Origin of the sequence: Roseburia sp. AF42-8, from assembly GCF_003435965.1 — a bacterium.
Classification (GTDB): domain Bacteria; phylum Bacillota; class Clostridia; order Lachnospirales; family Lachnospiraceae; genus Roseburia_C; species Roseburia_C amylophila.
This window is the reverse complement of sequence record NZ_QTVB01000001.1, coordinates 115344-171575: the sequence shown is the minus strand read 5'-3', so window position 1 is coordinate 171575 and position 56232 is coordinate 115344. Positions and strand designations below refer to the sequence as shown.

Sequence of the window (56232 nt, the reverse complement as noted above, 5' to 3'; positions counted from 1 at the left end):
GAAGGAAAAACCGAACAGCAGGCTTATCTGGAATATTTTGAATCTATCCTGGAAAATCTTGCGGTATTTGATAATTTTGATGTATATGGACATATCGATTATGTGGTACGCTACGGTCCAAACCGGAACCTTAAATATTCTTATCAGAAATATGCCGATGTCATTGATGCGATTTTAGAAAAGCTCATTGATATGGGAAAAGGAATTGAAATCAATACCGGTGGTTTCAAATATGGTCTGGGACATCCGAATCCAACAGAAGATATTATAAAACGTTATCACGAACTAGGCGGTGAAATCATTACCATCGGTGCCGATGCCCACAAACCGGAGCATGTTGCATTTGATTTTGCAAAAGTACCGGATATTTTAAAGGCCGCAGGCTTTCAGTATTTTACTGTATTCGAAAAGAGAAAACCGGCTTTTCTTCCGTTGTAAACTATGGGAATCACGCTTTACGAATTTCTCTTCTTATTGCGGTGTTCACCAAATCTGTATGCAGGCACGCGATTTTTCCTGTGTATGCAAAAGTAACGGCGCGGTTCGTCAACTGCGGAAACAACATAAATACAGTAAAGGGCACTTATCATGTCTCCTAAGTTGACGAACCACGCCGCCTTTTCTATCATAAGAAAATTGTTTTTACTTCAAATCCTACCCCAGCAGATGCAGCCGTTCGAATGCATGATACAGTCCGTCTTCATCAATCTTATCTGTAACCATATCCGCATACTGTTTTACTACCGGAATCGCATTTCCCATTGCCACTCCTGTTCCTGCAAATTGCAGCATTTCCACATCATTTGGTCCATCACCAAAAGCAATGGTATCTTCCCTGCCTATCTTTAACTCATCCATAAGCCGCTGCATTCCGGTTGCCTTGTTGACTCCCATCTTCGTCATTTCACCGGACATCTGACGATCCTTGCCAAAGCTTGCTCCGGTTATCTTGATATAATTTCCGACTTCCTTCTGCATCACATCCACCGGAATATCGGCATCAAAATACATTCCACTTTCAAGAGCCGGCATCTGTTCCGGATGTTCAACAAGCGTCAATCCGTTTAGAGCACCGTCAATATCAAGTCCAAGCCGCATACAGCGTTCTCTCATTTTCTTTGCATTCTCTTCATCCACATAACGTCCGTTGATTCCCTGCAGCATAAAGCATGCACCGTGCTCCTTCAGCACCTCTACCATATCCTGCACCTTATCATTTGCCAGAACGCTATGGTAAATCACCTTATCATTTGCAGACACATAAGCACCTGCCGAAGCCACAATGGCATCAAATCCAAACTCTAAAAGCCATGGATACACATTCGTTACAGTTCTTCCGGTACATAACGAAATCAGATGTCCCCGCTTTCTGGCCATGCTTAATGCTTCCCTGGCAGATTCCGGCATGTGCATGGTGAAATCCACCAGGGTTCCGTCTACATCCAAAAAAATCAGTTTACGGCTCATTATTCTGCGTCCCGAATCGCTTTTCGAACCGGAAGAACACAGCCAGGAGAAACAGATAATTCATCTACCCCCATCTCTAAGAAACGCTGGGTCAGAGTTGTATCTGCCCCAAGTTCTCCACATATTCCTGCCCAGATGCCTGCCTTGTGTGCATTTTCCACGGTCATCTGAATCAGCCGGAGCACTGCTTCATGATGCGGATTATAGAAGCTGTCAAGCTTTGCATTCTGACGGTCAATTGCCAGTGTATACTGGGTCAGGTCGTTGGTTCCGATACTGAAGAAATCAACCTCTTTTGCCAGTTCATCACTCATTACTGCTGCTGCAGGAGTTTCAATCATGATACCCTGCTCCACATTTCCAAAAGGAATCCCTTCCTTTGTAAGTTCTTCTTTCACTTCTTCTGAAATTGCTTTAATCTTACGCACTTCATCTACCGAAATAATCATCGGATACATAATTGCAATATTTCCGTAATTGCTTGCGCGGAATAAAGCACGGAGCTGGGTCTTAAAAATTTCCGGCCGGGTCAGGCAGATCCGGATGGCACGATATCCCATTGCCGGATTGTCTTCTTTGTCGAGGTTAAAGTAGTCCACCTGCTTATCGGCTCCGATATCCAGGGTACGGATAATAACCTTCTTTCCTGCCATGGTCTCTGCGACCTGCTTATAAGCTGCAAACTGTTCTTCTTCTGTTGGAAAGGTATCTTTTTCAAGATAAAGAAATTCACTACGGAAAAGTCCGATTCCACCGGCATCATTTTTAAGTACTGCCGCTAAGTCAGAGACATTTCCGATGTTGGCATACAGATTGATTTTCTGACCACTCTTTGTCACATTTTCTTTTCCCTTTAAAGTCAGCAGTAATTCCTTCTGTTTTGCATCCTCTTCTGCTTTTTTCTTATATTCTGCCAAAGTTGCTTCATCCGGTTCAATGATAAGAGTTCCGGTATAGCCATCCACAATTGCCTGTTTTCCGTTCCACTCTTCCTTGATTTCCACACCAATCAGTGCCGGGATGCCCATAGTTCTTGCTAAAATTGCAGTATGGGAATTCGTAGAGCCAAGCTGTGTTACAAATGCCAGCAGCTTACTTTTATCCATCTGTACGGTTTCACTCGGAGCTAAATCCTTTGCTACGATAATAACCGGCTCATCCCCAAGGTCGCTTCCCATATCATTTCCACATAATACATTGATGACACGCTCAGAAATATCCTTCATATCAATGGAACGGGCTTTGAAATACTCGTCATCCATATTTGCAAATACTTCTGCAAAGTTATCTCCGGTAACACCTACCGCATACTCTGCATTTACGCTCTGACTCTCAATAAGATTGTGAACGGAATCATTATAATCTCCATCCTCTAACATCATGGCATGCACATCAAAAATCTGTGCATTTACTTCACCCACTTCTTTTAATGCTTTCTTGTAAAGCTTGTGGAGCTGTTCAATTGCAGTCTGCTTTGCTGCTTCATAGCGGGCAATCTCTGCTGCCGGGTCTTCTATTCTCTTTCTTACCACCTGATTTTCAGCTTTTAAAAGGAGTTTTACCTTTCCGATTGCAATACCGCTGAATACCTTTTTTCCATTAAACTTTTCCATAGTCCATACCTTCTTTCTTTTATAAGTTTTCTCCATTTGAAGCAATTACTTCTTTATACCAGTCGAAGGATTTTTTCTTTCTTCTTGCAAGAGTTCCGGTTCCATCATCATATTTTTCTACATAGATGAAGCCATATCTCTTTGCCATTTCTCCGGTGGATGCACTTACTAAATCAATGCATCCCCATGGTGTATATCCCATCAGGTCAACGCCATCTTTTACCGCTTCTTTCATCTCTTTGATATGATCCCGCAGATAGTCGATACGGTAATCATCCTGAATGCTTCCATCTTCTTCTAATTTGTCATAAGCGCCAAGGCCATTTTCTACTACCATAACCGGAATCTGATAACGGTCATAAATTTCATTTAAGGAATAATGTAAGCCCTGTGGGTCAATCTGCCAGCCCCAGTCACTTGCCTTAAGATATGGATTCTTAAGACCGGCAATCAGGTTTCCATCCGTCTGCTCGCCATTTGGATCTTTTGATACACAACTGCTCATATAATAGCTGAGGGTATAGAAATCCACACAGCCTTCCCGCAGAATTTCTTCATCGCCCGGTTCCATTTTAACATGAATATTATTTTCTTCAAAATACCGCTCCATATACGCCGGATATTCTCCTCTTACCTGCACATCGGAACAGAACCAGTTCATAATCCGCATTTCCTTCTGTGTTGCTAACACATCCTCCGGATTGCAGGTAAATGGATACTTGGTCATAAAGACATTCATATCACCGATAAGATATTCCGGATATTTTTCATGTGCTAATTTTACTGCTTTTGCGCTGGCAACAAACTGATGATGTAATGCCTGGAAACGAACCTTCGGGTCATCCGGAATCTCAGTAATTTTTCCCTCATAGCCTTTTACGGTTCCAAGGGAAAGCAGGTTGCCAAGCGGTGTGGTTCCACCATTGATTTCATTGAAGGTCAGCCAGTATTTTACTTTGCCCTGATATCTTTCGAAAATTGCCTTGCAGTAATTCAAAAAATAATCAATACATTCTCTGGCTTCCCAGCCATTGTATTTTTCAATCAGTGCATATGGCATTTCATAATGGGAAATGGTTACCAGCGGCTCAATGCCATATTTTAAACACTCATCAAATACTTTATCGTAGAATGCCAGTCCTGCTTCGTTTGGTTCATTCTCCATTCCGGTCGGGAAAATTCTTGTCCATGCAATGGATAAACGGAATACTTTAAATCCCATTTCTGCAAATAATGCAATATCCTCTTTGTAATGATGATAGAAATCAATTGCTTCGTGGCTCGGATAGAGATATTCCGGATGAATGGTTCTTGTTACCTTTTTCGGCTCGGTATGGGAACCATTCGTACACATATCAGAAACAGATGCTCCTTTTCCATCTACATCCCATGCTCCCTCAAACTGATTGGCTGCGGTTGCACCGCCCCAGAGAAAATCTTTACGAAATGTCTTCATTGCTTTTTCCTCCTGCTTCTTTTTATTTTTATTTGTGAAAATTTATAATTTCTGTTTTTATATTTTTCTTTTCTCATTCTGCCCTGCAATAAGGCTTCTGATTTTGTTGGATAGAGCACGAGCCCTTTATCAGAGCCCGCACCCTTAGGTATAAAAAACTATGGAAAACTAATTTATAAAACGGTAATCAATGCGTCCAACGCTGCAACTTTCTTTGCATCTGTCGGAACTACATCTGCGTAATCTGCTGTGTTGCTGATGATAACCGGAGTCAGAACGGAATATCCTGCTCCTGTAATCTTTGCAATATCAAATTCCAATAAAAGGTCACCTTTCTTTACTTTGGCTCCCTGTGCTACCTTCGGTGTAAATCCTTCTCCATCTAATTTCACGGTATCCATGCCCACATGAATCAGGATTTCTGCTCCGCCATCGGATACTATTCCAATGGCATGACCGGTTGGGAAGAAGGTTACTACTTCGCCATCACATGGTGCATATAATTTGCCTTCGGACGGGAGAATAGCAACACCCTGACCTAATGCTCCGCTTGAAAATGCTTCATCTTCTACTTCTTCCAAGGCTTTTACTTCTCCGGTAAGAGGAGATGCAATTACCTGGTTTGCTGCGGTTTTTGTGCCTTTCTTTTCTATTTTTGCTTCATCATTCTGTGGAGCATCATCATGATAGGTAATGTAAGTTGCTACGAATGCAACTACCATAGCTACTGCCATACCGATTAATACCCAGATCAAACTGTAAACGCTCTTTGACTCACCATCGATGAATGCCGGAAGTCCGAAGAATCCAAGACCCCCCATCATATAAGTTTTAACTCCGGCAAATCCTATGATTCCACCACCAATAGCGGATGCAATACAGGAAATTACGAATGGTTTTTTCTTTGGAAGTGTAATACCATAAATACATGGCTCTGTTACACCAAAGAGTCCTGAGATAAACGCCGGTAATGCAATATTTCTAAGTTTCTTATCTTTTGTCTTTAATACAATTGCCAGTACAACCATGGACTGCGCAAAAGATGCTGCGAAATATGGAGAAAGGATGAAGTCATATCCTAAAGTTCCATAATTAATCATTGCCAGTGGAACAAGTCCCCAATGTAATCCGAAGATTACCAGTACCTGCCAGAATGCTCCGACTAAGATACCTGCTACAAGACCTCCTACAACCGGAAGGTTATAGATTGCTCCGAAAATAATACCGATAATGTTGCAAAGGAAAGTAGATACCGGTCCGATTACCAGATAGGTAAGTGGAACCATTACTGCCAAAGTTACAACCGGAACGATAAATGTTTTAATAACGTCCGGAATTACTTTCTTTAATCTCTTTTCCAGCCAGGCAGCACAAGCCACTGCAATAACAATTGGTACTACTGAAGAAGTATAACCACTGGATGGCATAATAACAGGAATTCCAAAAAAGGTTGTATAATAATTCATTTCAAAGGAAGTTCCTGCAAACAGGGAACCTATCAGTTCTCCTGAAGTCAGATTAACCAGTGCCGGATAGGTAAGTGATATACCAAGTGCCATTCCGATAAATTCATTCATCTTAAATTTCTTTGCTGCAGTATATCCTAAGATAATCGGCAGGAAATAGAAGAATCCGTCTCCAATGGAATACCAGAGCTGATATGCTCCGCTTGTGGTAACATCAATTCCTGACTGACTTGCGATAAAAGACCACAGCGCCAAAAGACCTTTGATAATACCTGCTGCACAAAGCACACCAAGGAATGGCTGGAATACACCGGAAATCAAATCAATGAGTCTTGCGCCAAGCCCCATCTTCTCTCTGCCGTCTTCTGCATCCTCGGAAACAGCTCCATTTCCGGCCAGATGTGCATGTTCACAAACCACATCATAGACATCCGGTACATGATTTCCGATTACTATCTGATACTGTCCGCCGGATTTCATTACTGTCACAATTCCTTCCGTTGCTTTTAATACTTCGGTGTTAGCCTTGGACTCGTCTTTTAATTTAAAACGAAGTCTGGTAACACAGTGCGCAAGGCTTATGATATTCTCCCTGCCGCCTACGTTCTGGATAATAATTCTTGCCAGTCCATCATACTTACTTGCCATAACAATCCCTCCATTTTTATTTTTTATAGCATGTTCATTTTTATCTAAAACACTCTTGTGTTTTATTCATTTTGTTAAAAACAACGAATGTGCCTTGGCACATTCTCGCGCCTGCGGCGGTCGCTTGCGACATCTACCTTATACGCCGCAGTGTGCATCCTCGCGGAGCGTTTTTTAATTTACAGGAAAGCAATTTCCTGTAAATTAAAAAAGCCCAAACAAATAAAACTCTTCCTATGAGTCTTATTCGTCTGGGTTTTGCCGTCTTAACGTAACAATCCCTTGCCGAAAGGGTATTTACTTATTCATACTGTGAATCACACGATGAATGTGTACTGCCAGATAGGAAATCTCTACATCCGAGACTTCATAATCAAGCTTCTTCTTCATGTAACTCTTTATCTTCTGTGCACATTCGTAGGAACGCGGGAAACGATCCGCAATCAACTGGTCAAATTCTTCATCATTACGTTCACTGTCTTCCCGACTGATTACCCGCTGTACAAAGAATCTTAAATGCGTTACAAAACGCTCATAGGACAGGCTCTTTTCATCCAATTCCACCTGAAAGGTATATCTGACTATATTGAGTATATCCTTTATCATTGCCGGCATGTTCCTGGACTGATTCATCTGACCGCCCATCTGTGCATTTACCAGATGCATCGCAATAAATCCAGCTTCATCCTCCGGCAGCTCCACGTCTAGTTCCTGTTTTACAATATCTAAGGCTTTCAATCCCACCTGAAATTCTGCATTGTAGAATTTCTTCATCTCCCAGGAAAGCTCATTCGCAACAACGATGCCCTGCTGCTTTCTCTCTATGGCGTATCCCAAGTGGTCTGTTAATGTCACATAAATATTTTTACTTAAATGATAACCTAATGTTTCTCTGGCATATGCGATAACCAGCTCGGCTGTCCGGATATATTCATACGGCATGTCCTTTACCACCTGCATGAACTGGCTGGTACTTTCGTCCGGAAGGGAGAATACTTTTTCTATCTTTGTCTCATCTATTTCTTCTCCGGCTTTCTTTCCGAAGCCTATGCCCTTTCCCATAACGATGATTTCTTTACCTTTATCGTCCTCGGAACTGATCACATTATTGTTAATTACTTTGATAATCTGCATTACGTTTCACCTGTTTATGATATAAAAAAAGCTGCATTACACTCTAAATAATCCGACCTAACAATTATCTTAAAGTGCAATCCAGTCTTGCCTATCTCTAGTAACAATCCGGTTTGCGTCCCTGCTTATTACATTACAAATGTACTATATTTTATCAGAAACGTCAAGTCCGGAATGTAAACTTCGTATATAATATATAATTTTATCATTTCATTTTTGTGCACAATTCACTATTTTCCTATAATGATTCCACCGCCTGCGACAAATTCCCCATCATAAAATACCACCGCCTGACCCGGTGTCACAGCACGGACCGGTTCTTCAAAATGACAGCGGATCCTGCCCTCTCCGATATTTTCCACGGTACACATGGCTCCTGCATGTCCATAACGGATTTTACCTAAGAGACGTCTGCCATCAAAATCGGTAAGTCCCATATAATTGACATGGTCTGCAACCAGCGTATCCGTAAATACATCCTCTGGCGAACCTACCACTACTTCATTGGTTTCCGGTCTTATTTCTGTTACAAAAATCCGTTTGCCATATGGTATATTCAAGCCACGGCGCTGTCCTACGGTATAGTGGGTAATTCCTTTGTGCCGTCCGATAATTTCACCGTCTTTTGTCACAAAGTTTCCCTCTCCCGGAACTGCATCTCCAACCTCACGGTCAATAAAACCTGCATAGTCATTATCCGGGATAAAGCAGATTTCCTGACTGTCTCTCTTATGAGCCACCGGAAGTCCCACCTCTTCTGCGATTTTGCGGATTTCATCTTTATGATAAGCACCTACCGGCATCAATGTATGGGATAACTGCTCCTGTGTCAGGTTATATAATGCATAGGTCTGATCCTTGGCTGCTGTTACAGATTTTGCCACTGCGAAACGTCCGTTGTCACATTTTGCAATTCTTGCATAATGTCCGGTTGCAATATAATCTGCTCCGATGCTTAAGCTTCTGGCAAGAAGTGACTCCCATTTCACATAACGGTTACAGGCAATGCATGGATTCGGCGTTCTTCCTGCCAAATATTCTGCCACAAAATAATCCATTACATACTGTTTAAATTCCTGTTTAAAGTTCATCACATAATATGGTATTTCCAACCGGTCAGCCACTCTTCTGGCATCATCCACGGCACTTAGGCCACAGCAGCCACCATTTTCCTGCTGCTGTGTCTCTTCCTCATCCTGCCAGATCTGCATGGTTACACCAATCACATCATAGCCCTGTTCCTTTAAAAGATATGCCGCAACGGAAGAATCCACTCCGCCGGACATTCCAACTACTACTTTTTCCTTCATATATTTAATCCTATCCTACAGGCAAATTTTTAGCTGCACTCACAGTTTACCCACACTGTCAGCATCCGTCAAGTGAATTTTACGGTTTCCTTCTGTCCCCTTAGGATTGTGACATTCTTTTTGATGCAGGCAGTCACATAATCAATCTGCTCTGCCGTAATTTTTTCATTTAAAGTAAGCCGCAATGCTCCCCTTGCAATTTCCGGCGGTACACCGATGGCTGTTAACACATGGGATGGCTCATGTTCTCCGGAAGAACACGCTGAACCTGCCGATGCACAGATTCCATCCATATCCAGCATAACCAAAAGATTCCCACCTTCTAACTCATCAAAACAAAAGTCCACATTATTCGGAAGGCGGTTGTTCCATTCCCCATTCAGCCTTACCTTCGGCACCTGCTTTAATACTGAATAAATCAAGTAATCCCGCATCCTTGTCTCGATTTCCATCCGCTCTTTTAAGCTTTCCATTGCCATGGCTGCCGCTTTTCCCATGCCTACAATTCCCGGCACATTCTCAGTTCCCGCCCGGACACCGCTTTCCTGGCCTCCTCCATGGATAAAAGGAGGTATCCTCTTTTTCTTTCGCACATATAAAAATCCGGTTCCCTTAGGTCCGTTGAATTTATGTGCGCTGGCACTCATCATATCAATATTCATTCTGTTGACATCAATGGGAATATGTCCATATGCCTGTACGGCATCCGTATGAAAACAGATTCCATATCTCCTGGCAAGCATACCGATTCCTGCTATAGGTTCTATGGTACCAATCTCATTATTTGCCATCATAACAGAAATCAATATGGTATCCGGCCGGATTGCCCGCCGTACCTGCTCCAAGGAAACCGTTCCCTTGTCATCTACCGGAAGATAAGTAATCTCATAACCATTCTGTTCCAGATATTCGCAGGTTCTTAATATTGCATGATGCTCTATTTTCGTGGTAATGATATGCCGACCACGCATAACCATACTTTCTGCGGTACATTTCAATGCCCAGTTATCAGATTCACTTCCTCCGGCTGTGAAATATATTTCCTCCGGCTGCGCCCCGATGCTCTGCGCAATGATCTGCCGGCTTTCTTCTATGGCATCATGACTTTTTTGCCCCAGATCATACAGGGCAGATGGGTTTCCATAACGACGCTCATAAAAGGGCAGCATTGCTTCGATTACTTCCGGTGCTGTCGGTGTTGTTGCTGCATTATCAAGATAAATCATTTTCTTCATGCTTCTTTCCCTCTGAGAATAGTTCTTTCTGCCTCTGATTTATCATATACTTTTGACAAATCTGGTTTTTCATGGAGGCTCCAATTGAAACCGTTGAAATCCATTTCAAATCCACTGATTACCGGTACTCTCCTGCTTACTGTGACCGGACTTTCCAGCAGAGTAATCGGTTTCTTCTATAGAATATTCCTCTCCCGCATAATTGGTGCAGAAGGTCTTGGAATTTATCAGCTTATTTTTCCGGTTTTTGCCCTCTGTATTGCCTTCAGTTCCTCAGGCATCCAGACCGCTGTCTCCCGCTTTGTTGCTGCAGCCGACCATAAAAATACCGGCATGAGTTACCTCTATGCCGGTCTGATTCTTTCTGTGGGAATTGCACTCTCACTTACTGTTATTCTGATTTCTTATTCTGATTTTATTGCCATTCATATTTTAGATGAAGTCCGTTGTGCTCCACTCCTTGTTATTCTTTCCTACTGCCTGATTCCTGCCAGTGTCCATGCCTGTATCAATGGTTATTATTATGGGAAGAAGAAAACTCTGGTGCCATCCGTAAGCCAGCTTATGGAGCAGGTTGTCCGGGTCTTAAGTGTCTATACACTTTATCTTATCTGCCTGGAAAAAAGTTATCCCATCACACCATCCATTGCTGTCTGGGGTGTTGTCTGCGGTGAACTGGCTTCTTCACTCTTTTCCGTAAGCTGCCTTCATTTCAAAAAGTGCAGCAGGCATATAAAAAGAATTTTTAAGGAACTTTCCCTCTTTGCGCTTCCCCTTACCACCAATCATGTAGCATATCACTTATTTTCCAGTATTGAAGCCATTCTGATTCCCATCTGCTTAAAAAAATATGGCTACAGCAATCAGGATGCCTTGAGCGTCTTCGGCATTTTTACCGGAATGGCAATGCCAATGATTCTTTTTCCCAATGTCCTTGTAAATTCTGTCTCGGTGCTGCTGATGCCTGCTATTTCAGAAGCCTATGCAAGAAGGATTTTCACTTAATCCGCCGTACTATAAAAAAAACAGTGTTTTATTGTCTGTTTCTTGGCTTTTCCTGTACCTTCGGTTTTCTTCTTACTGGAAAATGGATTGGACAATTCATTTTCCAGAACACATTAGCTGGCAGTTTCATACTCATATTAAGCTGGATCTGCCCTTTCCTCTATCTGTCCACCACCCTTACTTCCGTTCTTCACGGTCTAGGGAAACCGGGGCGTGCGTTCTACATTAATATGAGCGGCTGCACTTTACGCATTTTCTTTATCTATGCACTGATTCCAACATATGGCATCCGCTGCTACCTCTATGGCATGCTTGCAGGCGAACTGCTGACTACTTTTTTATCCTTTCTTGCACTCCTTCGGTTTGCCAGAAAAAAATTGCAAAAAAACAGTCTGCTTTAGTCTATTGATTTTAAGGATTCTGCCATGTTGATACGTTCTAATTTGCCTGTCATCATACAGTTTACAATCCATGCAAAGCCCATCGTCAGCAAAACACTAAAGAGATAACTTACTGCATTAATCTGTACATTAAAGGATACCATATCAATCTGTATCTCACCCATTACAAAACGATGGAACCATTTTCCTAAAATCAGTCCCAGTCCGCAGCCGATAGCAGTTAAGACCATATTCTCCCGAAACACATAAGATGCCGTTTCCTTTGGATAGAAGCCTAATACTTTAATGGTAGCTATCTCCCTCACCCGTTCCGTAATATTGATATTATTAAGATTATATAATACGATAAATGCCAGTGCTCCGGCACAGATAATAATGATAATGACAATATAATTCATACAGGACATCATCTGTGAAATCCGGCTTAACATATCGGAATTAACGGTTACTGCCGTCACACCATCTGCTTTCATCAGTGCCGCACTCACTTCATGAATATCTGACGCATCCGGCAGTCTCACATACACATTTTTAAATACCACATCCCCAATCTGTTTTTCATAGGATTCCGGTGCAATGTATACATAATTATAAATATGATTCTCACAGATTCCGGTGACTTTTAAGTGCATCTCATTGTTGTCACTGTCACGCAGCAGAATCGTATCGCCTTTTTTGACTGCATAGGTTTCTGCCACTTTCTTCGAAAGTACTGCTTCTCCTTCTTTTGGATAAGCAATCGGCTCCTGTTTCTTTGTATGAAGCGAAATAAAGTCTCCTACTTCATCCGGATTTTCCACTGCCACCATATGAATCGACTTAGTTCCTTTATCTGTCACCAGGTCAATGGTCTTTTCCATGGCATACATGCCTGCTGCATTTTCCTTTTCCAATACAGAATCTAAAGATTTAAGGTCAGCCTCTCCCGGCATCTTTCCATCTTTTAATGTAACTCCAATGTCGTAAAGCTGGATTTCTTCATACTGCTGGTCTGCCACTGCCACTACAGAATCTCTTACACCAAAGCCCATCACCAGCAATGCCGTACAGCCGCTGATTCCGATTACCATCATAAAGAAACGCTTCTTATAGCGAACAATATTTCTTACGGATACCTTCTGTAAGAATTTAAGTCTCTTCCAGATAAATGGTACATGCTCTAAGAATACACGTTTTCCGGCTTTTGGTGCTTTCGGCCGCATCAAATCTGCCGCCACTTCTTTTAACTCTTTATGGCAGGACAGCCAGGTCGTCCCAACGGAGCAAAGTACTGCAACGGTAAGTGAAACCAGTGCCAGTGGCAGGTCAGACACATAATAAATCCCACCCATTTTATAGACAATTCCATAGGCGGTTATGATGACTAACGGGAAGAAATGGATTCCCAGCACATAGCCGATTAACGTTCCGCTGATGGCTGCAGAGCCGGAATAGAAAAGATATTTTCCCATTATCTTTCCTTCACTAAAACCCAGTGCCTTTAATACTCCAATCTGTGTCCGCTGTTCTTCTACCATACGATTCATGGTCGTCATGCAGATTAACGCTGCCACCAGAAAGAAGAATACCGGAAATACATTGGCAATTCCTTTTACTACACCGGAATCATTTTTCAGGCACACATAACCCACATTGGTATTCCGGTCCAGTACATAAGTCTCCGGTTTCTCGATTTCATCTATCTTACTCTGTGCATCTGCTATCTGGTCATCCGCATCCTGCATCTGCTCATCAAATTCACTCTGCTTCTCCTGATACTGCAGTAAGCCGTCTGCCAGCTCTGTTTCTGCAGCCTCAAGCTGATCTTCTTTTTCTTCTATCTGTTCTTTTGCTGCCGCAAGCTGGTTCTCCCCATCCGTAAGCTCTGCCTTTGCAGCTGCCAGTGCATTTTTTCCATCTTCTATCTGCTGCTTTGCGGCTGCCAGATGGCTTTCCGCAGAAGAAAGCTGACCTGCGGCTGCTTCTAATTCCGCATTCTTTGCATTTAATTCTGCTTCTGCACCGGCAACCTCCGTTAAACCGGCTTCAATCTGTGCCAGCATCTCTTCATAGCCCGGAGTATTTTCCGTCAACTGTGCTTTTGCAGCCTCAAGGCTGTTTCTCTGATCTGTCACCTGCTGCTTTGCTGCCAAATAAACATTCAATCCCTGCTCATACTCTGCCTTTTTTGCTGCCAGTGCACTTTCCTGCCCGGAAATCTGCTGCGATGCGCTCTCTAATTCTGCCGCCTTAGAAGACAATGCATCCTTCCCGGACTGCAACTCCGATGCTTTAGCAGAAAGCTCGGTCTTTGCAGAAGCAATCTGATTTTTTCCATCGGAGATCTCTGTTTCTCCATCCGTAAGCTGCTGCTTTGCCGATTCTAATTCCGCTTCCGCTTCTGCCCGCTTTTCCTCTAACTCTTCCTTCTTCTCATCCAGTTCGTCCTGTGCGTCTTTTACAATCTCCTCATAGCGGATATCCGCCTGTTCCTTTGTATAGGTCTCCCAGTCCGCTTCCTTTGCTTCCATATAGGAATCATACTCATCGGAATAGATGTCATAATCTTCATCAAATTTAATATAGATTTCTGTGTCATAATCTACTGCAAATCCATCTTTTAATATATAGGCAAATCCGCTGATTCTGCCATTTCCAATGGATGTATTGCCACGTTCAAACTGGATATAGCACGGTGACTGTACCAGCCCGGTAATCGTATATTCTTTGTATGCAAATTTATCTAAATCATCTGTCGTATTATTTTCCGAAAGAACCAGCTTGCTTCCAATGGCATCTTCTGAAAAAAGTGCGGAATCTACCACACATTCATCAGCGGACTGCGGCATTTCTCCGGCAACCAGCTTCAGTTTATTGACCTTCTCTGTGATGGAATGCATCTTGATAACGCGCTCATTTTCTCCGGCATCCTTATAAAGAACCTCTGCCGATATGGCACCCTCCGCCGCCCGGACATCTTCTTTTTCTGCCAGTGCTTCTACATTTTCTTCTGTAAAGCCAAGTGTGGATACCAGACGATAATCATAGAATTGCAAATCCTTTAAATAGACATCCGCAGAATGCACCATGACCGACTGGGTAATCTTAAGGCCGGAAAAAAATGCAACACCCAGCGCAATAATGGCAAGGATAGCAAAATATCTTCCAAAGCTTTTCTTTATCTCACGAAATGTATTTCTCTTCATCATGGATTTCATATTTCAAACCCTTTCTTTTCCACATGGACTACCATTCAATCTCATCGACATCCACGATATGTTCATTTTTCTCTATCTTTTGAATGGTTCCGCTCTTTACGGTAATGACACGGTCTGCCATCGCAGTCAGTGCCTGATTATGTGTAATTACAATGACTGTTTTGCCCTGTTTTCTGCAGGTGTTCTGCAACAGTTTTAAAACGGCTTTTCCGGTATTGTAATCCAGTGCGCCTGTCGGTTCATCACAAAGCAGCATCTTCGGATTCTTCGCCAGTGCTCTTGCAATTGCCACTCTCTGCTGTTCTCCACCGGATAGCTGTGCCGGGAAATTGGCTTTCCGTTCACTTAAGCCCACCTCATCTAAAACTGTTGCTGCATCTAACGGTTCCTTGCAAATCTGTGCTGCAAGTTCAACATTTTCCAATGCTGTAAGATTCTGCACCAGATTATAAAACTGGAATACAAATCCCACATCATATCTCCGGTAACTGGTAAGCTGTCGCTTATTATATGCAGAGACTTCTTCTCCATCCAGATATACTTTTCCGGTGGTCAGGTAATCCATTCCTCCCAATATATTTAATATTGTTGTCTTTCCCGCTCCGGACGCTCCTACGATAACGCAGAATTCTCCCTTTTCTATTTCAAAATTCACATCATGTAATGCTTCTATCGTAACTTCTCCGGTTTTATATACTTTACTTACATTCTGAAAGGATACAAATGCCATTTGATAGCTTCCTCCTTTTATTCTGGTTATTCAGGTGATTGTGCAAACGGGATAGCGAACTTTGTTCCAATTATATTACGCTGATGCGCAGGGGATTATCTTCCGCTATGAAATGCCATGGTTCTAAAATACGTGTTTTCCTTGTTGTTATAAAAACCGTCTTTCCAATGTTTGTCAGAAGAGCTACACGGTTCGTCGAAATACAGATGCCTGATAAGGGCTGTTTAGGGACACTTGGAATTTCGTCTGGCAACAGGCAACGCTGGTGCACGGATGCACCAGCGAGGCACTACTGAACAAGGATGTGAATTTGTGCCGGTTGCCAGATGCGATTACATATAATATCGAAATTCCCAGTGTCCCTTGCAGGCATTATGTGGCATCTGCCTTCGACGGACAGTGCAGCTATTCCGCCAAAGCAACCGGAAAGACAGTTTACAAACAAGAAAAACACGCATTCTAAGAACGATCGGCATTTCATATCGAATAAAGATAATCCCTCTGTGCATCCCGTAATATTTTCAGGACAAAATCTATCCCCTTCACAATCACCTGTTACCTGCTTATTGTAATGGTAGCACAATCTTTTCACTTTTTGAAATTAAATTTTTCTAAAGTCAGGAAGTACGCTTTCCAAATTACACCTACAAAACCTGCCACCAGCATTTTCTTATGAATGCCTGACAACGAAAAAATCCACTTTCTTAGAATCACAGTCAGAATCTGCTATTCTAAAAAAGTGGATTATACATTCAAATATCCGAAAAATTTTTTCTTATAACAACGGAGCTATCACTGCATCAAACATACAATTTAAACTTTCTTCATATATCTCCTGATACGTGCGGTGAAAAGTCTCAGTAATTGCCATTGCCTGCTTTGGTACTTCTTCGTAAAGTCCAAATGCCGCCTCATATACTTCCGGATTCTTATCGTAAAATGCTTCTGTCATGGCATTTTCAAATTCAAATCGTGCGCCCTTGGAAAGATGCTCTTTAAAATCCTCTTTCCGTACATTTTTCACATAATCATCCTGAAATATATTTAATCCTTCTGCCTTGACTAATTCCTCTAAGCCTTCTTTTACATCTTCGTAAGTCATGGTCTTGAAATTCTCTACAAAGAATTTGTCAAAGGTCTCCTTATCCGGAAACTGCTTTGTTAAGCTCTCCATCTCTTTTTCCTCCTGTCTTATACCGCATGCAAAATCATGCGTTCCCGATATACCACTTCCATATGGTCTAATACTCTTCTCGCCCGCTGATACTGGTTATAATGTGTGCTGATAACGCAGACTTCCTTCGCCCCATTATAAGCAACTCTCTTATAAAATGGAACTCTCACCCAGTTCTGTGTAAATGGGATCTCATGGCTTACCAGTGTCCGCATCATCTGACTGCTGACTCTGGCATTGGTAGTTCTGCATAATTCCACATCCCGGTCAATATTTTTCCCCATGGTCTTCGGTTTGTTCTTCTTCATAATAATACCCTGTCTCCTTCTATTTGTCCATAATCTGAATCTCTACGGTCTTCCCCAGACAGCCTGCTACCTTCACTAGAAAATCCAGACTTGGATTATATCTTCCGCTCTCCAATCTGGAAATATTGGATTTCTTCGTGCCTGCCCGCTCTGCAAGCACTTCCTGGGTAATATGCTGTTCCTTGCGCACCGCCTTCAACTGACGCACCACATCCGAACGCGTCGACTGCTCCCTGCTCTTATTCTTCTCCATTTCTCACCTCAACAACTGTCTCTATGTTATCATATATGATAACTTATTGTCAACGAAAAAGAGCCTCAAAAAGGCTCTTTTTGAACTATTCTTCTATCTGACGCAGCACCTTGCGGAACTGGAAATAGAACAGTACAGACGTAAAGCTTACCGCCAGCACATCCGCTACCGGCTCTGCCATATAAACTGCCATTGCCTGATTGCCGGTAAAAATGTGCGGCATAATATAAATAAGCGGCAGTAATAATACGAATTTACGCATGACCGCTACAATAATGGAAGATACTGCTTTTCCCAGTGATGTAAATGCCATCTGACACGCCATCTGGATTCCGAATATCATAATTGCCATAAGATAAATCCGGAGTGCATTTCCCGTATATGCAATCAGTGCCTCATCCGAGGTAAACATGGCTGCAAATGCTCTTGGAAATGCCATCACCAATGCCCACAAAACAAAGGAAAATCCAACATCAATTTTCAATAATAAAAAATAGGCTTCTTTTACCCTGTCTGCTCTTTTGGCTCCATAATTATAGCTGATAATCGGCTGCGCTCCCTGACCCAATCCCTGTAACGGAAGTAGTGCAAACTGCATGACACTGGTTAATATGGTCATGGCTCCTACTGCCATATCTCCGCCATATCGTAATAACGAAGAATTAAAGCAGACTGAAATCACGCTCTCGCTTGCCTGCATAATAAACATTGCTGTTCCAAGTGCAATACTCGGCCAAATAATATTTGCCTGCAAAACCATATTTTTTCCTTTCAGGCGAAGATGCGTTTTCTTTCCGCATAAGAAAGCCAGCACCCAGATACAGGAACATGCCTGGGAAAGAACCGTTGCCAGCGCTGCTCCTTTTACACCCATTCCAAATCCAAAGATAAATACCGGATCCAGCACAATGTTAATCACTGCACCAATCAGTACCGACAGCATACTGGTTCTGGCAAATCCCTGCGCCGTAATAAATGCATTCATCCCCAGGGTCAACTGCACAAAAATCGTTCCTATAGCATAAATATTCATATAATCAGCAGCAAAAGAAATTGTATTTTCGCTGGCTCCAAATGCCAGAAGAAAGCCTCTGTTTCCAGCCAGCAGAAATGCAGTCAGTATCAGCGATACAATAATCTGGGTGCAAAAACAGTTCCCCAGCGTTTTTTCCGCCTTGTCCTTCTCTCCTTTTCCCATAAATATGGTTGCCCGTGGAGCACCACCATTGCTAATCAGTGCTGCAAACGCAGATACTACCATAATAAGCGGCATGCATACACCAACTCCGGTTAGTGCCATTGCACCATCCCCCGGAATATGGCCGATGTACATACGATCTACTATGTTATACATCATATTAATCAACTGGGCTGCAACGGTAGGCAATGCCAGTTTTAATAACAGCTTTCCTACCGGTTCTGTTTCTAAAAATGTTCTGTCATTGGTCTGTTCCATGTAATTCTCCTTACCTTCTACTCGCGTAACTACGGGAAACACGCTTAGCGAGTTTCTCGAGTTATCGCGGTGCTCGCCAAATCTGAACAGAAAAGAAGTTCGCCAAAGCGAGCTTGGCTCCTTCTTTTCTCCCAGATTTTTCTCGCTACTCGCGTAAAAAAAGAACCGACCAGTAGTCGATTCTTTTCCAAAATTTTAATGCGCTTGACGGCGCAAAAGCTGAACCTTTGCAACCGTCACCACTGACAGCGCCTTCCACCAGTTTGAGATCAACCTTGCAATTCTCTCCTGAGTAATTCATCACTAAAACCAGATGATCGTCGTCGTACAAATAGACGGAATTTAGGAACGTATCGACCAACATAATGCGATACGCCTCGTCGTTTATATCTCCAGAGCGGAACCTCTCTAAAAAATAGATAATTTGATCTCGCTCAAACTCTGGCTCTGCTAAGAGCTCGTGAGCTATTCCTTTTTCAATGTCCGCACGATCAGCCTCCAGCTCCATGAGCCGGGTTTTTGTACTCGGGGTAATTATGCCGGCTTCAATGGCTGCCAGCATGTTGCTGATTGCTTTCTCATTTTCTTTTTGCCGGATCTCCAGCGCGTGAAGGCCGGACTGATCCTTTTCTCTTTTCTGGTACTCCATGACACGATCGGCAATCTGCTCGATCAGCTCGTCGTTGTGTACGATTTTGACAAGCTCTCCGACAACAAGGTCCTCGATCCAGTCTTTAGGCACCGACTCCTTCTTACAGCTCCGGCCGCGCTTGCGCTTCGTGCATGAGTAATAGGCGTAGGCTTTCCCGGTGTGGCTGGTGCCGCCGTCGCCTATCATCGGAGAACCACAAAGCCCGCAAAACAATTTTGTTGTAAGCAGGAAATTTTGCGCCTTGCCTCTGGCTGGTGCGTCGTGGTTTATTTTTAGCATTTTCTGAACCCTCTCAAATAGATCCCGATCGGTAATTATGGCCGGGATCCCATTCTCGACATAAATGTCCTCATACTCATAGACACCAATATATTTTTTATTCGATAGAATACGCCGGAGGTGTTTTTATTGAATTTACCGCCCCGGCTCGTCCGGTAGCCCTCCGAGTTTAGTCTCTCGTATATGTCCTTCGCACGCTCACCCTCGGCATATTCCTCGAAGATCCTGCGAACGATAGTGGCCTCGGCCTGATCTATCATATAGCGACCGTCCGGGCCGGTTTTCAACCCGAGACAGGTCTTTCCTAGTGTTTTGAGCTCCAGCGCGCTGTCGTAGTTGCCGCGCTTCACGTTCTGGGCGAGGTTTTCGCTGTAATACTCAGCGTAGCCCTCCATTACTGACTCTAATATAATACCCTCCGGGCCGTCCGGTATGGTCTCTTTTGCGTAGAAAATACGGATCCCGTTCTTTTTGAGCTTATATTTATACATGGCTGAGTCGTACCGGTTCCGGGCAAAACGGTCCATTTTCCAGAGCAGCACGCAGTTAAAGCGGCCCTTCTCGCTGTCCTTCATCATTCTTTGAAAGTCTGGCCGCCGGTCCACTCGTCCAGTCATTGCCTTGTCGATGTATTCGCCTATGACAATAATGCCGTGCTTTTTGGCGAACTCGTAGCAGTCGCGGAGCTGTCCCTCGATCGACTCCTCACGCTGGCCGCTGCTGGAATATCTTGCGTATATGACCGCCCGTAATGGCTCTACGCCGCAGGAATTATCCGAGCCACCTCCTGCGGCATATTTTCGAGCCGTGTTTTTACTTGTCGGCATTATCCTGAGTGCCTGACTCTATTACGGTATAGCCGTAAGCTCTGGCAGTCTCGGCCGCTGCCTCCCGCTGCTCCTCCAGAGAAGCCTCTGCAAGATCAGGATCCGGCTGTCTGGTATACTCAGCAACCTTCAGGCCAACCACCGCGCCGGTGCTGTCGGTGAATTTGTTGCAACAGATCATAACCATGTCAATGATCCAGCCGAAGCCCAGACCGCCGACAGTGAAAATATAAAGGACTCCGGTGCCGACCTTGCCAACATAGAAGCGGTGAGCCCCAAAGAAGCCGAGGAACACACAGAGGGCAAGAGTTACCCACTTGTTTTTATTGGAAACCACCACGGGGGCAGCAGGCGCCTCCTGAGAGGTGGAACCGGCAGCAGTCTGGCCCGTTTTCTTACTTGTGGAGTAGGAAAGACCGGTACCCGGGATCCCCACCGTTGTTGTCACTCTGCCGCTGGTGCTGAATGTTTTCTTGAACCCCTTCGGGCCGATCGATATGCTTGCGCTCTTTGCACTCAGGTTCAGGCGAACACCCGGCGCGATCTTTTTGCTCTTTCTAAATCTCATTCCCATATATAAGGACCTCCTTCGCTTTTATTGTAACCGATCATCGGCCGGAGTTCTGGGCCGGCCGCGTCGGTTATGTAAAATCAAGTTTTATAACATTTCCCTCTCGGGAAGTTCGGGGGCGTTTCTTGTGGTAATTTATGCCATTTTTTCGTTGTCCCCTTTTTCGTCCATACCTAAAGCCCTTAATACGATTTGCTTGTCGATTGTGTCGCTTTTTCTATATCTCAGTATGATCTCGCGCTCCTGATCGGTCAAATGCATGTCGGTCTTTTTTGGTGTGGGCGTTTCGTCGCCAAATACTCCGAGAATATTATCAACGCCGTACAGCTTGCACAATTTCAAAAATGTAAAAGCGTCCGGCTCTGACTTTCCTATCTCCCAAGAACCTAAAGTACTTTTATTCTTTAGGCCCAGCTCGTCGGCGACTTGTTGCTGGGTAAAACCCTTGCTGTCTCGTAATTCTCTCAATTTACCCCCGAGCTCTTTGCTCGCCATGTCCTGTTCACCTCCTTCCTTCCTATACCAATATAACATGGAAATAGTCGCCGGTCAATTATAAAGTTGAATATTTCAATCAAAAAGTGTTGACAATCGAATAATTCAACCGTATAATAAGCTCAAGGTTGAAATATTCAACCAAGGAGGTGAGAACATGAACGAATACATTGCCAAGTATCTGAAAAACAAAATCAACGAAACGGGTATCACTTACAGAAACGTATCAAAAAAGACCGGTATCGAGTACCAACGCTTAATGAGAATATTTAACCAGAACGCAGTTATTTCAGCGTCCGAGCTTATTGCTCTTTGCAATGTCCTCGGAATTGAACCGACAGTTTTCTACTCAGCAATGAGTCAGCAGGCTGCGGTATAGGAGGCCAACACATGAAAAGAAAAGACTACTACCCTTCTTATATACCGCGCAAGTGGATCCACTTCGCTGAGCATGGCAGAAAATACCGGATCCGAAAGAAATACCGCAACCGGATCCTGCGAACCGTAAGCAGCCACCACTCAGACTTTGAGACGGTCCTCTTTAATGTAATGCAGCACACAAGCCACAGCGGAATAACTACCGCGGAATTTTGCCGAGGCCTCACCGCCCCGCCGCTGCCCGATTATTTTAGAGACTGCTCCCCAGACGACGGCATACAGATCCCGGACGATATTCGACAGCTCAGTGAGAAGCTCGAGGAGCTCAAAGAAATCATAGAGCGCACGCTCTCCCCGGTGCTCGACTGGATCAAAGAGCTGGCCGGTAAAATTGTGAAGGTTGTACGCGACGCGGTGGACCGTATCTGGTGCAATGACCGCCACTGGTGTACATGGCAGAACACCACAAAAAGCGCCGGATCCGTAAGAAGTACAGAACCAAGATCAAGCGCATGGCAAGAGACAGAGCCCACAAGCTGCTCCACTCTCTCGGGTGTGATACCACAGAGGAGCAGGACGACACCGAGGCCAGCGACGACGAGGAGGTCCCCTAATGGCAAGAAAGAACTCGCAGACGAGACAAGCAGCCTGCCGAATATGCGGTAAGGACTGGCAACTCAGCGCTCTGGCCGTTATCCCTCCGAGCGGTTACGTCTGCCCGGTGTGTGAAACCAAGCAGAGGAAGGAGCGACTTTATGGCAATGAAAACACTCAAAAGCGTGGGATCCAGAACCCCGCAAAATATCAACATCGAACTCGATACACTCCCGGAAAATGAGAGCGACGCGCTCTGCAGGACCATAATCAGCGGAATGTCGAGAGCGTTCGAGGATCCTGCCGTTATGGCAGATTATCAAAACTGGAAGAAACAGAGACAACAAAGAAAGGAGGCAGCAGCCCTATGAAATACATGGGAAGCAAGGCGAAAGTCGCCCGCTACATCGTGCCGATCATTCAGAAACAGATCGAGCGCTCCGGCTATGAGACCTATCTCGAGCCATTCTGCGGCGGCTGCAATGTGATCGACAAGATCGAAGCCCCGCAGCGGATCGCCAGCGATTGCAACAAGTACCTGATCGCCCTCATGCAGCACATTCAGGCAGGCGGCGAGCTCCCGGGCTACATTGAGCGCGAGGAATACGCCAAAGTCAGAGCCAACCGCGACGACTACCCGGAATGGTACGCAGGCTATGTCGGTTTTGTAGCTTCGTATAACGGCAGATTTTTCGACGGCGGCTACTCTGGCAAGACTCAGACAACCGGAGGGCTCCGGGACTATCAGGACGAGGGCCGGCGCAACATCGAGGCGCAGCGGGACAAGCTGAAGGACGTCATTTTCTTACATAAGGACTACCGGGCATGGAACCCGACCGGGTGCGTCATTTACATGGATCCACCCTACGAGAACACAAAGCAGTATAAATCGGTTGAAATTTTCGACCACGCGGACTTCTGGAGAGTCGCACGGCTCTGGAGTCGCGACAACATTGTACTAATCAGCGAGCAGGAAGCTCCTGACGACTTCGTGCCGGTGTGGATCCACAGCGTAACCCGCACCATGAGCGATCGACGACGTTCTGGCGCTCTACGAGGTGACTAAGGCCATGAGCAAAGAACGGGACGACCTGACGGACTACATAGACCTTCTGGGCTACAACCCGAAGTACGGCATAACCGGCCGGAAATTGAGGCAGATCACATACATGCCACAGTCTTACAAGCTCGGGTGTAGACTGCCGGATCTTATGAATGGAGGTGGATCTTGTGAGTAACGGCGTACTTATTACCCTGATTATTTGCGTAACGCTGGTAATTATCAGCTACAACAACAAAGGTGGAAAAGACAACGACAAAAAGTAAAGGAGGCGTGCAACACATGGCCGAAGAATACAGCCGCAAGGCGGTTTTTGAGATACTGGGCCAAGAGGTCCCAGACAAGGAAATGAAGCGGGCCGAGTCTTATGCAGACAGAAAGCTCGAGCGGGCCACAGAAATGCAGCCAGAGGACGCGGCGACGTACCGCTCCGGCTGGTATCGCGTTTTGCTGGTGGCCGATCTGGTGAAGCAGCTCGCCTTCCAAGACTTCACGCTCGCCCTCTGCGAGCTGAGAAACTACGAACCAAAAGGAGGCATACAGACCAATGCAAACACATGAGGACATAAAAAGGGCCAGACGCCCAGAACGTCCAGCCCAAGTGACCGCGAAGAAGGAGACGGTGCTCTCGCCTGAGCCCGTCCATAATTTCAAAGATCACAGAGAAATTATAGCACGAAAACGCAGAAAAGCCAATAGGCGCCGCGAGGTTTTCCTTGCCAGACTGGCAGCAGGCGCCGCTCTGGTGTTTGTTGTGACCGTTACCGTGAGTCTGGTATCTTGCAGCAAGAAAAAAGAACCAGTAAACGCTCCGGCAACAGAAACAACAGAGACACCGCAGGAGACTACTCTCATAATTCAAGACGAAACACAGCCAGACGGCTACTACTTCGCATATCTGACAGAGGACGGAGAACCTCACGCCGTAGACATGGAGGAGCTCGCGAGGTCGTGGGCCTCTGAGGCAGGTTTTGAAATCAGGTACGAGCTGACAGACGCCGAACGCTACGAGCTGGCTCAGATTGTTACAGCAGAGGCCGAGGGCGAACCTCTGGCCGGTAAAATTGCAATTTGCCAGTGTATCCTGCAGGCGTGTGAGGACGACGGGATCCGGCCGGCAGAGGCAGCAGACCGCTACTCCTATTCCAAGAAAAGACCGGAGCCGTCAGTGGAGGCAATGCAGGCCGTTCGGTATGTGTTTGACTTTGGAATGACAGCAAGCACCGAGCCGATCAAATACTTTTACAATCCCGATCTTGTGGCGAGTAAGTTCCACGAGTCGCAGCGCTACATAATGACAATTAACAACCACCGCTTCTATGCGGAGAAAAAATAAGGAGGATCTTATCATGGCGGTATTAACACAGACAGTAACCACAGAGACAGCAATCAACTGGGAGGAGCTGGCTCAGAAAATCAAGGACAACACCAGCGGCCTGAAGGTGGGCGACATTATTACAGAGAAAACCCTCGACGGCGAGGAAATGGATCTCGTAGTCGTTGATATGGGCCCGGGCTGGGCTCGCTTCGAGAGTAAGGACTGCCTGCCGGTAGAGGTTGCCTACAACCAGAACAACAGAAACGCCGGAGGCTTCGCAGACTCAGACGTCAAGCATTACTTAAACGAGGAAGTTTCAACAGTCTGCCGGAGGAGCTTCGCAATGTGATTGCCGAGGTTGAGCGTAAGCAGGAAAACGGCGAGAGCTCACTCTGTCGCCTCTTTTTACCTACCGAGTCGGAGCTGTTCGGGGACTGCTGCTATTCAGAGGACGGCACATACAACCAGATCGAATACTACAAGGACCGCCGCAACCGTATCAAGTGCAACAGAAAAGGAGGCTCACCTGATTGGTACTGGACCGCTTCTGTCTGGGGTGGCAACTCTACTTATTGCGTGGGCGTCGGCGACAACGGGAACTCCAACGGCTGGGGCGCCAGCACCGAGCTTTACGTCCCGGTCTGCTTCGTAATTCAGTAAATCATAAATCCCGCCGCCTTTGTGCGGCGGCATAAGGAGGAGAAACCACATGCAAGAAGAACAGAAAGAAACCGCAGCGGGCTCCCCGGTTGCCTCATTCCAGACGCGGCGGGACAAACCGATCGAGGTAATGAGCCTGCAGGAGAAATTCATCGAACTGCGGCGCCAGATCCCGAGAATTGAAAAGGGCCAGCATAGCGAGGAGGTTCCCTATAAGTTTGCAAAGATTGACGACGTCTGGAGGGCTATCACTCCCACGATGAATGAGCTCGGCGTCAACTTCGACATTATTCAGGAGGAAAACGCCCAGATTAAAACCATGAACACGCAGCACGGCGGCCTCATGTTCCTTTATGAGTCCGATCTGACAATGCGCTGGACCAACGCTGACAACGAGGACGACACCGACGAGGCCCAGACTCATGCGATCGCATGGAATGACGATCCGGCCAAAGCCAAAGGCAGCGCGTGGACCTATGCTATAAAATATTATCTTTTTGAAAAATTCAGCATTGACATGGGCGAGACTGATCCAGACATGAAGGGCAAGCCAAGCGCTCAAACGGCCTCACAGCCGGTCAGAAATGCCGCAGGCAACCAACAGAGCCAACAAGGCAATAAAACCGCTCAGAGCGGCCAGAATGGAGCCGAGAAAAAGCTCACAGCGGCCCAGCTCGACAGAATGTACCGGAAAGCTCAGGACGCCGGGCTCTCCAAAGAGCAGACAGACGGCAGGATCAATTATTTATACAACAAGAAACCAGCCGACATGACTCGGGCAGAGTATGACGACATTTGCAAGCGCATGGACGACACAGCCAGAGAGCTGAGGAATGGAGGAAATAGACAGTGAACAAAGTCATTTTAATGGGGAGGCTCACCAGAGATCCCGAAGTACGATACACGCAAGGCAATGAGCCTATGGCGATAGCCCGCTACACTCTCGCCGTGGACCGCAGAGGCAGAAAAGACGGAGGCGAAGCAACTGCCGACTTTATCCAGTGCGTTGCCTTTAGAAATAACGCCGAATTTGCTGAGAAATACCTGAGACAAGGCACAAAGATCGCAATAACCGGCAGGATCCAGACGGGAAGCTACACCGACCGTGAGGGCCGCAAGGTATACACTACCGAAGTTGTTGTTGAGGAGGCCGAGTTTGCAGAAAGTAAGAACAAAAACAGCAACCAGCAGGAGCCTCCAACCGGTCCTGCAAGCGGCGACGGTTTTATGAATATACCGGAGGACGCAGACGATCAGCTCCCTTTTAATTGATTTTTGTCCTACCGGTCAACCGGTGGACGACCACCGGACGACCGACAAACGACCAAAACAGAAAGACGCGCCAAGAAAAAGGACGACCAAAAAAGGAAGGAGGAAACGCCGTGGCATGGTTGAAAATTTATCAATCAATTAGACAGCATAGAAAAATTTTAGACGCAGCCGACGCTCTCGAAATAGTTCCACCCTACATGATCGGGCTCCTGACTTCGTTCTGGCTCTGGCTCTCGATAACGCCCCGGACGGCAACGTCTCGGAGATAAGCGCGCGAAATATAGCCCGCGCAGCACAATGGGACGGAGACGCCGACGAACTGCTGCAAGCCTTTATTTCTGCGGGTTTGTTGGATCAGGGCGACGAGGATCCTGCTACTCTCACGATCCACGACTGGGAGGAATATGCAGGCACTCTGATCCAGCAGCGTGAAGCCGAAAAGGAACGCTCCAGACGCCGCCGAGCGGCTGCTAAAAAGACCGAAGGACGACCGCCGGACGACCAACAAGCAACCGCTGGCAGAGTAGACAAGACTAGAGTAGATAAGACTAGAGATATAAAGGATCCTTTAAGTGCTCCTCCAGAGCACGAAGCAGCGGCACCTGCTAAATCAGATCCGACTCCGTATGTGAAAATCATGCAGTTATACAACGAGATCTGCGTCAGCTTCTCGAAGATCCAGAAGATTGACGGAGCCAGACGCAAGGCGGTGGCCGCAAGATTTAAGACCTACCCGAATATTGAGACATTCGAGACACTATTCAGAAAAACCGAGGCAAGCAGCTTTATGAAAGGCGAAAACGATCGCAACTGGCGGGCTGACTTCGACTGGATAATGAAACCGACAAACATGTGCAAAGTGCTGGAAGGCAAATATGACGACAAAGGAGGCCCGGACAATGGCAACGAACCACCAAGCGGATCCCGCTACAAGCTCACCGGCTTCACAGCAGCCGAGTGACGGCTGGTTTTACAGCAACGAGGAAAGAGACTGGCCGGAACCACCACCAGAGCCGGTGCCGTGTGAATATTGCGGAAAGCTCCGGTATCACAGAGGCAAAGAACTCAGCAACATGGGCGACCGGATCTTCTGGATCCCCACCGCTATTCCCTGCAAATGCCCGGGAGCAGTCGAGGCCAGAGAAAAGGAACAACTCAAACGGGAGCAGGAAGAAAAACGGAAAGCCGAGGACGAAATCAGACGCCGGGTGTCACGCCTCAGATGTGACTCAGGAATGAGGGGCCGCTTTTTAGAACGAACCTTCAGCAACTACCTCACCCCAGACGAGAGAACGGCCAAAGCGAAAGAAACGGCCATGCGATACGCCCAGAATTTTGACAACATGGGCCAGAAGAAAAACGGGCTTTTCATACTGGGCGACATAGGCGTCGGAAAGACTCACCTCGCTGCTGCTATCGCCAACGACCTGATCCAGAGAGGCCGGCCGGTTATTTGTATGACAATGATCGACATGCTGGCAAGGATCAAGGCTACATACGACAAGCGCGAAATCTCAGAGGGTGAGATCCTGAGAGTTTACGAAACAGTCCCGCTCCTCATTATCGACGATATGGGGAAAGAGCCGCCGACAGACTGGGGCGTCTCGAAGATCTACGCGATCATAAACGCCCGATACGAAGGCTACAAGCCAACGATTGTAACAAGCAACTACACAGACACCGAGCTGGAGAAACGCCTCACTCCTCAGAACGGGGACGACATGACAGCGAGGGCCACTGTGGACCGGCTGCGAGAAATGTGCGAGGCGCTCGTCATGGAGGGCCAGAGCTGGCGCAGCAGATAAGGAGGCAGACAATGAGTGCAACAAACAGAGGAAGCACCAGAAAGCCGCACGACTTCTACCCGACACCAATCTCGACGATCGAGACATTTCTCGACGTTTTCCCTCTGAGGGGGGGATCGAGGTGTTGGAACCGGGAGCAGGTAGCGGCAACATAATCAAGACACTACAAAAATACGGCGATTTTTCGATCGACGCGGTGGAGATCAGACCAGAGGAGGCACAACACCTGCAGGATCTCGGCGTCAATGTGATTATTGACGACTTCCTGAGTATGGACCTCGGGAAAAAGTACGATCTTATCATCGGCAACCCGCCATTTAATCAGGCGATCGAATTTGTTGAGAAATGTCTCGGGCTACTTAAACCGGGCGGCAGGCTCATTTTCCTGCTCCGCACCGCGTTCATGGAAAGCGACCAGCGTTTTGAGTTCTGGCAGCAGGAAGATCACCGGCTCGCCGGACTCTACACCCTACATAAGCGCCCGAGCTTTACCGGACACGGAACGGACGCCACGAGTTACTCGTGGTTCGTATGGCAGCCCGGCAGCAGTCACCAGACAATAAAAATCATTTAGGAGGTATCAAATGCCGGAATACATAAAAGATACCGAGTGCAGTCGAGACACCCCCGTAATATGGGGAAAACTCTCGGATCGTTCTTATGGCACCGGTAAAAGAATAAAACCAAACATCGACGGAAAGCACGCCACAGACTACGAGAAAAAAATCTATTTACCCGAACTGCTGCCACTGGAGGAATACGACCTTGTAATCGTTCTGTTTTCTGGAGGCAAAGACTCGACGGCTGCATATTTCAAACTTTTAGAGCTGGGCGTCCCGAAAAACAAGATCGAGCTATGGCACCATGACATTGACGGAAAGAACAAAGAGCGCCGCATGGACTGGCCTTGTACTCAGGAATATGTAAAAGCCTTCGCAGAACGCGAAAAGGTAACACTCCGGGTTAGTTGGAGGGATCAAGGCTTCTGGGGCGAAGTTTACAGAGTCGGCGCAAGCTATCCGATCCGGTACATGCAGGACGGAGAAGTCAAAACCTGCAGCCAGTCAAAACAGCAGATCAGAAGTCAAGAGCTCCGCGAACAACTGGCCGACGATTTTACAGAGGAGGAATTTGAGGAGCTAAAGTCATACGGCTACCGCATGAAGTTCCCGGCAAAAGCTGGCGACTTAATGCGCCGCTGGTGCAGTGGTTACTTGAAAATAGACGTAGCCGCCGCGACGATCAGGAACCTCGAAACAATCAGCAAGGATAAAAAGATCCTGATCGTATCTGGAGAACGCCGAGGCGAAAGCTCCGGGCGCTCGAAGTACAACGAAATGGAGATCCACCGGTCAAACGCCACCGCAAAGGCTCATAGACTCGTACACCAGTGGAGGGCTGTTATTGATTATTCAGAGCGGGACGTCTGGGAAGTGATAAAGAGGAACCGAACGACGCCCCACCCTTGCTACTCTGCCGGCTGGAACCGGTGCTCGTGTATGATGTGCATTTTTTCACTACCGAGGCACTGGGCCGGGATCCGTGAGCTATTCCCCGAAGAATTTGAGGCGGTGAAAAACGACGAGGAGCGTCTGGGCTTCACTCTCGACAATAAAAAGGACTTAGAGGAATACGTCGGAGACGCTGAGAGTTGTGTCTGCCATGCAGCAGTCGAGGCGATCCGGCAGATTATAAGCGGAAAATTTACAGTAGACGAAATTACCACCCCGTCAGAGCTCTGGGACTTTCCTGCGGGAGCGTTCAAAGGCAGCGACGGCGGTCCATGTTAGGAGGACACCGAATGAAATTAACTTATATTTGCTCACCGTGTCGCGGTGATTATGAGAAAAACATCATCAAGGCGCAGGAATACTGCCGCGAGGCAATGAATGACGGCCTGCTGCCACTCGCCCCTCATGTGTATTTTACGCAGTTTGTGGACGACTCCAACCCAGAGGAAAGAAAGCTCGGCCTGCGTTGCGGGCTCCAGCTCCTCAGATATTGCCAACTTATCAGAGTTTACGGCTGCGAGGTATCTGCTGGAATGTATGACGAGATCCAGCTCGCCGGAGTGCTCGACATTGAGATCCAAGTTTTCGGCCCGCCGGAATTTATCGAGAACGTGTTGGAAATCTACAATCATGCAGCAGTAACACAGCGCAGACCTCTGAGAAAACTCGCCGCCTCTGCCGCTGCTGCATACGCCGATCAGCCTGCTGCCGCTCCACTACTTGCGGAGGCCGACAAGAGTCTCAGAGAGGTTACTGCGGTTCATATCAACATAGATCCGACAGAGGCCTCAGAACTCGGCGAAATGATTGCGAACAGCCTGAGAAATGGCAGCTCAATGTTGAGAGGGGGTGCGTGATATGAGTAACGGACGAAATTCAGAGGCTACCCGGATCCTACACCATGCGAAGCCGAGAGAAATATCGAGTATGAGCGCCGGCAGCAGGGCCGCCGTGCTAAATACGCCGGGGAACGCTTCGAGAATATGATCTCCGCAGCGTGCAACTACTACCGCTCCCAGAATATTGCGGACATTGAGAAAACGCCGGAGCCTATGCGACCTCTGAAACCATACGGAGATCGCAGACGCGGCCAATATGTCGCGGTTTTCACCAAGAAAGCCCAGAACGACTACAAGGGAATACTCAACGGCGGCCGGTGCATTGCCTTCGAGGCCAAACATACAGACGCCGACAAGATCGAAGCCTCTGCCGTGAGCGATCGGCAGGCTGAACTGCTGGAGAACTACGAGAAAATGGGCGCGAGCTGCTTCGTGCTCGTGAGCTTTAAGTTTGAGCAGTTCTACCGCATACCGTGGAGCGTCTGGCGAGATATGAAGGACATATACGGCCACAAGCACTTGAAACGCAGCGAGATCCAAGACTATGAGATCGGCCTCAATCATCTGGGTACGCTGGAATTTTTGAAAAAGACAAAGGGAGGAACGCACAATGCTGACACGCGCGCTTAATGATTTGAAAAACCCAAAAAGTAAAACCGGATCGCTCCAGATTATTGCGACATTCACCGGGACAACCGGATCAATGGGATTTATCACCGGCCAGCGTTACGAGTTGATCGTGAGATATATCCGCAGCCGCGGACGCTTCGAGGTAAAAACCAGAGACGGTCAGCTCTTTTGCCCTTATCAGAGCACGGAGGCCTTCGCGAAGAACTGGAGCGCCTCAGCTATCCAGAAAGGAGCCTAGATGATCGAGAACTACACCAGACTATCTTCGAGAATGTTCACGGCAACGGTGGTCGGAAAGGATAAGAACGGGAGAAAAATCACAGAAGGCAGGGAAACGTACAAAACGCCCAGCGGAGTATATGAGATCAAGGACTGGGCTCGGCTCGTTGAAAAAGCAGCCGAAGCCGACGGCCTGCTCCCACTACTGGAACAAATAAAACGGCATGTGAAAGAATACGCATGGATGAAAAACGCCAGCGACATAAATGTGCTGATTTTAGCGGCTGAGTGTCTGACCGGGCGCGCCTATGAGCACTGGGAAGGCTTTGTTATTCCAATGAATACGCAAGCAGACGAAACGGGACAACTAACATTTTGCTTTTAGAAAGGAGCCTAAATGAAAGCGATAACAATATGGCAGCCGTGGGCTGAATTTATAGCCGCCGGCGTAAAACATAACGAGACAAGAAGCTGGGCCACAAAATACAGAGGACCGATTGCGATCCATGCAGCAGTCAAACCAATACGCCAAGTCGTACCGCTTCTGTCAGAGAAAGCCTTCGGACTCATGGTCGAGAAGCTGGAAAAAGCAAGCATGGCAAACGGTGAGCTCCTGACATATTTCAATTACGGAGAAGTAATTGCAACGGCTGAGCTTGTGGCCTGCCACCTCATAACAGAAGAATACCTCTCTACTCTACCGGACACCGAAAAGGCTCTCGGAGATTATTCTCTCGGCCGTTACGCATGGGAGCTGAGAAACGTCAAAGAACTGCCGGAGCCCATAAAAGCAAAAGGCCAGCAGGGGCTCTGGAGCTGGGAGGCATAGCATGAACATAACAATAAAACCGTGGAAACCCGGAGACGGCGGGCTTATATGCCTTCCGCTCCGCTCCAATATACCAGACGCAAGCAAGCACCCAGACTGGCGCCTTGTAACATGCCCGCGCTGCGGCCGGGAGTGCTGGGAACCAGAGCTTGCGCGCCAAGTAAAGGCAACGGGAGTCACCGGAGTTTGTACCGAGTGCGCTCTCAGAGCCGCAACCACACCGAGAGGAGGTGAACAGAAGAAATGACCGCAGCAGAAATCACGCTCGGCGCCGTCGTGTGTGCATTATGGGCCGTTTTCCTGATTTTATCAGCAATCGGAATCGTAGTAACCCACAAAGACGCCAAAAAGAAAAACGCAGAGCTCCACATGGTAGCCTATGCGACCTATCAACTCAGCCTTCGCATTGACGAGCTGAATAATTCAACGACCAAGAAGGAGGATCCAGAAAATGAAGAAAACAAGCGTACAGAGTAACATCAACCTCGAGACTCTCGCTGGCGGTGCTTTTACCGAAAAACTCAACGAGGCACTCATGCAGGTGGCCGAGAACATTCAGAACCCGAACACAGAGGCAACCACCAAGAGACAGATCCAGATCACGCTCAAATTTGCACCGAATAAAACAAGACAGCTCGTAAGCACTCAGATCTCTGTCACGACCAAACTTGCAGCAACCGAAGCAATCGACACTCAAATGATTATGGGCGTAAATATGAGAACCGGACAGATCGAGATCGCAGAATATGACGGCCAAATCCGCGGGCAAATGTCATTTAATGACCTGCAGACTCAGGAGCAGCCAGCAGAAACGACTCAAAATACCGCTCCCGCCGCCGATGAGACACAGCAGGCAGCAGGCGCCGCAGAACAGCAGCCAGCACCAACCGGCAAACCTCTGGACCTGAAAAACAGAAATAAAAAGCCTGCAGAAGCTCCAGCCAATCAGGAGCAGGAAAAGGCAGAGACGGCAGCAGGCGAACTCGTACCGGGCAGAGACTTCGATCCTGAGACGGGCGAGGTATTTGAGAATGGTCGCCCACCGGTCGACCAGCCAACAACCACAGAACAACCGAAAAGCAACCAGCACAAAGTCATTACAATGGGCCCGAAGGCCGTAAACGCATAAGGAGGACGAAACAATGGAAGGAATAAAGGAAGCTATTGCATTTATCACAGGACTGGCAGTAAAAGCCGAGGATCCGAAAACTGTCGAGATTAACGGCAAGACATACTGCACGAAGGATCTCGTAAGATATGACGCACCGGAAAAAGCGGCGCCTATCTCTGCAACCACACTCACCTCACTGGTGGACTACATCAAAGAAAACCGCGAAGAATTGCGCGATCGTATGATTATTCAGGTCGTGAACGAAACAAAGGTGCTTTTATACTCCGGCTTGCTTGCTGAGCGCGACCGCGAGACACTTTTCGAGGTCAACGCACTGCTGCCTCGTTTTGAATATGGCAGAGAATACGATCAGGAGAGCTTTCTCATTTCTATGCAGTCATGCTTCAAGGAAAGCGACGACCGCGAAGCTGTCACCATGCTGGCGAGCAATATCGTGAACACTCAGGAGGCTACCTTCTCAGATAACGGGACAACCCAGCAGGCAGTTATGAAAACCGGAATAACCACAAAGGACAACGTGCTCGTACCGAACCCGGTAAACCTGATACCATACCGCACATTTTTGGAGGTTGAGCAGCCGGCCAGTGACTTTGTTTTCAGAGTAAGCGAAGGCAGAGGCGGCGCTCCGGTATTCAAGCTCGTGGCTGCTGACGGTGGCGTCTGGAAATCTCAGGCGGTGGCAAATGTCAAGGCGTACCTCGTGGAGGCGCTCAAAGACATACCGGACAGAGACAAGATCACGATCATTGCATAATGTCACCGACACAAATGTCGGGATCATCAAGGGAGGGCCCCGCTGCCCTCCCGCATATTGCAGGAGGTTATTCATGGAATTATTAAAAAGCCCATTCTTAAACGATCCGAGCAGCCTCGTCGCTCAGGCTTTTGCTGAAATTCACCCGGGCACAGAATACGAGGCCATACTGGTTGACAAAATCACCGCCGAGGACGGCACGGAAATGGTCGGTTGTACTACCTTCCCAGACGACGGCACTCTCCCACTCATAGAAGTGGCCGGACATATCCCTGCGGGAGCAGTACCGGAGGTGCTGGCGCACGAGCTGGCCCATATCGTAACCGTAGGCGACGAACACGGGCCAGAATGGAAAAAAGCCTCGAGGCTATTTACAGCAAATACAACGAGCTCGCGATCGCTCGTTTTGGAACTCAGGAGCCGGAAGAAAACCAGAAGGGAGGCGATTAAGTGGCGAAATCAAAGAAAACGCTCGAAATCACCCAGACAAAGACGAAGGCCAATCGTCAAGAGATACAGATCAACGACATAGACTACACCACCAGCGCTGAGCCGAAAGCGTTCGCAGACGGCCGGCCGGTTTTTGCGCGCATGACAAAATTGTACCGATAAAGGAACTCAGAGAAAACCCGCTAAACCCGAATAAGCACCCGGACGATCAGATCAGAGCTCTCGCCGCTATCATTAAGGCAACCGGCTGGAGGCAGCCGATCACCGTGAGCACCCGATCGGGCCTGATCGTAAAGGGCCACGGCAGACTCGCGGCGGCAAAGTATGGAAAAATCAAAGAAGCTCCAGTCGACTATCAGAACTACGCCAGCGAGGAGGAAGAATTGGCCGACCTCATGGCAGACAACCGGATCGCGGAGCTTGCGGAAATCGACAGCGTAAAACTAGCCGAGGCTTTTGAGGCAGTAGACACCGGGGCGATCCCGTTTGAAATGACCGGCTACGAGGAGTCATTCTATCAGGAACTTGCGACAGCTCTATGCGAAGCAGACCACGACAAAGAGGAGGCAGACGACGACACCGTACTCCCACCACCGGAGGAACCAGTCAGCAAGCTGGGGGACGTGTGGATCCTCGGCCGCCATAGACTCATGTGCGGGAACTCCACCAACGCAAAGGACCGCGAGGAGCTGCTGGCGGGAGCAGAACCGGAGCTCATGCTCACAGATCCACCGTATTGCAGCGGCGGCCACCAAGAGAGCGGAAAGTCTACCGGAAGTATCGGAACCGTGAGAAAAGGCCAGACAGACGCGCCGAAGATTGCAAACGACATACTCAGCACCCGCGGTTATATTAAATTATTGACCGCAGCCTTCGAGGGTATCACTCCTCTATTTGCTTATGTGTTCACTGACTGGCGCATGTGGATCTATTTGTATGACATAATCGAGAAATCGGGCTTCGGAGTCCGTTCGATGATCGTATGGGATAAAGAGACACCCGGCATGGGCGTCGGCTGGAGAAGCCAGCACGAGCTCTGTCTGTTCGGCAGCAGAGGCAAGGCGAAATTTGACGGTCACAAAGGCTACGGCAATGTTTTGAGGTGCAGCAGGTCCGGGAATGAGTTACACCCGACACAGAAGCCCGTCGAGCTTATGGAAATGATACTCGACAACATGGATTTTGTAAAAACGGTTTACGATCCGTTCGGAGGCAGCGGGACTACTCTCGCGGCAGCAGAAAAGACCGGACACACCGCCTACCTCATGGAATTAACGCCCGGATATACCGACGTAATTGTAAAGAGATATTTCAGGATCACCGGTAACAAGGACCGGATCCAGCTCATAAGAGACGGAGCTCCGGCAGATCCGGCAGTATACGCCGAAATTTTCGACGATGTAGGAATAAGCTCAGACTACAAGGAAGGAGAATATGAATAAATGGCAAAACAGAAAAAACCAAGCATACCGCCAGAGATCAAAAGCTACATAGACGAGGTAGCAAAGAAAACCGCGGCAGCAGTCTCAGACGCATACAAGCCGTTGCAGCAGCCGCAGAACGCAAAGGCGGCGTTCAAAAACACCGAGGCTCGTCTCTATGCCCTACCGGTGCTGAAGGTCAAGATTAAGGACGACAAGGAAAAGATCGAGGAGCTGAGGACCTACGGAACCCCAGCGAGAAGCAAGTCGATCACCAGATTTTCAAAGAGTAGCACCCGCATGGATCCAGAGGAGGCTCTCGAGGCTATTATCAAAGACAAGCAGGCCTGCATTGAGTCGGATCAGCACGAAGTCGATGTTCTCGAGGAAGCCCTCGAAATCATCAAGCCAGATCCGTATTATGAGTCAGTAAGCGGCCGCTACTTCGAGGGGCTTGACAATGAGGCCATTGCTGAGTCACTGGGCTGCGACGCGACAACCGTCTGGAGGAACCGCCAGCGCCTTATTAAGAGCCTATCTGTCCGCTTGTATGGCACGGCTGCCATTGATTAGCCGCCGCCGGCAGCAGGCTGAGCGTGCAATTTACCGGTGCAAAAAAGATGCAATTTACTTTGAAATTGAGCCGTGTTATAATTCTTACAATGCAATAAATGGGTAAAGAAACCGCGCGAGAAAATCGGGCGGTTTTTTGCTGCCGTTTTCAGGCTGAGAGGAGGCGATCGCACATGGCAGCCACCAGAGGAACAACCACTTGTATGCTGTCAAATTATGAGGAGCTCGTCAAAACGCTGGACAATATTGCAGGGGTAGACGCTGAAAAGGTAATAAAGAAATGCACCTCAGACGCAAAGAGCCGAGCGCAGGCGTGGGTATCTGCTGCCGTGTGCGAGGTTTACGCTATCAAGAAGGCTGACGTAAAGGCGGCGCTTGACGGCAAAGGAAAAGGCGGCGGCCAGCTCAAAGTCGAGGGCAACCTCGTCGAGTCCGTTGTATTAACATACAAGGGCCGAGTCCTGACTCCGACGCATTTCAAAATGAAGCCCACCCAGCGGAAGCCGAAGCCATACCGAGTAAGTCAGGAAGTATTCAAGGGCCAGCGGAAGAACCTGCCGGCCGGCGTATTCCTTGCCAGCTCAGGAGGTGAGGGCTCTACACAGATACCATTCCAGAGGGAAAGTGAAAGCCGCTACCCTATCAAGAGCATAAAGACATTGAGTGTGCCGCAGATGATTGAAAACGAAAAGGTGCAGCCACTCATACAGCAGAACATTGACGAGGGCCTCAGCAAGCGACTGGAGAACCACGTCAAGCAAATGCTCGCCAAAGCTCAGGGGTGAGCTCTACGGGGCACACACGCAGCCACACGGGCACCATACACCACCAGAGAACCAGAGGCCACCACTCCACACCATGCGAGCGGCTGGCCTCTTTCTATATGCTCAGCACTCTAAGACTGAGCCACCACATCAGGCGCGGCAAGCTGGCCCGGACATGGACCACACCCAAAGGCCACGCCACACCAGAGGCGCAGCCCCGGCAGCAGGCCCGGGCAAGCCGAGGCAAGTCACCACTCGCGCGCCGAGTCGGCGCACCAACACCGCAGAGAAACGCAAGCGAAAAAAGAACACGAACGCCGGGCACCCGGCAAAAGAAAATAAAAAAATTTTCACGGGTCCTTTCGAGCTTAATTTTTCCCTGCGGTGCTTGCGAGCCCAAAAACTTGCTAGACTCATAGAAAAATTTTAGGCCGTTTCGTTACGCCGGGAAGGAGGCAAGGCATGGCAACACCACGAAAAGAAAAACCGGCCGAGACTCCGGCTACTGGCCGACAACAAAAATGGCCGAACTGTTTGAGCTGACCGCCCGGAGGATCCAGCAGCTCACACAAGACGGAGTCCTGAAAACTCACGACACGCCGGCCGGCCGCCGGTACAATGTCGGCGAAGCAACAAAGGACTACATCAGATACCTGCGCACGCAGCTCGATCGCAAAGCGTCAGCTCAAAACGATAAGCTGGAGACCGACAAGCTGCAGGCTGAGGTAGATATAAAAAGCGCAAAGGCCAGAGTCGCAGAGCTCCAGCTCGCCGAACTCGAAGGAACCATGCACAGAGCTGAGGACGTCGAAGCTATCACGACGGACCTCGTTTTTAATATCCGCAGCATGTTAATGGCTATGCCGGGACGGCTTGCGGTTGATACCGCGGAGCTTGCAAGTCCGGCCGAAACTTCTGCCAGAATACAAGAGGAGGTAAACGAGATCCTTCTGTCACTCTCCCAGTACCACTACGATCCAGAGGAGTATAAAAAGCGGGTAAAGGATCGGCAGGGCTGGGCTATGATCGAGGACGATGAGCAGGCAGAATGAAATTGACAGCTTAAACAATACGTTCGTTCGAGCTGTTAAGAATTTCAAACCACCCGAGCGCCTCACAGTGTCCCAGTGGGCTGAGAAAAACCGCCGCTTATCTCCTGAAAGCTCAGCAGAGGCAGGCCCGTGGAGGAATGAGCGAACACCGTACCTTGTTGACATAATGGACGCCTTCACAGATCCGAAAGTCAACAAGCTAACCGTTGTAGCTGCCTCTCAGGTTGGAAAATCTGAGGTAGAGCTCAATATAATCGGCTACATAATAGATCAGGATCCGGGATCTACGATTTATGTGCAGCCTACTCTCGACGACGCCCGGAAGTTCTCGCGCTTGCGTATCGCTCCAATGATAAGAGACTCGAAACCACTGAGGAAAAAGGTCTCAGACGTCAAAACGAGAGACTCCGGCAATACAATTTTGCAGAAATCTTTCCCGGGCGGCATGTTGACGATCACCGGATCCAACAGTCCGAGCGCTCTCGCTTCTACTCCGGCCCGCTATATCATCGGAGACGAGCGCGACCGCTGGGCGTCCAGCGCAGGAACTGAGGGCGATCCGTGGGCTCTGGCAGAGGCAAGACAGACGACCTTCTACAATGCGAAGTCGATCGAGGTATCGACTCCGACAATTAAAGGCGCCAGCAACATTGAAAACGGTTTTTTTGCCGGTACTCAGGAGCGCTGGTGCCATAAGTGCCCGGATTGCGGGGAGTATCACAATATTGTTTTTGACAATATTCACTTTGAGCACGAAGTCAAAAAGGTGCGAAATAAAAAGGCCTACAAGGTCAAGTCGATAACGTGGGTGTGCCCGAGCTGCGGCTGTATTCAGACAGAAGCAACCATGAAAAAGCAGCCGGCGAAATGGATCGCCGAGAACCCGGACGCATACCTAAAAGGGCACCGCTCTTTCTGGCTTAACGCTTTTTCGTCTCCGTGGACTCCGTGGGAGAAAATCGTCACGAAGTTCCTCGAAGCTCAGGGCGATCCTGAAAAATTGAAGGTTGTATTCAACACCCTACTCGGTGAGTTATGGGAGGATCGCGGAGATTTAGAGGACGAGGACGCAATGCTCAGCCGGCGCGAACAATACGACGCCGAGCTCCCTGACGACGTTCTGGTGCTGACCGTTGGAGTTGACACTCAGGACAACCGCCTCGAGTATGAAGTGGTCGGGCATGGACTCTACGGCGAAACGTGGGCATAAAAAAGGGAATTATCAACGGCCGGCCTGATACCTCAGAGGTATGGGCTCGACTCGACGATGTGATCGACCATGTTTACCGCTTCAAGAATGGCAAGGGCCTGAAGGTATCATTCACGTGCGTGGACTCCGGCGGCCACTTTACGCAGGAGGTATACGCCGAGTGCAAGGCCAGACAAAACAAGCGCGTTTTTGCCATAAAAGGAAAAGGCGGCGACGGCATACCGTACACCGCCCCACCTTCAAAGGTGAAGATCGTCATAGACGGCAAGCTGATCGGCAAGTGCTGGCTCTACACTCTGGGAGTAGACGCCGGAAAAAGTAAAATAATGAACGCCATTAAGGTGCAAGAAAAGGGAGCCAAATACTGCCACTTTCCACTCGGAGAGGATCGCGGTTATGACTCTCTTTTCTTTTCTGGCTTGTTATCTGAAAAGCTGTCGCTCGTCCGAACCAGACGCGGCGACAAATGGCAATGGGAGAAGCTGCCGGGACATAACCGCAACGAGGCTCTCGACTGCCGCAACTATGCAATGGCAGCCTTCAGAATACTGGATCCAGATCTCACGGCAGTAGAAAGGCGCCTCAAAGGCCAACCGCTGAAAACCGTCGAGAAAAAAGAAAAGAAAAAACGCTCCAGCGGCTCGAAGCTGTACGACGACTGGTAAGGAGGTGAACCATGAGACAGCAACAAAAGGCTGAAAAAATCAGCAAATTAAAGACTCGCCTCGAGCTTTACTATAAGCGCGAGGAGGAAATGCTCAGCGGCGGCGTTCAGTCCTATGGTATAGGAACACGAAACGCCACCAGATACCAGACAGATCTCTCAGCTATCCGCAAAGCAATCAAGGAAATGGAGGACGAGATCGCGTCGCTCGAAAACAAATCACAGCGCAGGGCCGTCGGAGTCGTCCCTCGCGACTGGTAAGGAGGCGAAAACCATGCAGCAAATAACTCCAAGCAAAACACAAGGGCCACCTGCTCAGGCGGCAACACTCGAAGCCCGTCCGGGATCAGCAGCCCCGCGAGCTTCAAACTATGGATATTCAGAGGCCGGCGCAAGCTGGAAGAAAAAGGCGCTGAAAAGCTTCAAAGCAAGCAGCTCCTCCCCTCAATGGGATATAGACCACAACAATGACACACTAAGGCAACGCGCTCGTATGCTGTATATGGCTGCGCCGGTTGCTACTTCTGCCATTAAGACCAACCGTACAAACGTCATAGGTTGCGGTCTGAAATTAAATAGCCGCATAGACGCCAAGCGTCTGGGAATGTCTCAGGAAGCTGCAAAAGAGTGGCAAGAAAAAACAGAGGCCGAGTTCAAGATCTGGGCCGAAAAGAAAAACGCCTGCGACGCTACCGGAGTAAATGACTATTACGCCATGCAGCAGCTCGCGCTTATGAGCTGGCTAATGAGTGGTGATGTGTTCGGACTCGTTAAGCGAGTCGATCCGACTCCTATGTGCCCGTATTCTCTCAGGATCCAGCTCGTAGAGGCTGACCGTTGCAGCACACCGCTGATTAACTCGGGGTACTACTGCTTTTCTACCGAAGGCAAGGCAAAAAACGGAAACCGGATCTTTGACGGTGTGGAGATTAACGACAGCGGAATGATACAAGCGTATTATTTTCGCAATACCTACCCGCACATTATTGCAGCAGCCGAAACCGAATGGACCAGAGTTGAGGCATACGGAGAAAAAACCGGGCTCCCTAATGTCCTGCATGTTATGGAGTCTGAAAGGCCTGAGCAGTACAGAGGCGTCACATATCTGGCGCAGATTATTGAGCCGCTCCTGCAAATGAGGCGCTACACGGAGGGTGAGCTCATGGCTGCCCTCGTCGAGAGCTTTTTCACGGCTTTTGTTACAACCGACACCGGCGCCGATGAAATGCCGTTCAATGAAGTAAACGGCTCAGAGGTAGAGCCTTCGGATCCTGACGATTACGAAATGGGCCCCGGAACGATTAATGTAATGAAACCGGGAGAAGATATCAAGTTCGCAGCACCAACAAGACCGGCAAGCGGTTTTTCTGCTTTTATTAGAGCGCTCTGCGAACAATGCGGCGCCGCGCTGGAGATCCCCGCCGATCTGCTCCTGAAATCGTTCAACGCCTCATACTCAGCAAGTAGAGCCGCACTGCTGGAAGCATGGAAAGCGTTCAAAATGCGCCGGGAGTGGTTTGCTAATGATTTTTGCAAGCCCATTTATGAGATCTGGCTCTCTGAGGCCGTAGCTCTCGGACGTATTCAGGCGCCCGGCTTTTTCAATGATCCGCTCATTCGTGCAGCATGGCTCGGGAGTGACTGGATCGGACCGTCTCAGGGACAGCTCGATCCTACGAAAGAAATCGGCGCCGAGATCCTTGCAAACCAGCACGGGTACAGCACCCACGAACAGAGTACGATCCGTTTGAATGGCGGCCAGTGGGAAGCCAACATGAACCAGTTAAAACGCGAAAACGAAATGATCGCGGAAGCTAACGGCACCACCCCAGAGGCTCAGGCTGAGGCTACTCAGGCTATTGCCTCTCTTATACTTCAAAATTCATTAAAGGAGGATCAGCAACATGCAAAAGCAAACAATCCCGCTGCGAGTTCTTAACGGCCCAGCAGCTCCACCCGCAGGCGCAGCCCAGAAGTTCTGGAACATCGTCGACGTAAGCGACGAGGAGGCCGAGATCACCATGTACGGTGAAGTTGTGAGCCAGAGACCGACAGACTGGTGGACCGGCGAACCGGTCGAGGGCTTATATATCACACCGGAAGGCTTTCTCGAAGATCTGGCTCAGGTCAAGGACAAGGCAAAAATCACCGTGCGAATTAACTCCGTAGGCGGCGACTTATACACCGCGCTCGGAATTTGCAACCGGCTCAAAGAGCTGAACGGCGACACCGTTGCAGTTATCGACGGAATTGCGGCCAGCGCCGCCACTATCATTGCTATGGGCTGCAAAACTCGTGAAATCGCTGAGGGCGCCCTTTTCATGGTACACGAGGCCCTGCTCACGCTTGTAGGGAATTACAACCACAAGGCCCTGCTCGAGGTAAACAAGAGACTCGAAGCGGCCAACAAGGCCGCAGCAGAAACATACGACGCCGCAACCGGCCTCGGAACTGAGAAGATCCGACAGATCATGGCGAAGGAAACATGGTACACCGGCCGCGAGGCTGTCGAAAATGGTTTTTGCACTTCGATCCGCGAGGGCTGCGAGACAAGCATGTGCATGAGCTCAGAAAAAGACGAGATTATCGTCAACGGAGTGCTGCACTCTCTCAAAGGTTTTCGCAATTTCCCGGGCAATGTGCCAATTATTAACAGCGTTAAAACGCCTACATCGAAGCCAGCAGCTCCGACTCAGAGCGTTTCAACAAATAAACCAAAAGGAGGTAACACCAAAATGACACCAGAAGAATTAAGACAGCAGTACCCTGACGTCGTAGCACAGATTGAGAACGCAGCCCGCGAGGCAGCAGCAAGCGAAGCCGTAACCGCCGAGCGTTCCAGACTGCAGGAGATCGAGACGATCGAGGCAACAGTCGGAGATCCTGAGCTTATCAAAGAAGCTAAATACGGACCGACAGCCTGCTCAGCTCAGGAGCTTGCTTTTAAGGCTATGAAAAAGCAGGCCCAGCTCGGAACTCAGCACATTCAGAACAGCGCCGACGACTTTACCGCCTCTGGAGCAGCCGGAGTCGGCACGACACCGAACTCAGGAGCACCTGCACCAAAGGATCAGGCAGCCGACGAAAACGCTCAGGTAGCTCAGCTCGCTGCTATGATCGCTAACGGTGGCGCAGTTCCGGCACCTACAACACCAACAAAATAAGGAGGGTATCACAATGAGAGCAGATCAGAAAATTGGAGCTTGCGACACTGACAATCTTTTTATTGACGGCAAGTTCCCAGTTGACGCCGTGGGCGTCACAATCGCGAGCGGAGAAGGAGTTCTCGCGCGCGGCACAGTCGTTGCAATGAGCAGCAAAACAAAAAAATGCGTTATTCTCGGCACAGCAGCCGGAGAAAGTGAGACGCTCACACCGTTCGGCGTTCTCTGCGACGAGGTAGACGCAACAAGCGCCGACGCATTTACAACAGCGTACAGATCCGGCCATTTCAACAGAGAGGCCCTTATCGTTGACGACGACTACACTATCACAGAAGCAGACGAGGCAGCGCTCCGCAACGGTGGCATTTTCCTCGACTCTGCTATGTAAGAAAAGGAGGACAATCGAAATGCCTACACCGTTAATTTACAGAACCGTCACTATGCTGGCGGCAATTCAGGCAATGCCTACACACAGAACATTTTTAAGAGATCGCTACTTCCCTACTACCGCACCGGTCAACGGAGTGTCTGAGGACATTTTCCCGGGTGAGGAGGTCCTCGTCGAGTATAGAAACGGCAGCAAGAAGATCGCGCCTGTGTAATGCCTCGAAAGGGTGGTATCACTATCGAGCGCGAGGGTTACAAGACCTTCAGCTATGTGCCGCCGTTTATCGCTCCACAGAGACCGCTCACCATTGACGACCTCAACAAGAAAGGGTTCGGCGAGCAGCTCTTCCAGAACGTAACGCCTCAGCAGAGACAGGCCCAGATCCTCAACAGAGACCTGACAGAGTTCGACACAATGATCTCAGGGCGCGAGGAGTACATGGCAGCCCAGTGTATGCTCAACAACGGCTATGTGCTGAGACACTACGCTGATAAGTACGGCAGCGGAGACTATGAGGAGTACGAGATCCGTTTCTACGATGAAGCAGCCAACCCGGCGAAGTACACACCGGCAGTAAAATGGAACGCAACCGGCGCCGACATTTACGGAGATCTTTCTGAAATGATCTACATGCTCACAAAGAACGGGCTCCCTGCTACTGAGTGCGTAATGGCCCGAGGAGTTTCAAAGATCGTGCTGCAGGATCCTACAATCCAGAAATACCTCGACAACCGCAGCATTATGCTCGGAACTATCGAGCCTATGAATTTACCGGAGGGAGCTTGCTGCTTCGCTATCCTGAACGTAGACGGCCACATGGTAAAACTTATCACTTACGACGAGACCTACGAGGACGAAAGCGGTCAGATCGTTCCATATCTCCCGGCTGGTACCGTAATTATGACAGCCCCGGCAGCAGGCCGCGGCCTCTATGGAGCAGTTACCCAGATTGAGCAGGACGACGGCGAGTTCCACACCTACACCGGCCGCCGTATTCCTAAGTACACGGCAGACGTAAAGGCCGAGTCCAGAGAGATTAAAGTCACAAGCCGCCCGCTCTTAATTCCTAGAAGCAAAAATCCGTGGGTATCTGCGAGCGTACTGTAAGAAATGCGAAGAAAGGAGCCGCCAAATGATTAAAATTATCGCCGGAGTATACGGCTATAAAGAGAACGGGATCATATTACCCAAAGACAAAGACTCCGAGCCCTTCTCTCTCGATCCTGAGAGAGAGGCCGAGCTCGTGACTCAGGGCGTTGCTGAATATGCAAACGTAATTATCCCAGAGGCCGAGCTGGAGCCAGAACCAGAAACCGCCGGCGCCGAGCAGCGGCCGGCAAAGGATCCGGCAGAACCGGAAGCAGAGGAACCAGAGCAGGATCTGGAGCCGGAAGCTGACGGAGACGAAGATCCTCAGAGCGAAAAACCAGAAAAGCCAGAGTACAGCGACAAAATGAGGCTCACAGAGTTGCAGGCACTCGCTGGAGCTTACGGACTCGACGCCCAAAATATGCGCACAAAGGCCGAAGTCATTAAGCTGCTCGACGATTACTTTACAGAGGAGGACGACACCGAAGCCCCTCCGGCTTTTGGTGCTATGGATCCGGTTGAGTAAGAGCCTCAAAGACCTCATAGCGTCGGATATTGATCTTGTATTCATACAGCTCGAGGACTTCGGAGAAGTTCATAAAATCGAGGGTAAAAGTATAACGATCATCATCGACAACGACACGCTTGTCACGATGAAAAACGGCAACATTTTGGGCGTTGCTGAGTCCGACACGCTTATATTTGCCAGAACCGAAGATCTGGAGGGTGAAAAAGCTCCGGGCTCCGCGCTGAATGTGGACGGCCGGGAGTGTACTGTTGACTCATGGGCTGAAAATATGGGGATCACCCAGATAGCCCTGCACCACACCCGCATGGTCTAGGAGGTGCGCTATGGCTATAACAAGCGATCTTGACAATATTGTCAAATGGTTCGAGGAGGAAGTCTGCCCCGGCATACTTCTGAAAGTTCCAGACGACAAAGTAAACGACGGCGGCTACAATGTGCAGACAGCGCACCCGGCCGCCTTTGCTATGTACATTCCTACTCAGGACAGAAAGCCGCCAGACGTTGCGGCACCCATTCCTTCACTATGCGTGCAGCTCTTAAAGGGCAAGCACGCACCGGCGCAGCACATCGGTCAAATGACGATACAGCTCGCGCTTGCGACATGGAACCCGGGGCAGCATGGCAGCGAAATGGCGGTACCAGAGCAGGATCCGCAGGCACTCGGCGGCGTGAAGTACCGCAGAGAGCCGAGCGAAAATTTCAAAAGAAACCTCGAGGGTTGGCGGGACGTCTGGAGCTTTACCGACAATGTGCTGCAAGCAATCGAGAACACTGAGTATATTGCGGGGCTGCGGCTCGTTAAGGAAAACGGCATAGAGTACGGCCCATTTACTGAGGACGGGGCTCTCGTGAGCTATTACCCGTACTGGTTTTGCTGGGTGCAGTTCACTCTCGAGCACGGGCTGGCCCGCAAGATACCCGCAGACTATGAAAAATTATTGTAAAGGAGTGATTTACAGATGAGCTATCAACACGGAGCTTACGGCGAGATCGGAAACGATAAAGTAAAAAGCGCCGTTCAGGTTGACACCGTTGTGGCATACATCGGAACCGCACCTATTAACCTTGTTTTAGGTTATAAGGAGAAGGGCCTGATTAACACACCGATCAAGCTGGAAAACATGCCAAAAACGCAGGCAACAGTCGGCTACTCGAGCAACTGGGACAAGTTCACATTATGCGAGCCGTTCGACTGCCATTTTGCGAACACAATCGGAAACGTGGGGCCGATCTATATCATCAACGTATTAGATCCGGCCGTCCACCAGAAAGACGTCAAGACAACCGTCGAACTCACATTCAAGAATGGCCGTGCCGAGTATGTGACTGACACAATTATCCTTGACACCTTTGCACTCTCCGACAAGGTACTGGGTGCAGACTACTCTCTTGACTACAACTATACCAAAGGTGCCGTAGTCATTGAGTCATTGAGTGACGCCGATCCTATCACCGGCACGGTGGAGGCTTCATTCACAGAGGTGGATCCGTCTCTCGTAACCAAGAGCGACATTATCGGAAGCGTTACAGCCTCCGGCAAGAGGACCGGACTGCAGGCTCTCTCCAAGCTCTACACCATGTTCAACGCCGTGCTCAACATTCTGGCTGCGCCGTTCTGGAGTGAAGATCCAGACGTTTACAAGGCTATGATCTCGGCCGTTCAGAAATTAAACGGCCACTGGGACGCTTTCGTAAATGCTGACTTACCGATTTACGACAGCAAGGCAAAGGCTGCCATTGACACGCTCAAAAAAGCCGAGGAGTGGGCTGACAGCAACGGCTACAACAACGGTTTTTCGAAGGTTTACTGGCCGCAGGTTCAGTATGCTGGCAAAGCGTACCACCTGAGCACTCAGGCAACCGTCACAATGCAGCGAGTTGACAACAGCCATGACAGTATTCCAATGGAGAGCCCGTCCAATAAAGAGATCATGTGTACCGCTCAGTATTTTGGAGTCAGCTCTGAAAACGAGGGCTTCGATCAGCAGGACGGCAACGAACTCAATTCAAAGGGAATTACTACCGCAGTATTTTGGGGCGGCCTCTGGGTGCTCTGGGGACCTCACACAGCCTACTACGAGTACGGTTCCGACGGCGTTGCGCGCTACATTTTCGACGTTAATATCCGTATGCTTATGTATATTACTAACGGCTTCCAGCGCCGCCACGGCACCCAGATCGACAGCACTATGGATCTGAGCCTCCAGCAGAGCATACTCATTGACGAACAGGAGGAACTCGACTCGTTAAAGGGCCGCGGCGCTCTTATCGGAGATCCTACCGTTGAATTTTTAGAGACGGCCAACCCTACCAGCAACCTGATGAACGGCGACTTTGTCTGGGATATTAGTGCAACCCCTACCCCACCATTTAAGAGCGGAACGGCGCGCGTATCGTACACAGACGAAGGCTTTACTGCTTATTTTGGAGGAGGTGAGTAAGTATGTGGTTAGACTTAAAAGGCGCGGTGGTTGCTGACACCGTATACGACAGCGGTGTGCTTACAGCTAAGGACACCAGCTTCACACTCCCGGCAATTTCACAAATGACAGCAGACCTCAACGCGATGGGAACAATGACGGTACCTATTGTCGGACTGCTCGAAAATATGGAGCTCTCGATCACAAAGATCGGCGAGGATAAAGGGCTCGGGAAAATGTCAAAGCTCGACAAGCACAGCTTTGAATTTAGATGGGTGCAGAACGTAGTCAAAGCAGACGGCTCCACCTCACCGGAGGGCTGCAAGGCTTTTGTCAGAACATTCCCACCGACTGCGCTCCCGGGTATCGGCGCAGAAATCGGATCCGCTTCGGAAAACGAGCTCACCTACACCGCGAACCGCGTGCAGATCTTTGTCGGAGGTTATGAGTACCTGCTCGTCGACAGACTGAGCCAGATCCTCAGAATTGACGGCAAGGACTACATGAGCGACATCAACAAATTACTGTAAAACATGGCCGCTGGCAGAACGCCGGCGGCTTTTTCTATAAAAGGAGGAACCAAAACCATGAGAACCCAGACAGAAGAAAGAGGAACAATCACACTCAACAAGCCGGTGCTTATCAACGGCGTGCAGGTTACTGAAATGAGTTACGACACCGACGAGATCAGCGGCGAACTCTATGCGCAGGCTGAGGCTCACAAAATGAAAGCCAGCGGCTCAAAAGGTGGAAACCTTGCGGGAGCTGTCGAGCTTGACTACTCCCTGCATTTATACATCGGCTTCGCTGCTGTCATTGCAGTAAACCCTTCTTACACATTCGAGGACATGGAGAGGATCAAGGGTAAGTCCCTCACTAAATTCTCTAAAATCGGCCGAGGTTTTTTTATCGGATCGGGAGACTCAGGGGCAGACAGCTCAGACGAGCAATCAGAGACTACTCCAGAACCTTCCACACCAGCACGTCAGAGCTCGAAAGGAAAAGAGTAATTGATTTTATAGTCGAGTACGCAGAGGCGGCCGAGGATCTCGCCGCCGAGCAAAAACGTCGACAGAAAAACAAACCACCGCAAGTGTTAAAGCACAAGAAAGGCCGAAGGAGGTGATACCGTGGCGAGTAGCAAAACACTACAAGCGATCGTGGAGATTGCGGGCTCATTAAGCCCAACACTCGGGAAAGCCGCAGAGGAGGCCAGCAAATCACTCGAGGGCATAAACCTGAAGCTGTCGCCGTAGGTGCTGGCGTTGCTGCTGCGGGTGCCGCTATCGGAAAAGCTACCATTGAGGCCGGCAAGTATCTCGTAGATCTCGGCGGGCAATTCGACAATGTAGTCGACACGATCAGGATCGGAACCGGAGCCACCGGGGACGCCCTCGACGCTCTCACCGATGATTTTAACGAGGTTTACAAAAGCGTACCAACAACAATGGAGGACGCCAGTCAGGCGATCGCCGACTACAACACGCGCCTCGGTTTGACTGGCCCGGAATTGCAAAATATTTCAAAGCAGGCGATCCAAGTGTCGGACATGCTGGGGGACGACCTCGGCGGCGTTATCGAGGAGTCAAGCCAAGCCTTCCAAGCGTGGAACATCGACGCGGCCGACATGGGCGACGCTATGGACTATGTGTTCAAGGCGTCACAGTCAACCGGTCTCGGCTTCACTGACTTAATGAGCAGCGTGCAGCAGTTCGCTCCTCAGCTTCAAGAAATGGGCTACTCATTCAACGAAGCCACCGCCCTGATCGGACAGCTCGACAAGGCCGGCGTAAATACCAGTGAAGTGCTCGCGGCTATGAAAAAGGGCGTCGGAGCTCTTGCAAAGGAAGGAATATCTGCAAGCGAGGGTCTCGAACAGTATGCCGAAAAGATTAAGAACGCAGGCAGCATGACGGAGGCGACCACTATCGCTTCCGAAATTTTCGGAACAAAAGCCGGCTCCACAATGGCTGCCGCTATCAGAGACGGGACTCTCTCAGTCTCCGATCTGACTGCCGAGCTTGAAAAAAGCACCGAGACTATCGGAGGCGCTGCCGAAGATACTTACGACTTTGCAGAGCGCCTGCAAATGTTCAAGCAGCAGGCTCAGGTGGCTCTCGAGCCGCTTGCAAATACCATGTTTGACACCCTCAATCAGCTAATGCCGGTAGTCGGTGAAGCTATGGAGGGACTGATCCCAATTATTCAGGGCTTGACTGAGACAATTATCCCGGTAATTCAAGACATAATGCCGCAGTTGATCCCTCTTTTTCAAGATTTTGTACCGGTACTTTTGGAGACGGCCCAGACGATCGGCCAGCAGTTGATCCCGCCGCTGCTTCAAATGATCCAGCAAGTGCTCCCATTGGTTATTCAGTTAGTGAGCAGCGTCCTTCCGCTCCTATCTCAGATCATTGCGGCAGTTTTGCCGGTACTGGTGCAGCTCATAACCGCAATTTTGCCGCCGATCATGCAGATTATATCGGCAGTTTTGCCGGTTGTGATCGAACTACTCAACACGGTGCTCCCTATCCTTATGACGCTGATTAACTTACTCATGCCGATACTCGACACCGTTATGAATTTAATCGGGCCAATTGTGAGTCTGATTGCGACAGCGATCACCCCTCTGATCTCAGTGCTGGGATCGCTTATTTCTCAGGTTTTGGAACTTCTGGCCCCGGCCCTTCAATTTATAGCCGGAATTTTTACGAGCGTACTCGGTACCGCTATTCAGGGAATAGCCCCGATTGTGCAGTCTATAACTCAGATTTTTCAGGGCCTTATCGACTTTATTACTAATGTATTCGCCGGAAACTGGAGTGGAGCATGGCAGGGAATTGTCAGCATTTTCTCGGGTATCGTTTCAGGAATTGCAAATATTTTCAAGGCTCCGATCAATGCGATCATTAGTGGAATTAACACTTTTATCAATGGCATTAACGGCATAAAGATCCCGGACTGGGTACCGGGCGTCGGTGGTATGGGCTTTAGTATTCCAAACATACCAATGCTTGCGACTGGTGGCTTTACCGAAGGCATAACGATCGCCGGAGAGGCTGGCACTGAGGCCGTTATCTCATTCGACCGAAGTGTCAGGGCTGCCAATATAGGCTACTGGGAAAAGGCTGGAGAAATGCTGGGCGTATACGACAAATCAGAGACAGCCCTCGCGGGTAATCTCCTGAGCGTTGACGACTTTTCTCTGGCTGAGCTATCTCAGCCTTCTACCACTATCGTTTACGATTTTAGCGGCTTCACATGGAGCCCGGTTATTGCTGGCGGTAAGGTTACAGAGGACAACGACGACCTCATGCAGAGGCTCAAAGCTCACGAGGCCGAGTTCTTCGACTGGCTGGAGCGCTGGATCCAAACAAGGGAGGTGACTGCTTTTGCGTAGAGTTACATCATACTACGAGTACACCACACAAGACGGCGACACATTCGACCTGCTTGCGTTAGATATGTATAACGACGAGCGTCTGGCTCATTACATCATCGAATACAACCCAGACTATGCCGACGTGATTGTATTCGAGGGCGGCGTGCAGTTAAAGCTCCCCGTTGTTGAGGAGGCAGAAACCTCGGAGACAGTACCACCGTGGAGGGCGACAGCATGAGCGAATTGTTATTAAATTATACGGACGTTTCCGAAAAGGTGGCGCTCTCCTCCTGCGTGCATGAAATGTATGCGGGAGGACGCTCTGACTCTTTGCGCGTCAGAATATCAGACACAGACGGACAGTTCGACAAATGGAATTTAAGAACCGGATCACCGGTTGAATTTAAGGACTCAGGAACAGGCACGGGAAAAATGTTTTTATACTCCTCGGCTCCCGACTCCAGCTACTACGACCTGCGCGCTTATTCTATGCCGCCAAGCGGTACGATCCCGAGCTCTAAAGCATGGGAGCGCGTTCATTTTTCACAGATCGGCCAAGAAATTGCAAAACGGCACGGGCTGGAGTTTGAAAGCTACGGCGTAGCCGATCATGTGTACGAATACAGGAAGCAAGAAAACGAGGAGGACTTCAAGTTCTTCGGCCGCCTATGTACGCTCGAGCGTGCAGCTCTCACAATATACGACGGTAAACTGATCGCAGCCTATGAGCCATATCTCGAGGCAATAGAGCCAGCGATCACAATCGACACGACCGGTTGCCATGTAGAATATGAGGACAACAGCGTCCTATCGTATGGATCGGCAACGGTATCTTGCGGACCTTACACCGGAACATATAAGGCACCGGGAGAAAATTCTCGAATATGGGTACCGCAAAAGCCTATTAAGTGCCAGAGCACCCTCGAGGCGATCCGCTTCGCTGCAGGAGTATTGCGAGAAAAAAATAAAATGCTCGTATGCGGCAGCATTGAGGCGAGCCTCATGCCGATATATGCGCCCGGAATAATGGTGAACATACTAAACCAGCAGGCCCCGTCATGGAGCGGCGCCTTTTATATTTACAAAGTGCGGCACGATTACGGAAAGCACAAAACAAAAATATTTTTCAGAAAGAAACTGGAGGGCTACTAATGGACGGAACCATAAACAAAGGCGTGATCCTGAGCATTGAGGGCAACACCGCAAAGGTGGCCCCGATGAAGGACACACGGCTCGTGTCTCCTAATATCCAGATAGCTGACAACATCGACGCGGCAACGCTGAAAAAAGGCGCCGCCGTGGCTTATGTCTGCTTCGAGGACGACACCGGCCTCATATTTGCAACACTGAGCTAGGAGGCGATCACACATGGCAGTAATGGCAAAATGGAGAAACAAAACCTTCGAAGTCTCCAGAAAGAAAGTAAACCCGCTGAAAAACTTCTCTACTTCGACAACGATCAAGGGTGACGACTCCAAGAGTAAAAAGAAAAAAACCGAGCTCGTACCCTTTACCTTCGACATTGACGTACATGCAAACGCCGGAGTAAACCCTCAGAAAGAGTACGAGTCGTGGTGCTCTCTCATTAAAAGCACCGGAGTGTTATATTTGCACGGCCGTCGCTTCGGCAGAGAAACCAGACTAAAAGAGGTAAGCCTCTCAGGCGTCATTATGGACGATTACGGCCGGATCCGCTTCGCTACGATCGGGCTCACATTCGAGGAGGTAAACAAGAAAGAAACCAGCGGAAAATCTGGCGCCCGAGCTGCCGCCTCAGAAGCAAAAAAAGCAGAGAAGAAAGCAGCCAAGAAAAAGGGCAAAAAAGTGACAATATCAGTAGGCAGCAGCGTGAAGCTGACCGGCTCATACTATGCGGACGGTGAGAAAATTCTCAATAGTGAAAAAAAGCGAGTTCTGAAGGTTGGAAAAATCAACGGAAACAAAGCATACCTCCCGCAGGTCGACGGCTGGGTATATATCAGCACGCTGTCCCTCGTGTCATAAAGGAGGCGATCACATGCTGGCAAGCAACAACGGAGATCCGCGACAATGCGCGGCCAATCTCCTGAAACTTACGAGAGGCGAAAACCCCTATGATCGTATCAAGGGGATCGACGCAGCAATAACAGACGCACCCAGCGCCTCGGCGCGTTATGACGCGATTGCGGAGGCTGAGTGGGTACTTGACACTTACGAGCCGCGCGTCGAGGTCGAAGGCATTGACTTCGAGGCTCCAGACGCACAAGGCGGCGATTTTTCAACTATAACACAAATTAAACTAAGAGAGGAGGAGGACAATGAGTAGCACCAGCGAATTGCAATTCATAGAAACAGACGCCGGCCAGATCTACGACTTTATCATGTACGTTTTAGAGAATGGCGTCACCGAGGAATTATACCCCGGAGACGAGCGTCGAATTTTTGGAGAAACGCTTGCAACTCTCGTTGTAGCGCTTTACTCCACGATGAACGACTCAGCAAAGCAGTCAACTCTCCGCTATGCAAGGGGCGACGTTCTCGACGCTCTGGGAGAATTTGCGGGAGTGTTCAGGATCGAAGCACTACCAGCGACAACAACGGTTCGCTTTTCTCTCAAAGAAGCAGTAACGCAAAACATCATCATCACCAAAGGAACCCGCGTAACTTCGGACTACTCTCGCTACTTCAAAACCACGGAGACCATAGTCCTGCAGGCTGGTTCCTTATATGTCGACGCCGAAGTCGAAAGCGAGGAAGGCGGCACAGCATACAACGACATACCCGTCGGCGAGATCAATGTGCTGGTTGATATGATCCCATTTATTGACGGAGTTTCCAACACTGAGGAAACAGCCGGAGGCGGCGACGAGGAAAACGACGAAGATCTGAGAGAAAGGATCCGACTCGCGCCAGCCAGCAGATCCACGGCCGGGCCTAAAAACTCATATAAATATTACGCCGTATCTGCTGACGCAACCGTGGCCGACGCACATGTAAGCTCACCGAGCCCGGGCGTTGTTGTAATTACGCCTATTTTGTACGGTGGAGAAATACCGGATCAGACCGTACTCGACAAAGTTCTTGCAGCCTGCAACGCTGACGACGTTCGCCACTGACTGACAAAGTGGAGGTATCTGCTCCGACTATTCAATCTTACGATATTGAGCTGAAATATTACACAACGGCAGCCAATGAGACAGCAGTCGTCGAAAATATAGAAAGCTCCGGCGGCTCAATCGACCAGTACATATACTGGCAAGGCAGCAGCCTCGACCGGAATATCAACCCGGACTATTTGAGAAAACTCATACTTTGCCCGGAGGACTCAGGCGGCAACCACCTGACCGGCGCGGATCGCGTCGATATTATTAAACCGGTATACACCGAGCTGAGCGCAACGACGGTGGCGAAATTTTCCGGCAAATTAACGGTATCGCATGAAGTGGAGGGGTAAAACATGGCAAGAATGAGCATTTTTAACCCCGACATGGCGAAGCTGCTCCCTAAATTTATGAAAGCGGACAAAACGGACGTGGCACTTTCTCACGCTATGGACGTTCTGCTCGCTAAACCGGCGAACAGAGCCAAAATTCTGCGGAAATGGGACCAGATCGACAACATGAACGACACGCAGCTCGATGAAATGGCGTGGGAGTTTAATATTGACTGGTGGGACTCCTCTTTCTCTCTGGAGACTAAAAGATCAGTAATACGCACATGCTACCGAGTCCATGAAAAGCGCGGCACAAAATGGGCGGTTGAGGAGCTTATCACCTCGGCCTTCGGAATGGGTAAAGTTACAGAGTGGTTCGAGTACGGCGGCCAGCCGTACTGGTTCAAAATTCAGACAAGCGCAACACTCACAAAGGACGGTATGCTTTATTTTTTGAACATGATCGACAAGGTAAAAAATGCGCGCTCTCATGTTGAAATGATCGAAGTTACCAGAACGATCCAGCAGCCGCTCCACGGAGGCACCGCGTACCATTCATTCAGTAAATGCGTAGTTTTGGATCATTTTCAGGAAACACGCAAGGCAGAAATCACCCAGCACGGAGGAACCAGCCGAGGATCCTACCACAGCCGCAACAGCATTATGGACTACTTTGCGTTGGAATACTCTGCGAGCATTGTGTCGAATGTCGGCACGGCAGCAGGTCAGAGCCAAGGCAAAGCTGGGGCAATAGAACATTTTGACGACGTACAACCTCTGGAGCTTCAACTGGCTGCCGGAGTTGCACATACAAACCACATTAAAAACATCATAAAGGAGGAATGATTGCATTATGGCAGAATTTAACAATGCAGTAATGACAAACGGTGGCGCCGCCTTGCTGGCAGCCACAACCGCCGGAACCGCAAAGATCAAGTTCACAAAGCTGGTGGCTGGATCCGGCACCTATTCAGACTCAGAGAAAACCAGAGCAAGCCTGCAGGCGCGCTCAACACTCAAAGCGCAGAAACAAGAG

At 48.9% G+C, this 56232-nt stretch carries 69 protein-coding genes and 2 pseudogenes (2 of these 71 running past the window's edge); 54 read left to right on the top strand and 17 right to left on the bottom strand.

Annotated features, from left to right (window positions below):
* Positions 1-438 carry the 3' portion of a histidinol-phosphatase HisJ family protein gene (locus DW059_RS00925; protein ID WP_117696909.1) on the top strand. Its footprint begins 375 nt before the window's first position, so only the last 438 of its 813 coding nucleotides appear in the window; the start codon falls outside the window, past its left edge; its stop codon occupies positions 436-438.
* 216 nt (positions 439-654) lie between these two features.
* Here DW059_RS00925 and DW059_RS00920 read toward each other — a convergent pair whose 3' ends face one another.
* The 7 genes from DW059_RS00920 to DW059_RS00890 form a co-directional block, all read right to left on the bottom strand.
* Positions 655-1467: an HAD family hydrolase gene (locus DW059_RS00920; RefSeq protein ID WP_117696906.1), complete on the bottom strand. Its 813-nt coding sequence runs from the start codon at positions 1465-1467 to the stop codon at positions 655-657.
* Complete coding sequence (gene ptsP / locus DW059_RS00915) at positions 1467-3080, bottom strand: phosphoenolpyruvate--protein phosphotransferase (protein ID WP_117696963.1); 1614 nt, start codon at positions 3078-3080, stop codon at positions 1467-1469. Before ptsP ends, DW059_RS00920 begins: the two co-directional genes overlap by 1 nt.
* Before the next feature lie 19 nt (positions 3081-3099).
* Positions 3100-4536, bottom strand: a complete 1437-nt coding sequence (locus DW059_RS00910) for a glycoside hydrolase family 1 protein (protein ID WP_022242409.1) — start codon at positions 4534-4536, stop codon at positions 3100-3102.
* Positions 4537-4709: 173 nt separating this feature from the next.
* The gene (locus DW059_RS00905) at positions 4710-6650 is read right to left on the bottom strand and encodes a beta-glucoside-specific PTS transporter subunit IIABC (RefSeq protein WP_117696903.1); all 1941 of its coding nucleotides are present in this window, start codon (positions 6648-6650) and stop codon (positions 4710-4712) included.
* Positions 6651-6947: 297 nt separating this feature from the next.
* Positions 6948-7784, bottom strand: a complete 837-nt coding sequence (gene licT / locus DW059_RS00900; RefSeq protein ID WP_022242411.1) for a BglG family transcription antiterminator LicT — start codon at positions 7782-7784, stop codon at positions 6948-6950.
* Positions 7785-8014: 230 nt separating this feature from the next.
* The gene (gene mnmA / locus DW059_RS00895; RefSeq protein WP_022242412.1) at positions 8015-9094 is read right to left on the bottom strand and encodes a tRNA 2-thiouridine(34) synthase MnmA; all 1080 of its coding nucleotides are present in this window, start codon (positions 9092-9094) and stop codon (positions 8015-8017) included.
* A gap of 68 nt (positions 9095-9162) precedes the next feature.
* Positions 9163-10329 (bottom strand): cysteine desulfurase family protein, encoded by a 1167-nt coding sequence (locus DW059_RS00890; RefSeq protein WP_117696900.1) that lies wholly within the window; start codon positions 10327-10329, stop codon positions 9163-9165.
* A gap of 84 nt (positions 10330-10413) precedes the next feature.
* Between DW059_RS00890 and DW059_RS00885 the strand changes: the two genes are divergently transcribed.
* Positions 10414-11334, top strand: a complete 921-nt coding sequence (locus DW059_RS00885; RefSeq protein WP_242986046.1) for an oligosaccharide flippase family protein — start codon at positions 10414-10416, stop codon at positions 11332-11334.
* A gap of 23 nt (positions 11335-11357) precedes the next feature.
* Positions 11358-11735 carry a polysaccharide biosynthesis C-terminal domain-containing protein gene (locus DW059_RS17470; protein WP_242986045.1) on the top strand — a complete coding sequence of 126 codons (378 nt, stop codon included), beginning with the start codon at positions 11358-11360 and terminating at the stop codon, positions 11733-11735.
* Here DW059_RS17470 and DW059_RS00880 read toward each other — a convergent pair.
* From DW059_RS00880 to DW059_RS00830, 10 genes are all read right to left on the bottom strand, one after another.
* Positions 11732-14932: an ABC transporter permease gene (locus tag DW059_RS00880; RefSeq protein WP_242986044.1), complete on the bottom strand. Its 3201-nt coding sequence runs from the start codon at positions 14930-14932 to the stop codon at positions 11732-11734. The genes DW059_RS17470 and DW059_RS00880 overlap by 4 nt on opposite strands.
* Before the next feature lie 28 nt (positions 14933-14960).
* Positions 14961-15662 carry an ABC transporter ATP-binding protein gene (locus DW059_RS00875; protein WP_117696897.1) on the bottom strand — a complete coding sequence of 234 codons (702 nt, stop codon included), beginning with the start codon at positions 15660-15662 and terminating at the stop codon, positions 14961-14963.
* Between the two features lie 775 nt (positions 15663-16437).
* Positions 16438-16836 carry a hypothetical protein gene (locus DW059_RS00865; protein WP_022242417.1) on the bottom strand — a complete coding sequence of 133 codons (399 nt, stop codon included), beginning with the start codon at positions 16834-16836 and terminating at the stop codon, positions 16438-16440.
* Positions 16837-16853: 17 nt separating this feature from the next.
* Positions 16854-17144 carry a hypothetical protein gene (locus DW059_RS00860; RefSeq protein ID WP_022242418.1) on the bottom strand — a complete coding sequence of 97 codons (291 nt, stop codon included), beginning with the start codon at positions 17142-17144 and terminating at the stop codon, positions 16854-16856.
* A gap of 19 nt (positions 17145-17163) precedes the next feature.
* Positions 17164-17397, bottom strand: coding sequence for a helix-turn-helix domain-containing protein (locus tag DW059_RS00855; RefSeq protein ID WP_022242419.1), 234 nt, complete (start codon positions 17395-17397; stop codon positions 17164-17166).
* Between the two features lie 85 nt (positions 17398-17482).
* Positions 17483-18853, bottom strand: a complete 1371-nt coding sequence (locus DW059_RS00850; RefSeq protein WP_117696893.1) for an MATE family efflux transporter — start codon at positions 18851-18853, stop codon at positions 17483-17485.
* A gap of 145 nt (positions 18854-18998) precedes the next feature.
* Positions 18999-19784 (bottom strand): zinc ribbon domain-containing protein, encoded by a 786-nt coding sequence (locus DW059_RS00845; RefSeq protein ID WP_117696891.1) that lies wholly within the window; start codon positions 19782-19784, stop codon positions 18999-19001.
* 35 nt (positions 19785-19819) lie between these two features.
* Positions 19820-20611, bottom strand: coding sequence for a recombinase family protein (locus tag DW059_RS00840; protein WP_117696889.1), 792 nt, complete (start codon positions 20609-20611; stop codon positions 19820-19822).
* Positions 20598-21185 (bottom strand): DUF4236 domain-containing protein, encoded by a 588-nt coding sequence (locus DW059_RS00835; RefSeq protein ID WP_242986043.1) that lies wholly within the window; start codon positions 21183-21185, stop codon positions 20598-20600. Before DW059_RS00835 ends, DW059_RS00840 begins: the two co-directional genes overlap by 14 nt.
* A gap of 132 nt (positions 21186-21317) precedes the next feature.
* Entirely contained in the window at positions 21318-21677 is a 360-nt protein-coding gene (locus DW059_RS00830) for a helix-turn-helix domain-containing protein (RefSeq protein ID WP_158551922.1), read from the bottom strand.
* Positions 21678-21834: 157 nt separating this feature from the next.
* Between DW059_RS00830 and DW059_RS00825 the strand changes: the two genes are divergently transcribed.
* The 51 genes and pseudogenes from DW059_RS00825 to DW059_RS00570 form a co-directional block, all read left to right on the top strand.
* Positions 21835-22056: a helix-turn-helix domain-containing protein gene (locus DW059_RS00825; protein ID WP_117696884.1), complete on the top strand. Its 222-nt coding sequence runs from the start codon at positions 21835-21837 to the stop codon at positions 22054-22056.
* An 11-nt stretch (positions 22057-22067) separates the two neighbouring features.
* Complete coding sequence (locus DW059_RS00820; protein WP_117696881.1) at positions 22068-22721, top strand: hypothetical protein; 654 nt, start codon at positions 22068-22070, stop codon at positions 22719-22721.
* A gap of 89 nt (positions 22722-22810) precedes the next feature.
* The gene (locus DW059_RS00815) at positions 22811-23020 is read left to right on the top strand and encodes a hypothetical protein (RefSeq protein WP_024725574.1); all 210 of its coding nucleotides are present in this window, start codon (positions 22811-22813) and stop codon (positions 23018-23020) included.
* Positions 23017-23715 (top strand): DNA adenine methylase, encoded by a 699-nt coding sequence (locus DW059_RS00810; RefSeq protein WP_117696878.1) that lies wholly within the window; start codon positions 23017-23019, stop codon positions 23713-23715. Before DW059_RS00815 ends, DW059_RS00810 begins: the two co-directional genes overlap by 4 nt.
* 4 nt (positions 23716-23719) lie before the next feature.
* Entirely contained in the window at positions 23720-23887 is a 168-nt protein-coding gene (locus DW059_RS00805) for a hypothetical protein (RefSeq protein WP_199534279.1), read from the top strand.
* Between the two features lie 104 nt (positions 23888-23991).
* Positions 23992-24270 carry a chitinase gene (locus DW059_RS00800; RefSeq protein ID WP_117696875.1) on the top strand — a complete coding sequence of 93 codons (279 nt, stop codon included), beginning with the start codon at positions 23992-23994 and terminating at the stop codon, positions 24268-24270.
* The gene (locus DW059_RS00795; protein WP_117696872.1) at positions 24257-25045 is read left to right on the top strand and encodes a spore cortex-lytic protein; all 789 of its coding nucleotides are present in this window, start codon (positions 24257-24259) and stop codon (positions 25043-25045) included. The genes DW059_RS00800 and DW059_RS00795 overlap by 14 nt, the downstream gene beginning before the upstream one ends.
* A 13-nt stretch (positions 25046-25058) precedes the next feature.
* A complete protein-coding gene (locus DW059_RS00790; RefSeq protein ID WP_117696869.1) occupies positions 25059-25376 on the top strand; it encodes a hypothetical protein in 318 nt (105 codons plus the stop codon).
* Complete coding sequence (locus tag DW059_RS15795) at positions 25373-25687, top strand: DUF6273 domain-containing protein (protein WP_147326014.1); 315 nt, start codon at positions 25373-25375, stop codon at positions 25685-25687. Before DW059_RS00790 ends, DW059_RS15795 begins: the two co-directional genes overlap by 4 nt.
* A 49-nt stretch (positions 25688-25736) precedes the next feature.
* The gene (locus DW059_RS00780; RefSeq protein WP_117696864.1) at positions 25737-26540 is read left to right on the top strand and encodes an ERF family protein; all 804 of its coding nucleotides are present in this window, start codon (positions 25737-25739) and stop codon (positions 26538-26540) included.
* Positions 26537-26959: a single-stranded DNA-binding protein gene (locus DW059_RS00775; RefSeq protein WP_117696861.1), complete on the top strand. Its 423-nt coding sequence runs from the start codon at positions 26537-26539 to the stop codon at positions 26957-26959. The genes DW059_RS00780 and DW059_RS00775 overlap by 4 nt, the downstream gene beginning before the upstream one ends.
* A 349-nt stretch (positions 26960-27308) precedes the next feature.
* The gene (locus DW059_RS00765) at positions 27309-27920 is read left to right on the top strand and encodes a hypothetical protein (protein WP_117696855.1); all 612 of its coding nucleotides are present in this window, start codon (positions 27309-27311) and stop codon (positions 27918-27920) included.
* Positions 27859-28764: an ATP-binding protein gene (locus tag DW059_RS00760; protein WP_117696853.1), complete on the top strand. Its 906-nt coding sequence runs from the start codon at positions 27859-27861 to the stop codon at positions 28762-28764. The genes DW059_RS00765 and DW059_RS00760 overlap by 62 nt, the downstream gene beginning before the upstream one ends.
* Positions 28765-28888: 124 nt before the next feature.
* Positions 28889-29338: a class I SAM-dependent methyltransferase gene (locus DW059_RS00755; RefSeq protein WP_242986042.1), complete on the top strand. Its 450-nt coding sequence runs from the start codon at positions 28889-28891 to the stop codon at positions 29336-29338.
* Between the two features lie 10 nt (positions 29339-29348).
* Complete coding sequence (locus DW059_RS00750; RefSeq protein WP_117696847.1) at positions 29349-30554, top strand: phosphoadenosine phosphosulfate reductase domain-containing protein; 1206 nt, start codon at positions 29349-29351, stop codon at positions 30552-30554.
* Between the two features lie 11 nt (positions 30555-30565).
* Positions 30566-31132, top strand: a complete 567-nt coding sequence (locus DW059_RS00745; protein ID WP_117696844.1) for a DUF7768 domain-containing protein — start codon at positions 30566-30568, stop codon at positions 31130-31132.
* 63 nt (positions 31133-31195) lie between these two features.
* Positions 31196-31744 carry a Holliday junction resolvase RecU gene (locus tag DW059_RS00740; protein ID WP_117696841.1) on the top strand — a complete coding sequence of 183 codons (549 nt, stop codon included), beginning with the start codon at positions 31196-31198 and terminating at the stop codon, positions 31742-31744.
* Entirely contained in the window at positions 31725-31982 is a 258-nt protein-coding gene (locus tag DW059_RS00735; protein WP_024725560.1) for a hypothetical protein, read from the top strand. The genes DW059_RS00740 and DW059_RS00735 overlap by 20 nt, the downstream gene beginning before the upstream one ends.
* Entirely contained in the window at positions 31983-32348 is a 366-nt protein-coding gene (locus DW059_RS00730) for a hypothetical protein (RefSeq protein WP_006855710.1), read from the top strand. It begins immediately after the preceding gene.
* A 12-nt stretch (positions 32349-32360) separates the two neighbouring features.
* Positions 32361-32792 (top strand): ASCH domain-containing protein, encoded by a 432-nt coding sequence (locus DW059_RS00725; protein ID WP_006855711.1) that lies wholly within the window; start codon positions 32361-32363, stop codon positions 32790-32792.
* Between the two features lie 243 nt (positions 32793-33035).
* Positions 33036-33269 carry a hypothetical protein gene (locus tag DW059_RS00715; RefSeq protein ID WP_117696837.1) on the top strand — a complete coding sequence of 78 codons (234 nt, stop codon included), beginning with the start codon at positions 33036-33038 and terminating at the stop codon, positions 33267-33269.
* Positions 33244-33921: a replication protein gene (locus DW059_RS00710; protein ID WP_117696834.1), complete on the top strand. Its 678-nt coding sequence runs from the start codon at positions 33244-33246 to the stop codon at positions 33919-33921. Before DW059_RS00715 ends, DW059_RS00710 begins: the two co-directional genes overlap by 26 nt.
* A gap of 13 nt (positions 33922-33934) precedes the next feature.
* Positions 33935-34678: a hypothetical protein gene (locus DW059_RS00705; protein WP_117696831.1), complete on the top strand. Its 744-nt coding sequence runs from the start codon at positions 33935-33937 to the stop codon at positions 34676-34678.
* A gap of 73 nt (positions 34679-34751) precedes the next feature.
* Complete coding sequence (locus tag DW059_RS00700; RefSeq protein WP_117696829.1) at positions 34752-35210, top strand: hypothetical protein; 459 nt, start codon at positions 34752-34754, stop codon at positions 35208-35210.
* A 184-nt stretch (positions 35211-35394) separates the two neighbouring features.
* The gene (locus DW059_RS00695; protein WP_442969763.1) at positions 35395-36570 is read left to right on the top strand and encodes a DNA modification methylase; all 1176 of its coding nucleotides are present in this window, start codon (positions 35395-35397) and stop codon (positions 36568-36570) included.
* The gene (locus DW059_RS00690) at positions 36571-37122 is read left to right on the top strand and encodes an RNA polymerase sigma factor (RefSeq protein WP_117696827.1); all 552 of its coding nucleotides are present in this window, start codon (positions 36571-36573) and stop codon (positions 37120-37122) included.
* Between the two features lie 173 nt (positions 37123-37295).
* The gene (locus tag DW059_RS00685) at positions 37296-37907 is read left to right on the top strand and encodes a phage tail protein (RefSeq protein ID WP_024725551.1); all 612 of its coding nucleotides are present in this window, start codon (positions 37296-37298) and stop codon (positions 37905-37907) included.
* 500 nt (positions 37908-38407) lie between these two features.
* Complete coding sequence (locus tag DW059_RS00675) at positions 38408-38938, top strand: protoporphyrinogen oxidase (protein WP_117696819.1); 531 nt, start codon at positions 38408-38410, stop codon at positions 38936-38938.
* Positions 38922-40813, top strand: a pseudogene (locus DW059_RS17765) (phage terminase large subunit family protein). Before DW059_RS00675 ends, DW059_RS17765 begins: the two are co-directional and overlap by 17 nt.
* A gap of 11 nt (positions 40814-40824) precedes the next feature.
* Positions 40825-41073 carry a DUF6148 family protein gene (locus DW059_RS00665; protein ID WP_006855435.1) on the top strand — a complete coding sequence of 83 codons (249 nt, stop codon included), beginning with the start codon at positions 40825-40827 and terminating at the stop codon, positions 41071-41073.
* A 13-nt stretch (positions 41074-41086) separates the two neighbouring features.
* Positions 41087-42751 carry a phage portal protein gene (locus tag DW059_RS00660; RefSeq protein WP_082196326.1) on the top strand — a complete coding sequence of 555 codons (1665 nt, stop codon included), beginning with the start codon at positions 41087-41089 and terminating at the stop codon, positions 42749-42751.
* Positions 42717-43976, top strand: a complete 1260-nt coding sequence (locus tag DW059_RS00655; protein ID WP_117696817.1) for a head maturation protease, ClpP-related — start codon at positions 42717-42719, stop codon at positions 43974-43976. Before DW059_RS00660 ends, DW059_RS00655 begins: the two co-directional genes overlap by 35 nt.
* Positions 43977-43989: 13 nt before the next feature.
* On the top strand, positions 43990-44364 hold the full coding sequence (locus DW059_RS00650; RefSeq protein WP_117696813.1) for a head decoration protein: 375 nt from the start codon (positions 43990-43992) through the stop codon (positions 44362-44364).
* Positions 44365-44383: 19 nt separating this feature from the next.
* Positions 44384-44578 (top strand): major capsid protein, encoded by a 195-nt coding sequence (locus DW059_RS16255; protein WP_242986040.1) that lies wholly within the window; start codon positions 44384-44386, stop codon positions 44576-44578.
* Positions 44578-45471, top strand: coding sequence for a major capsid protein (locus DW059_RS00645; protein WP_242986039.1), 894 nt, complete (start codon positions 44578-44580; stop codon positions 45469-45471). The genes DW059_RS16255 and DW059_RS00645 overlap by 1 nt, the downstream gene beginning before the upstream one ends.
* Positions 45472-45496: 25 nt before the next feature.
* The gene (locus DW059_RS00640) at positions 45497-45979 is read left to right on the top strand and encodes a hypothetical protein (RefSeq protein WP_117696810.1); all 483 of its coding nucleotides are present in this window, start codon (positions 45497-45499) and stop codon (positions 45977-45979) included.
* Positions 45972-46295 carry a sugar ABC transporter ATP-binding protein gene (locus tag DW059_RS00635; RefSeq protein WP_147326013.1) on the top strand — a complete coding sequence of 108 codons (324 nt, stop codon included), beginning with the start codon at positions 45972-45974 and terminating at the stop codon, positions 46293-46295. Before DW059_RS00640 ends, DW059_RS00635 begins: the two co-directional genes overlap by 8 nt.
* A gap of 10 nt (positions 46296-46305) precedes the next feature.
* Positions 46306-46926: a hypothetical protein gene (locus DW059_RS00630; RefSeq protein ID WP_117696804.1), complete on the top strand. Its 621-nt coding sequence runs from the start codon at positions 46306-46308 to the stop codon at positions 46924-46926.
* A 15-nt stretch (positions 46927-46941) separates the two neighbouring features.
* On the top strand, positions 46942-48423 hold the full coding sequence (locus DW059_RS00625; RefSeq protein WP_117696801.1) for a phage tail sheath family protein: 1482 nt from the start codon (positions 46942-46944) through the stop codon (positions 48421-48423).
* Positions 48424-48425: 2 nt separating this feature from the next.
* Positions 48426-48932, top strand: a complete 507-nt coding sequence (locus tag DW059_RS00620; RefSeq protein WP_006855474.1) for a phage major tail tube protein — start codon at positions 48426-48428, stop codon at positions 48930-48932.
* Positions 48933-48989: 57 nt separating this feature from the next.
* A complete protein-coding gene (locus tag DW059_RS00615; protein ID WP_029467714.1) occupies positions 48990-49412 on the top strand; it encodes a hypothetical protein in 423 nt (140 codons plus the stop codon).
* 120 nt (positions 49413-49532) lie between these two features.
* Positions 49533-49658: a hypothetical protein gene (locus tag DW059_RS16670; RefSeq protein ID WP_256385492.1), complete on the top strand. Its 126-nt coding sequence runs from the start codon at positions 49533-49535 to the stop codon at positions 49656-49658.
* Positions 49622-51802, top strand: a complete 2181-nt coding sequence (locus DW059_RS16250) for a phage tail tape measure protein (RefSeq protein WP_330408199.1) — start codon at positions 49622-49624, stop codon at positions 51800-51802. Before DW059_RS16670 ends, DW059_RS16250 begins: the two co-directional genes overlap by 37 nt.
* Positions 51795-52022, top strand: coding sequence for a tail protein X (locus tag DW059_RS00605; protein WP_006855477.1), 228 nt, complete (start codon positions 51795-51797; stop codon positions 52020-52022). Before DW059_RS16250 ends, DW059_RS00605 begins: the two co-directional genes overlap by 8 nt.
* On the top strand, positions 52019-52936 hold the full coding sequence (locus DW059_RS00600) for a phage late control D family protein (RefSeq protein WP_117696794.1): 918 nt from the start codon (positions 52019-52021) through the stop codon (positions 52934-52936). The genes DW059_RS00605 and DW059_RS00600 overlap by 4 nt, the downstream gene beginning before the upstream one ends.
* On the top strand, positions 52936-53139 hold the full coding sequence (locus tag DW059_RS00595; protein WP_006855479.1) for a hypothetical protein: 204 nt from the start codon (positions 52936-52938) through the stop codon (positions 53137-53139). The genes DW059_RS00600 and DW059_RS00595 overlap by 1 nt, the downstream gene beginning before the upstream one ends.
* A gap of 13 nt (positions 53140-53152) precedes the next feature.
* Positions 53153-53788 carry a hypothetical protein gene (locus DW059_RS00590; protein ID WP_024725538.1) on the top strand — a complete coding sequence of 212 codons (636 nt, stop codon included), beginning with the start codon at positions 53153-53155 and terminating at the stop codon, positions 53786-53788.
* 13 nt (positions 53789-53801) lie between these two features.
* The gene (locus DW059_RS00585) at positions 53802-54089 is read left to right on the top strand and encodes a hypothetical protein (protein ID WP_006855481.1); all 288 of its coding nucleotides are present in this window, start codon (positions 53802-53804) and stop codon (positions 54087-54089) included.
* A pseudogene (locus tag DW059_RS16665) lies at positions 54082-55217 on the top strand (baseplate J/gp47 family protein). Before DW059_RS00585 ends, DW059_RS16665 begins: the two are co-directional and overlap by 8 nt.
* A 3-nt stretch (positions 55218-55220) precedes the next feature.
* Positions 55221-56042, top strand: a complete 822-nt coding sequence (locus DW059_RS00575; protein ID WP_117696791.1) for a phage tail protein I — start codon at positions 55221-55223, stop codon at positions 56040-56042.
* 7 nt (positions 56043-56049) lie between these two features.
* Positions 56050-56232, top strand: partial view of a DUF6273 domain-containing protein gene (locus tag DW059_RS00570; protein WP_117696788.1) — the beginning only. It continues 1113 nt past the right edge of the window; 183 of the gene's 1296 nt are visible here — the first part of the coding sequence; it begins with the start codon at positions 56050-56052; the stop codon falls past the right edge of the window.

Bases quoted from the DNA above. Each gene is read 5' to 3' on its own strand.
- DW059_RS00920 (WP_117696906.1), bottom strand. From the start codon at position 1,467: ATGAGCCGTAAACTGATTTTTTTGGATGTAGACGGAACCCTGGTGGAT.
- ptsP (WP_117696963.1), bottom strand. From the start codon at position 3,080: ATGGAAAAGTTTAATGGAAAAAAGGTATTCAGCGGTATTGCAATCGGA.
- DW059_RS00910 (WP_022242409.1), bottom strand. From the start codon at position 4,536: ATGAAGACATTTCGTAAAGATTTTCTCTGGGGCGGTGCAACCGCAGCC.
- DW059_RS00905 (WP_117696903.1), bottom strand. From the start codon at position 6,650: ATGGCAAGTAAGTATGATGGACTGGCAAGAATTATTATCCAGAACGTA.
- licT (WP_022242411.1), bottom strand. From the start codon at position 7,784: ATGCAGATTATCAAAGTAATTAACAATAATGTGATCAGTTCCGAGGAC.
- mnmA (WP_022242412.1), bottom strand. From the start codon at position 9,094: ATGAAGGAAAAAGTAGTAGTTGGAATGTCCGGCGGAGTGGATTCTTCC.
- DW059_RS00890 (WP_117696900.1), bottom strand. From the start codon at position 10,329: ATGAAGAAAATGATTTATCTTGATAATGCAGCAACAACACCGACAGCA.
- DW059_RS00880 (WP_242986044.1), bottom strand. From the start codon at position 14,932: ATGAAATCCATGATGAAGAGAAATACATTTCGTGAGATAAAGAAAAGC.
- DW059_RS00875 (WP_117696897.1), bottom strand. From the start codon at position 15,662: ATGGCATTTGTATCCTTTCAGAATGTAAGTAAAGTATATAAAACCGGA.
- DW059_RS00865 (WP_022242417.1), bottom strand. From the start codon at position 16,836: ATGGAGAGCTTAACAAAGCAGTTTCCGGATAAGGAGACCTTTGACAAA.
- DW059_RS00860 (WP_022242418.1), bottom strand. From the start codon at position 17,144: ATGAAGAAGAACAAACCGAAGACCATGGGGAAAAATATTGACCGGGAT.
- DW059_RS00855 (WP_022242419.1), bottom strand. From the start codon at position 17,397: ATGGAGAAGAATAAGAGCAGGGAGCAGTCGACGCGTTCGGATGTGGTG.
- DW059_RS00850 (WP_117696893.1), bottom strand. From the start codon at position 18,853: ATGGAACAGACCAATGACAGAACATTTTTAGAAACAGAACCGGTAGGA.
- DW059_RS00845 (WP_117696891.1), bottom strand. From the start codon at position 19,784: ATGCTAAAAATAAACCACGACGCACCAGCCAGAGGCAAGGCGCAAAAT.
- DW059_RS00840 (WP_117696889.1), bottom strand. From the start codon at position 20,611: ATGCCGACAAGTAAAAACACGGCTCGAAAATATGCCGCAGGAGGTGGC.
- DW059_RS00835 (WP_242986043.1), bottom strand. From the start codon at position 21,185: ATGGGAATGAGATTTAGAAAGAGCAAAAAGATCGCGCCGGGTGTTCGC.
- DW059_RS00830 (WP_158551922.1), bottom strand. From the start codon at position 21,677: ATGGCGAGCAAAGAGCTCGGGGGTAAATTGAGAGAATTACGAGACAGC.
- DW059_RS00825 (WP_117696884.1), top strand. From the start codon at position 21,835: ATGAACGAATACATTGCCAAGTATCTGAAAAACAAAATCAACGAAACG.
- DW059_RS00820 (WP_117696881.1), top strand. From the start codon at position 22,068: ATGAAAAGAAAAGACTACTACCCTTCTTATATACCGCGCAAGTGGATC.
- DW059_RS00815 (WP_024725574.1), top strand. From the start codon at position 22,811: ATGGCAATGAAAACACTCAAAAGCGTGGGATCCAGAACCCCGCAAAAT.
- DW059_RS00810 (WP_117696878.1), top strand. From the start codon at position 23,017: ATGAAATACATGGGAAGCAAGGCGAAAGTCGCCCGCTACATCGTGCCG.
- DW059_RS00805 (WP_199534279.1), top strand. From the start codon at position 23,720: ATGAGCAAAGAACGGGACGACCTGACGGACTACATAGACCTTCTGGGC.
- DW059_RS00800 (WP_117696875.1), top strand. From the start codon at position 23,992: ATGGCCGAAGAATACAGCCGCAAGGCGGTTTTTGAGATACTGGGCCAA.
- DW059_RS00795 (WP_117696872.1), top strand. From the start codon at position 24,257: ATGCAAACACATGAGGACATAAAAAGGGCCAGACGCCCAGAACGTCCA.
- DW059_RS00790 (WP_117696869.1), top strand. From the start codon at position 25,059: ATGGCGGTATTAACACAGACAGTAACCACAGAGACAGCAATCAACTGG.
- DW059_RS00780 (WP_117696864.1), top strand. From the start codon at position 25,737: ATGCAAGAAGAACAGAAAGAAACCGCAGCGGGCTCCCCGGTTGCCTCA.
- DW059_RS00760 (WP_117696853.1), top strand. From the start codon at position 27,859: ATGGCAACGAACCACCAAGCGGATCCCGCTACAAGCTCACCGGCTTCA.
- DW059_RS00750 (WP_117696847.1), top strand. From the start codon at position 29,349: ATGCCGGAATACATAAAAGATACCGAGTGCAGTCGAGACACCCCCGTA.
- DW059_RS00745 (WP_117696844.1), top strand. From the start codon at position 30,566: ATGAAATTAACTTATATTTGCTCACCGTGTCGCGGTGATTATGAGAAA.
- DW059_RS00735 (WP_024725560.1), top strand. From the start codon at position 31,725: ATGCTGACACGCGCGCTTAATGATTTGAAAAACCCAAAAAGTAAAACC.
- DW059_RS00730 (WP_006855710.1), top strand. From the start codon at position 31,983: ATGATCGAGAACTACACCAGACTATCTTCGAGAATGTTCACGGCAACG.
- DW059_RS00725 (WP_006855711.1), top strand. From the start codon at position 32,361: ATGAAAGCGATAACAATATGGCAGCCGTGGGCTGAATTTATAGCCGCC.
- DW059_RS00715 (WP_117696837.1), top strand. From the start codon at position 33,036: ATGACCGCAGCAGAAATCACGCTCGGCGCCGTCGTGTGTGCATTATGG.
- DW059_RS00710 (WP_117696834.1), top strand. From the start codon at position 33,244: ATGAAGAAAACAAGCGTACAGAGTAACATCAACCTCGAGACTCTCGCT.
- DW059_RS00705 (WP_117696831.1), top strand. From the start codon at position 33,935: ATGGAAGGAATAAAGGAAGCTATTGCATTTATCACAGGACTGGCAGTA.
- DW059_RS00700 (WP_117696829.1), top strand. From the start codon at position 34,752: ATGGAATTATTAAAAAGCCCATTCTTAAACGATCCGAGCAGCCTCGTC.
- DW059_RS00690 (WP_117696827.1), top strand. From the start codon at position 36,571: ATGGCAAAACAGAAAAAACCAAGCATACCGCCAGAGATCAAAAGCTAC.
- DW059_RS00685 (WP_024725551.1), top strand. From the start codon at position 37,296: ATGGCAGCCACCAGAGGAACAACCACTTGTATGCTGTCAAATTATGAG.
- DW059_RS00675 (WP_117696819.1), top strand. From the start codon at position 38,408: ATGGCCGAACTGTTTGAGCTGACCGCCCGGAGGATCCAGCAGCTCACA.
- DW059_RS00665 (WP_006855435.1), top strand. From the start codon at position 40,825: ATGAGACAGCAACAAAAGGCTGAAAAAATCAGCAAATTAAAGACTCGC.
- DW059_RS00660 (WP_082196326.1), top strand. From the start codon at position 41,087: ATGCAGCAAATAACTCCAAGCAAAACACAAGGGCCACCTGCTCAGGCG.
- DW059_RS00655 (WP_117696817.1), top strand. From the start codon at position 42,717: ATGCAAAAGCAAACAATCCCGCTGCGAGTTCTTAACGGCCCAGCAGCT.
- DW059_RS00650 (WP_117696813.1), top strand. From the start codon at position 43,990: ATGAGAGCAGATCAGAAAATTGGAGCTTGCGACACTGACAATCTTTTT.
- DW059_RS16255 (WP_242986040.1), top strand. From the start codon at position 44,384: ATGCCTACACCGTTAATTTACAGAACCGTCACTATGCTGGCGGCAATT.
- DW059_RS00645 (WP_242986039.1), top strand. From the start codon at position 44,578: ATGCCTCGAAAGGGTGGTATCACTATCGAGCGCGAGGGTTACAAGACC.
- DW059_RS00640 (WP_117696810.1), top strand. From the start codon at position 45,497: ATGATTAAAATTATCGCCGGAGTATACGGCTATAAAGAGAACGGGATC.
- DW059_RS00630 (WP_117696804.1), top strand. From the start codon at position 46,306: ATGGCTATAACAAGCGATCTTGACAATATTGTCAAATGGTTCGAGGAG.
- DW059_RS00625 (WP_117696801.1), top strand. From the start codon at position 46,942: ATGAGCTATCAACACGGAGCTTACGGCGAGATCGGAAACGATAAAGTA.
- DW059_RS00620 (WP_006855474.1), top strand. From the start codon at position 48,426: ATGTGGTTAGACTTAAAAGGCGCGGTGGTTGCTGACACCGTATACGAC.
- DW059_RS00615 (WP_029467714.1), top strand. From the start codon at position 48,990: ATGAGAACCCAGACAGAAGAAAGAGGAACAATCACACTCAACAAGCCG.
- DW059_RS00600 (WP_117696794.1), top strand. From the start codon at position 52,019: ATGAGCGAATTGTTATTAAATTATACGGACGTTTCCGAAAAGGTGGCG.
- DW059_RS00595 (WP_006855479.1), top strand. From the start codon at position 52,936: ATGGACGGAACCATAAACAAAGGCGTGATCCTGAGCATTGAGGGCAAC.
- DW059_RS00590 (WP_024725538.1), top strand. From the start codon at position 53,153: ATGGCAGTAATGGCAAAATGGAGAAACAAAACCTTCGAAGTCTCCAGA.
- DW059_RS00585 (WP_006855481.1), top strand. From the start codon at position 53,802: ATGCTGGCAAGCAACAACGGAGATCCGCGACAATGCGCGGCCAATCTC.
- DW059_RS00575 (WP_117696791.1), top strand. From the start codon at position 55,221: ATGGCAAGAATGAGCATTTTTAACCCCGACATGGCGAAGCTGCTCCCT.